The sequence below is a fragment of the Peribacillus alkalitolerans genome (assembly GCF_010882125.1).
Lineage (GTDB): Bacteria > Bacillota > Bacilli > Bacillales > DSM-1321 > Bacillus_BN > Bacillus_BN alkalitolerans.
Genome location: NZ_JAAGVZ010000001.1, coordinates 346,030 through 403,700, shown reverse-complemented (window position 1 = coordinate 403,700; position 57,671 = coordinate 346,030). Strand labels below are relative to the sequence as shown.

54 protein-coding genes, 1 pseudogene and 3 riboswitches (2 of these 58 only partly in view) are annotated in these 57,671 nt (G+C 37.1%); of the genes and pseudogenes, 40 read left to right on the top strand and 15 right to left on the bottom strand.

All coding sequences use genetic code 11. The features are described 5' to 3' along the window. On the bottom strand, positions 1–194 hold the start of the coding sequence (locus G3O09_RS01935) for a VanZ family protein (protein ID WP_163099473.1). The gene continues 229 nt to the left of window position 1, outside the view; only the first 194 of its 423 coding nucleotides appear in the window; the start codon lies at positions 192–194; its stop codon lies beyond the left edge, outside the window. A gap of 162 nt (positions 195–356) precedes the next feature. Between G3O09_RS01935 and G3O09_RS01930 the strand changes: the two genes are divergently transcribed. The 8 genes from G3O09_RS01930 to G3O09_RS01895 all read left to right on the top strand — a co-directional run bounded on the left by G3O09_RS01930 (position 357) and on the right by G3O09_RS01895 (position 6,897). Beyond that, a complete protein-coding gene (locus G3O09_RS01930; RefSeq protein ID WP_163099471.1) occupies positions 357–1,232 on the top strand; it encodes a stage II sporulation protein SpoIIQ in 876 nt (291 codons plus the stop codon). A gap of 553 nt (positions 1,233–1,785) precedes the next feature. Next, on the top strand, positions 1,786–2,049 hold the full coding sequence (gene spoIIID, locus G3O09_RS01925; protein ID WP_163099469.1) for a sporulation transcriptional regulator SpoIIID: 264 nt from the start codon (positions 1,786–1,788) through the stop codon (positions 2,047–2,049). 265 nt (positions 2,050–2,314) lie between these two features. Next, positions 2,315–3,316: a rod shape-determining protein gene (gene mreB, locus G3O09_RS01920; protein ID WP_163099467.1), complete on the top strand. Its 1,002-nt coding sequence runs from the start codon at positions 2,315–2,317 to the stop codon at positions 3,314–3,316. A 445-nt stretch (positions 3,317–3,761) separates the two neighbouring features. Beyond that, positions 3,762–4,601 carry a flagellar hook-basal body protein gene (locus tag G3O09_RS01915; RefSeq protein ID WP_163099465.1) on the top strand — a complete coding sequence of 280 codons (840 nt, stop codon included), beginning with the start codon at positions 3,762–3,764 and terminating at the stop codon, positions 4,599–4,601. Positions 4,602–4,646: 45 nt separating this feature from the next. Next, the gene (locus tag G3O09_RS01910; RefSeq protein WP_163099463.1) at positions 4,647–5,483 is read left to right on the top strand and encodes a flagellar hook-basal body protein; all 837 of its coding nucleotides are present in this window, start codon (positions 4,647–4,649) and stop codon (positions 5,481–5,483) included. A gap of 20 nt (positions 5,484–5,503) precedes the next feature. Then, on the top strand, positions 5,504–5,764 hold the full coding sequence (locus G3O09_RS01905) for a DNA-directed RNA polymerase subunit beta (protein WP_163099461.1): 261 nt from the start codon (positions 5,504–5,506) through the stop codon (positions 5,762–5,764). 96 nt (positions 5,765–5,860) lie between these two features. After that, positions 5,861–6,295 carry a 3-hydroxyacyl-ACP dehydratase FabZ gene (fabZ, locus tag G3O09_RS01900; RefSeq protein WP_163099460.1) on the top strand — a complete coding sequence of 145 codons (435 nt, stop codon included), beginning with the start codon at positions 5,861–5,863 and terminating at the stop codon, positions 6,293–6,295. Positions 6,296–6,615: 320 nt separating this feature from the next. Beyond that, positions 6,616–6,897 (top strand): hypothetical protein, encoded by a 282-nt coding sequence (locus tag G3O09_RS01895; RefSeq protein ID WP_163099458.1) that lies wholly within the window; start codon positions 6,616–6,618, stop codon positions 6,895–6,897. Positions 6,898–6,933: 36 nt separating this feature from the next. On the opposite strand, the gene G3O09_RS01890 is transcribed toward G3O09_RS01895, so the two are convergent. Further along, on the bottom strand, positions 6,934–7,368 hold the full coding sequence (locus G3O09_RS01890) for a YwpF family protein (protein ID WP_163099456.1): 435 nt from the start codon (positions 7,366–7,368) through the stop codon (positions 6,934–6,936). Positions 7,369–7,673: 305 nt separating this feature from the next. Here G3O09_RS01890 and ssb point away from each other — a divergent pair, with 305 nt between their 5' ends. The 4 genes from ssb to G3O09_RS01870 all read left to right on the top strand — a co-directional run bounded on the left by ssb (position 7,674) and on the right by G3O09_RS01870 (position 13,061). Then, positions 7,674–8,033, top strand: coding sequence for a single-stranded DNA-binding protein (ssb, locus tag G3O09_RS01885; RefSeq protein ID WP_163099454.1), 360 nt, complete (start codon positions 7,674–7,676; stop codon positions 8,031–8,033). A 14-nt stretch (positions 8,034–8,047) separates the two neighbouring features. Then, positions 8,048–8,299, top strand: coding sequence for a hypothetical protein (locus tag G3O09_RS01880; RefSeq protein WP_163099453.1), 252 nt, complete (start codon positions 8,048–8,050; stop codon positions 8,297–8,299). A 342-nt stretch (positions 8,300–8,641) separates the two neighbouring features. After that, complete coding sequence (locus tag G3O09_RS01875) at positions 8,642–12,412, top strand: S8 family serine peptidase (protein WP_240338300.1); 3,771 nt, start codon at positions 8,642–8,644, stop codon at positions 12,410–12,412. A gap of 241 nt (positions 12,413–12,653) precedes the next feature. Further along, positions 12,654–13,061, top strand: coding sequence for a hypothetical protein (locus G3O09_RS01870; protein WP_163099451.1), 408 nt, complete (start codon positions 12,654–12,656; stop codon positions 13,059–13,061). 18 nt (positions 13,062–13,079) lie between these two features. Here G3O09_RS01870 and G3O09_RS01865 read toward each other — a convergent pair whose 3' ends face one another. The 3 genes from G3O09_RS01865 to G3O09_RS01855 form a co-directional block, all read right to left on the bottom strand. Beyond that, entirely contained in the window at positions 13,080–15,890 is a 2,811-nt protein-coding gene (locus G3O09_RS01865; protein ID WP_163099449.1) for a DEAD/DEAH box helicase, read from the bottom strand. Beyond that, entirely contained in the window at positions 15,883–17,469 is a 1,587-nt protein-coding gene (locus G3O09_RS01860; protein WP_163099447.1) for a hypothetical protein, read from the bottom strand. The genes G3O09_RS01865 and G3O09_RS01860 overlap by 8 nt, the downstream gene beginning before the upstream one ends. A 114-nt stretch (positions 17,470–17,583) precedes the next feature. Next, positions 17,584–18,465 (bottom strand): helix-turn-helix domain-containing protein, encoded by an 882-nt coding sequence (locus G3O09_RS01855; protein ID WP_163099445.1) that lies wholly within the window; start codon positions 18,463–18,465, stop codon positions 17,584–17,586. Between the two features lie 642 nt (positions 18,466–19,107). Here G3O09_RS01855 and G3O09_RS01850 point away from each other — a divergent pair. From G3O09_RS01850 to sinI, 11 genes are all read left to right on the top strand, one after another. Beyond that, the gene (locus G3O09_RS01850; protein ID WP_163099444.1) at positions 19,108–19,950 is read left to right on the top strand and encodes a M15 family metallopeptidase; all 843 of its coding nucleotides are present in this window, start codon (positions 19,108–19,110) and stop codon (positions 19,948–19,950) included. A 68-nt stretch (positions 19,951–20,018) separates the two neighbouring features. Then, positions 20,019–21,479 carry a magnesium transporter CorA family protein gene (locus tag G3O09_RS01845; RefSeq protein ID WP_163099442.1) on the top strand — a complete coding sequence of 487 codons (1,461 nt, stop codon included), beginning with the start codon at positions 20,019–20,021 and terminating at the stop codon, positions 21,477–21,479. Positions 21,480–21,801: 322 nt separating this feature from the next. Then, entirely contained in the window at positions 21,802–22,296 is a 495-nt protein-coding gene (locus tag G3O09_RS01840; RefSeq protein ID WP_163099440.1) for a hypothetical protein, read from the top strand. A 112-nt stretch (positions 22,297–22,408) separates the two neighbouring features. Continuing rightward, positions 22,409–23,191, top strand: coding sequence for a hypothetical protein (locus tag G3O09_RS01835; RefSeq protein WP_163099438.1), 783 nt, complete (start codon positions 22,409–22,411; stop codon positions 23,189–23,191). A gap of 73 nt (positions 23,192–23,264) precedes the next feature. Further along, the gene (gene lepB, locus G3O09_RS01830; RefSeq protein WP_163099435.1) at positions 23,265–23,828 is read left to right on the top strand and encodes a signal peptidase I; all 564 of its coding nucleotides are present in this window, start codon (positions 23,265–23,267) and stop codon (positions 23,826–23,828) included. 50 nt (positions 23,829–23,878) lie between these two features. Next, positions 23,879–24,310: a hypothetical protein gene (locus G3O09_RS01825; protein WP_163099434.1), complete on the top strand. Its 432-nt coding sequence runs from the start codon at positions 23,879–23,881 to the stop codon at positions 24,308–24,310. A 15-nt stretch (positions 24,311–24,325) separates the two neighbouring features. Then, positions 24,326–25,108 (top strand): hypothetical protein, encoded by a 783-nt coding sequence (locus G3O09_RS01820; protein ID WP_163099432.1) that lies wholly within the window; start codon positions 24,326–24,328, stop codon positions 25,106–25,108. A gap of 163 nt (positions 25,109–25,271) precedes the next feature. Then, positions 25,272–26,480 carry a sensor histidine kinase gene (locus G3O09_RS01815; protein WP_163099430.1) on the top strand — a complete coding sequence of 403 codons (1,209 nt, stop codon included), beginning with the start codon at positions 25,272–25,274 and terminating at the stop codon, positions 26,478–26,480. Beyond that, positions 26,473–27,099, top strand: a complete 627-nt coding sequence (locus G3O09_RS01810) for a response regulator (protein ID WP_163099428.1) — start codon at positions 26,473–26,475, stop codon at positions 27,097–27,099. Before G3O09_RS01815 ends, G3O09_RS01810 begins: the two co-directional genes overlap by 8 nt. Before the next feature lie 15 nt (positions 27,100–27,114). Further along, a complete protein-coding gene (locus tag G3O09_RS01805; RefSeq protein WP_163099426.1) occupies positions 27,115–27,951 on the top strand; it encodes an HD-GYP domain-containing protein in 837 nt (278 codons plus the stop codon). A 550-nt stretch (positions 27,952–28,501) separates the two neighbouring features. Beyond that, positions 28,502–28,589: riboswitch (cyclic di-GMP riboswitch) on the top strand. 30 nt (positions 28,590–28,619) lie between these two features. Continuing rightward, a complete protein-coding gene (gene sinI, locus G3O09_RS01800) occupies positions 28,620–28,757 on the top strand; it encodes a DNA-binding anti-repressor SinI (protein ID WP_163099424.1) in 138 nt (45 codons plus the stop codon). A 161-nt stretch (positions 28,758–28,918) separates the two neighbouring features. Here sinI and G3O09_RS01795 read toward each other — a convergent pair whose 3' ends face one another. The 5 genes from G3O09_RS01795 to G3O09_RS01775 form a co-directional block, all read right to left on the bottom strand. Continuing rightward, positions 28,919–29,239 carry a helix-turn-helix domain-containing protein gene (locus G3O09_RS01795; protein WP_163099422.1) on the bottom strand — a complete coding sequence of 107 codons (321 nt, stop codon included), beginning with the start codon at positions 29,237–29,239 and terminating at the stop codon, positions 28,919–28,921. A gap of 376 nt (positions 29,240–29,615) precedes the next feature. After that, entirely contained in the window at positions 29,616–29,891 is a 276-nt protein-coding gene (locus G3O09_RS01790; protein WP_163099420.1) for a hypothetical protein, read from the bottom strand. Positions 29,892–29,900: 9 nt separating this feature from the next. Further along, the gene (locus tag G3O09_RS01785; RefSeq protein ID WP_163099418.1) at positions 29,901–30,581 is read right to left on the bottom strand and encodes an Ig-like domain-containing domain; all 681 of its coding nucleotides are present in this window, start codon (positions 30,579–30,581) and stop codon (positions 29,901–29,903) included. After that, the gene (locus G3O09_RS01780) at positions 30,578–31,567 is read right to left on the bottom strand and encodes an Ig-like domain-containing domain (RefSeq protein ID WP_163099416.1); all 990 of its coding nucleotides are present in this window, start codon (positions 31,565–31,567) and stop codon (positions 30,578–30,580) included. Before G3O09_RS01780 ends, G3O09_RS01785 begins: the two co-directional genes overlap by 4 nt. Before the next feature lie 132 nt (positions 31,568–31,699). Then, complete coding sequence (locus G3O09_RS01775; RefSeq protein ID WP_163099414.1) at positions 31,700–32,698, bottom strand: C40 family peptidase; 999 nt, start codon at positions 32,696–32,698, stop codon at positions 31,700–31,702. A 183-nt stretch (positions 32,699–32,881) separates the two neighbouring features. Here G3O09_RS01775 and G3O09_RS01770 point away from each other — a divergent pair, with 183 nt between their 5' ends. The 4 genes from G3O09_RS01770 to G3O09_RS01755 all read left to right on the top strand — a co-directional run bounded on the left by G3O09_RS01770 (position 32,882) and on the right by G3O09_RS01755 (position 39,126). Beyond that, positions 32,882–34,705: a S8 family serine peptidase gene (locus G3O09_RS01770; protein WP_163099412.1), complete on the top strand. Its 1,824-nt coding sequence runs from the start codon at positions 32,882–32,884 to the stop codon at positions 34,703–34,705. Between the two features lie 568 nt (positions 34,706–35,273). Next, on the top strand, positions 35,274–38,063 hold the full coding sequence (locus tag G3O09_RS01765; protein ID WP_163099410.1) for a hypothetical protein: 2,790 nt from the start codon (positions 35,274–35,276) through the stop codon (positions 38,061–38,063). Between the two features lie 245 nt (positions 38,064–38,308). After that, positions 38,309–38,719 carry a site-specific integrase gene (locus tag G3O09_RS01760; RefSeq protein WP_205439581.1) on the top strand — a complete coding sequence of 137 codons (411 nt, stop codon included), beginning with the start codon at positions 38,309–38,311 and terminating at the stop codon, positions 38,717–38,719. A gap of 137 nt (positions 38,720–38,856) precedes the next feature. Continuing rightward, positions 38,857–39,126, top strand: a complete 270-nt coding sequence (locus tag G3O09_RS01755) for a tetratricopeptide repeat protein (protein ID WP_163099402.1) — start codon at positions 38,857–38,859, stop codon at positions 39,124–39,126. 193 nt (positions 39,127–39,319) lie between these two features. Here G3O09_RS01755 and G3O09_RS01750 read toward each other — a convergent pair whose 3' ends face one another. Together G3O09_RS01750 and G3O09_RS01745 are read right to left on the bottom strand one after the other, a co-directional pair. Then, the gene (locus G3O09_RS01750; RefSeq protein WP_163099401.1) at positions 39,320–40,108 is read right to left on the bottom strand and encodes an NPCBM/NEW2 domain-containing protein; all 789 of its coding nucleotides are present in this window, start codon (positions 40,106–40,108) and stop codon (positions 39,320–39,322) included. A 346-nt stretch (positions 40,109–40,454) separates the two neighbouring features. Next, positions 40,455–40,616 (bottom strand): annotated as a pseudogene (locus G3O09_RS01745) (IS110 family transposase); the annotation flags it as partial. A 360-nt stretch (positions 40,617–40,976) separates the two neighbouring features. On the opposite strand from G3O09_RS01745, the gene G3O09_RS22295 reads away from it, so the two are divergent. The 5 genes from G3O09_RS22295 to G3O09_RS01730 all read left to right on the top strand — a co-directional run bounded on the left by G3O09_RS22295 (position 40,977) and on the right by G3O09_RS01730 (position 44,253). Further along, positions 40,977–41,138, top strand: a complete 162-nt coding sequence (locus G3O09_RS22295; RefSeq protein ID WP_240338299.1) for a hypothetical protein — start codon at positions 40,977–40,979, stop codon at positions 41,136–41,138. 141 nt (positions 41,139–41,279) lie between these two features. Then, entirely contained in the window at positions 41,280–41,516 is a 237-nt protein-coding gene (locus G3O09_RS22290) for a tyrosine-type recombinase/integrase (protein WP_338048397.1), read from the top strand. 42 nt (positions 41,517–41,558) lie between these two features. Then, positions 41,559–41,702, top strand: a complete 144-nt coding sequence (locus G3O09_RS22285) for a hypothetical protein (RefSeq protein WP_240338297.1) — start codon at positions 41,559–41,561, stop codon at positions 41,700–41,702. Positions 41,703–42,145: 443 nt separating this feature from the next. Next, positions 42,146–43,168 carry a PIG-L family deacetylase gene (locus G3O09_RS01735; protein ID WP_163099399.1) on the top strand — a complete coding sequence of 341 codons (1,023 nt, stop codon included), beginning with the start codon at positions 42,146–42,148 and terminating at the stop codon, positions 43,166–43,168. A gap of 26 nt (positions 43,169–43,194) precedes the next feature. Continuing rightward, positions 43,195–44,253, top strand: a complete 1,059-nt coding sequence (locus G3O09_RS01730) for a hypothetical protein (protein WP_163099397.1) — start codon at positions 43,195–43,197, stop codon at positions 44,251–44,253. A 38-nt stretch (positions 44,254–44,291) separates the two neighbouring features. Here the strand turns inward: G3O09_RS01730 and G3O09_RS01725 are convergent, their stop codons facing one another. Beyond that, on the bottom strand, positions 44,292–45,485 hold the full coding sequence (locus G3O09_RS01725; protein ID WP_163099395.1) for a NupC/NupG family nucleoside CNT transporter: 1,194 nt from the start codon (positions 45,483–45,485) through the stop codon (positions 44,292–44,294). 114 nt (positions 45,486–45,599) lie between these two features. Continuing rightward, a riboswitch (purine riboswitch) is annotated at positions 45,600–45,700 on the bottom strand. Positions 45,701–45,793: 93 nt separating this feature from the next. Here G3O09_RS01725 and G3O09_RS01720 point away from each other — a divergent pair. The 6 genes from G3O09_RS01720 to G3O09_RS01695 all read left to right on the top strand — a co-directional run bounded on the left by G3O09_RS01720 (position 45,794) and on the right by G3O09_RS01695 (position 54,480). Beyond that, positions 45,794–46,525: a glycerophosphodiester phosphodiesterase gene (locus tag G3O09_RS01720; protein WP_163099394.1), complete on the top strand. Its 732-nt coding sequence runs from the start codon at positions 45,794–45,796 to the stop codon at positions 46,523–46,525. Positions 46,526–46,702: 177 nt separating this feature from the next. Then, positions 46,703–48,877, top strand: coding sequence for a phosphodiester glycosidase family protein (locus G3O09_RS01715; RefSeq protein WP_163099393.1), 2,175 nt, complete (start codon positions 46,703–46,705; stop codon positions 48,875–48,877). A gap of 202 nt (positions 48,878–49,079) precedes the next feature. Continuing rightward, on the top strand, positions 49,080–50,474 hold the full coding sequence (locus G3O09_RS01710; protein WP_163099392.1) for a N,N-dimethylformamidase beta subunit family domain-containing protein: 1,395 nt from the start codon (positions 49,080–49,082) through the stop codon (positions 50,472–50,474). 206 nt (positions 50,475–50,680) lie between these two features. Beyond that, complete coding sequence (locus G3O09_RS01705; RefSeq protein WP_163099391.1) at positions 50,681–51,688, top strand: VanW family protein; 1,008 nt, start codon at positions 50,681–50,683, stop codon at positions 51,686–51,688. A 389-nt stretch (positions 51,689–52,077) separates the two neighbouring features. After that, positions 52,078–53,337 carry an FxLYD domain-containing protein gene (locus G3O09_RS01700; RefSeq protein WP_163099390.1) on the top strand — a complete coding sequence of 420 codons (1,260 nt, stop codon included), beginning with the start codon at positions 52,078–52,080 and terminating at the stop codon, positions 53,335–53,337. A 15-nt stretch (positions 53,338–53,352) separates the two neighbouring features. Further along, positions 53,353–54,480, top strand: a complete 1,128-nt coding sequence (locus G3O09_RS01695; protein ID WP_163099389.1) for a S1C family serine protease — start codon at positions 53,353–53,355, stop codon at positions 54,478–54,480. A gap of 46 nt (positions 54,481–54,526) precedes the next feature. Here the strand turns inward: G3O09_RS01695 and G3O09_RS22090 are convergent, their stop codons facing one another. Next, on the bottom strand, positions 54,527–55,336 hold the full coding sequence (locus G3O09_RS22090) for a hypothetical protein (RefSeq protein ID WP_205439580.1): 810 nt from the start codon (positions 55,334–55,336) through the stop codon (positions 54,527–54,529). A 19-nt stretch (positions 55,337–55,355) separates the two neighbouring features. Continuing rightward, a riboswitch (cyclic di-GMP riboswitch) is annotated at positions 55,356–55,440 on the bottom strand. A 196-nt stretch (positions 55,441–55,636) separates the two neighbouring features. Between G3O09_RS22090 and G3O09_RS22280 the strand changes: the two genes are divergently transcribed. Together G3O09_RS22280 and G3O09_RS01685 are read left to right on the top strand one after the other, a co-directional pair. Continuing rightward, positions 55,637–56,236, top strand: coding sequence for a hypothetical protein (locus tag G3O09_RS22280; RefSeq protein WP_240338296.1), 600 nt, complete (start codon positions 55,637–55,639; stop codon positions 56,234–56,236). Positions 56,237–56,322: 86 nt separating this feature from the next. Next, entirely contained in the window at positions 56,323–57,129 is an 807-nt protein-coding gene (locus G3O09_RS01685) for an Ig-like domain-containing protein (protein WP_240338295.1), read from the top strand. Positions 57,130–57,411: 282 nt separating this feature from the next. Here the strand turns inward: G3O09_RS01685 and G3O09_RS01680 are convergent, their stop codons facing one another. Then, positions 57,412–57,671, bottom strand: the 3' end of a protein-coding gene (locus G3O09_RS01680) for a class D sortase (RefSeq protein WP_163099388.1). The gene runs 376 nt beyond the window's last position; 260 of the gene's 636 nt are visible here — the last part of the coding sequence; its start codon lies off the right edge, out of view; its stop codon occupies positions 57,412–57,414.

Here is a 57,671-nt window from a genome sequence, read left to right as displayed (position 1 = left end):
ACTGCGAGTGCCAACACGAAAAATAAGTATAGAAGACCGAACTCTACTAAATGAAGACTATCTTTGATCATACGGTCCCAATATGAATCAGGCAGTTCTACAACTACATTGTCAGGATGACTGGACATTATCCAGATAGCAACCATGTATAAGAATGGCAGGATTGTTAGCATATAACGTATAAGTTTTTTCATGATATCCCTCGTTATCTATACTTCTTTTCAAAAGTGTACCATTATTTTTCATATCTATGAATAAATGATACCAACATAGCAAAACATAAGACAAAAAATTTTTTTTCACTTCATGTATATAATTTTCTGAATCTGTTCAGAATGATTGCTGAGGTGATAATCATGAGAGAGGAAGAAAAGAAACGAACTTCTCAAAAATCTGCATTTCAACGCTTCATATCTAAGCGTTGGGCACTACCGGCAATCTACTTAGCTTGTGCTGCTGTATTATTAACAGGTGTCCTTTGGTTCCAAAACAGTAACAACGAATCAACAACACCTGATGTTAGCTACGGTGACTCAAACCTAGCAGGAAAAGGTCATCGCGAGCCAGCTGTTGAAGTAAACAGCAAAGTAGAAAATTTCAAAATGCCAGTATTGAATGAAGATTCCGCGGTCATCAAGAAGGAATTCTACGATGTTAAGGGTAGTAAAGAAGCGCAAGAAGCGGCTCTAGTATTCTACAATAATAAATACGAGCCAAACAAAGGAATCGACATTGCGATGCAAAACGGGGAAACGTTTGACGTAGTTGCTTCCATGAGCGGTACAGTCACAAAGGTTCAAGATGATACTATCCTTGGAAACCTGATTGAAGTCGAGCATGAAAAAGGAATCGTTACACGTTACTCATCCGTTAAGGAAATTGCAGTAGAAGTCGGTGACACAGTTACACAAGGACAAGCCATTGCAAAAGCAGGACAAAGCTTGTTGAACAGTGAAGCTGGAATCCATACACATTTTGAAATCCGCAAAGATCAAGTGGCAGTAAATCCAATTGAATTTATGGATAAAAATGTAGTGGCCCTTAAAGAAGCACAAGTTGTAAACAGCAAAGCATCTGCTCTTGATAAAAAAGAAGATGCTGCAGACAAAAACGCTGAAGTAAGCGAAGATGACGATACTAAAACAGATGATGCTGCTGCTGTTGAAGACGAAAAACCTTCTGAGGACGATCAACCTTCAGAAGATGAAACGCAAGAAAACCAAAACAACTAACACATTCCCAATGTGACAATAACTGAACTGAAAACCCGTCTCCCCAGACGGGTTTTTATTTCGCCCGAAAACGACAAATTTCTCGGGAAATAATATTTCCATAGGTTAAGATTTTCAAAAAAAAAAGACTCAAGATGCTGTGCAGAAATTGGATGAGTACTCAACTTCGACTTTTCACAGATTTCGAATCTCAAAATGTATGTAGAGTGGTTGTAAAAACTTGCTTAACCTCCTTTCAAAATGAAGTCATAAATAAGTTTTTCCAATAAAGAATACGATTTGACCAACCAAAAAGTTTCAAGAATCTGATAATATACAAAAAAACTTGAGCAAACCCTTGTCCTTCTTATGATTTTCGTGCATATTCCCTTAACCAAGCTAATAAACTGATACAAACCTTAAAAAGAGAGTGTTTGAGGTGAGGAATCGTTTATAACATTTTGGGGATTTAGTTGAGGATATCTTTCTACGTTGCTTTGGGCACAGTTGCAAAACATATAAAAGCGAATCTCATTTCACACTTCTCACATCCAATTTGGGGAGGTCGAGTGGTGTGCACGATTACATCAAAGAAAGAACTATCAAGATCGGAAAGTATATCGTGGAGACAAAGAAAACGGTTCGCGTAATTGCGAAGGAGTTTGGTGTATCCAAAAGTACTGTCCACAAGGATTTAACCGAGAGGCTACCGGATATCAATCCGGATTTAGCAAATGAAGTGAAAGAAATTTTGGATTATCATAAATCCATACGCCACCTCCGTGGTGGGGAAGCGACAAAGATGAAGTACCAAAGACCAGAAGAAATTAATCAGTAATGAAAAATGAAGAAAAAAGAGAGGCTATTGCCAAAGAAAACAATAATTGGCAAAGCTTCTCTTTTTGTTGTACATATATGCATCGCTAAAATTTTCCTGGATTTTCTATCCTATTATCAAGAATCTATTTATGAGCTGATTTAATTCGTTTATTTGCCACAAACATTAAAAAATACCGCTAACAAGTTGGCATTTATTTGTGATAAAATATACAATTAGGACAGAAGTTTGTCATATTGTACGTTTTAGGAGGAAAGTATTAGTCATGCTTGCAAGAGATATTGGAATAGATCTTGGGACTGCCAATGTATTAATCCATGTTAAGGGAAAAGGTATTGTCCTAAATGAACCATCCGTCGTCGCAATTGATAAAAATACAAACCGTGTGTTGGCTGTAGGTGAAGAGGCGCGTCGCATGGTCGGTAGAACGCCTGGGAACATCGTAGCTATCCGTCCATTGAAAGATGGCGTCATTGCTGACTTTGATATAACAGAAGCTATGTTAAAGCATTTTATTAATAAATTAAATGTAAAGGGTTTCTTATCGAAGCCTCGTATTTTGATTTGCTGCCCAACGAACATTACGAGCGTTGAGCAAAAAGCCATCAAGGAAGCTGCTGAAAAAAGCGGTGGGAAGAAAGTATATCTTGAAGAAGAACCTAAAGTAGCAGCAATTGGTGCAGGCATGGATATTTTCCAACCAAGTGGAAACATGGTTGTTGATATCGGTGGTGGTACTACTGATGTTGCTGTTCTATCTATGGGTGATATCGTAACATCTTCCTCCATCAAAATGGCTGGAGATAAGTTTGACAATGAAATCTTAAATTACATCAAACGTAAATATAAATTATTGATCGGTGAGCGTACTGCAGAGGACATTAAGATTAAGGTTGCTACAGTATTCCCAGGATCTCGTTCTGAGTCTATAGACATCCGTGGTCGTGACATGGTATCTGGATTACCAAGAACCATCACCGTCCATTCTGAAGAAATTGCAGAGGCATTACACGAATCAGTTGCGGTTATTGTACAAGCTGCTAAAAGCGTACTTGAGCGTACTCCACCAGAATTATCAGCGGACATTATCGACCGCGGCGTAATCCTGACTGGAGGAGGAGCACTCCTTCATGGTATCGACTTACTATTAGCAGAAGAGCTGAAAGTACCAGTCCTTGTAGCTGAAAATCCAATGGATTGCGTAGCTATCGGAACAGGTATCATGCTTGAAAACATCGATAGAATCTCTAAAAGACGTTTCGGTTAATAGAAAACTCCAGTTTTGGACCAATTATGGTGCGGAGCTGGAGTTTTTTTATTGTATATGGGTGAATATGCCCGCAATTCGCTTTTTAATCAGAAAATGCGCACTTTACTTAGAATTTGCGCTCTATACTTAGAATTTGTGCACGATAATTTTAAGATTCGCTTTATAAATATTAGTTGTGCTTTTTAATGATTGAATGTGCATTTTAATTTCGGGATACGCTTTTTAAGAACTGAATGTGCTTTTTAAGATCTAGATATGCTTATTAAGCAAAAGCGCATCTAACTAATTCACGCTGTAAAAAACTACCATAAAACTAATCTCTATTACTTTTCCAAAACCATAAAAAAATCTATGAGTGTAGCCGATAAGTTGTATATAATGGAATTATTGAATAAATGAGGTACGACACTGCAAATTTGCGGATTACATAGAGGTGAAAACCATGTTAAGAGGCTTTTATTCGGCTGCTTCAGGGATGCTTGCTCAGCAACGCAGGACTGAAATGCTGACAAATAATATTTCTAATGCGAACACTCCTGGATTTAAAGCGGATCAGTCAAGTATACGGGCGTTTCCAGATATGCTTTTAAAGCGAATGGATCAGACGGAAATTCCTACTGAGAAAAAGCTGAACCTTCCATTTCAACCTACAGTTGGGTCTCTTAGCACGGGAGTTTATATGCAGGAAGCAATACCTGCATTCAAACAAGGGGACATTACCGCTTCAGATAATAAGACGGATGTCGCATTGGTCGATTTGTTCCTTCCGTTGAACGAAGAGAATGGGAAACGTGGCACGGTCATGTTTTCTGTTTTAAACGCTAATGGCGAGCAAAGATATACTCGGAATGGTAACTTTACTTTGGATCAACAGGGCTATCTGACGACTCCAAGTGGGTACTATGTGCTGGATGATCAAGGGAATAGAATCCAATTAAAGAGCGATAATTTTGTCGTTCAAGAAAATGGGTTAATTCTGGAAGACGACCAGGTTATTGGGCGTATGGGAGTTGCTTTTGCGCAAAACCCATATGCTTTAATAAAAGAAGGGGACGGGCTATATCGTACGAATGATGGCGCCCCTCTGCAAAATGCTTTTGGAAACGGGAATGTGCAATTCAAACTGCAACAAGGCTTCATTGAACAGTCTAATGTCGATACAGCAAGAACGATGACCGATATGATGACAGCTTATCGTGCATTTGAGGCGAATCAAAAAGTTCTACAAGCGTATGATCGGAGCTTAGAAAAAGCAGTCAATGAAATCGGCAGATTAAGTTAGTAACTATTTTACCTTGCCTTACGGATTTCAGATGGGGGAATAACCATGAATCGAACGATGATAACGGCAACGAATACCATGAGCCAGCTACAGCATAAAATGGATCTAATCGGCCATAACTTAGCGAACGTACAAACGAACGGATATAAAAGAAAAGAAAGTTATTTTAACGAATTGCTATTCCAAGAGTTCAATAATCAAAGGCATGACAAGTTAGAGATAGGACGGATTACATCCAATGGAATCCGCCAAGGAACAGGGGCTAAATTGAGCCAGGCTAGACTGGTTTTGAATCAAGGAAGCATAAAGACGACAGGTCGGGAGCTGGACTTGGCTTTGACAAAGGAAGATTTATTCTTTAAGGTACGAGTAGATGACAGTACCCAATATACACGGGATGGTTCTTTTTATTTAAATCCAATTACTCCTAATTCTGATGATATGATGCTTGTTACCAGCAGTGGTTACCCTGTTCTCGACGAAAATGACCAGCCGATTGTCATGAATGGACCTATCAAGAATCTTTCCGTTTCGAATAAAGGGTTAATGAGGGTTGAAACAGACAATGCCGGTACACAGTCTTTTGAACTTGGGATGATATCTGTTCAAAAACCGGAATATATGGAGCAAAAAACAGGGAATACACTTGGGTTAACTAGTGAAGCGCAAGCATTAGGAATTGAAGAAGGTAATATTTTCTTTGACCTTACAGGTGGAATGAGAGACAATATAACTTTACAGGCAGGTTCATTAGAAAACTCTAATGTTGACATGTCTAAAGAAATGACCGATTTAATCAATGTCCAACGACATTACCAATTTCAAGCCCGTTCTGTTACACTGGCTGATCAAATGATGGGATTGATCAACGGGATACGTTAAAGGAGCATGGCTATTTCATTATGGATCAAGAACAAAAGAGAGTTTCAAGAGATGCGTATAAAAAAGAAAAACGTGCAGAGCAACAAATAAAGAAGCGTTTCGTCCGAATTAGGTTAATCCCAATTTGGTTACGAATTATTTTAGTGACGCTTCTAATTGGACTATGTGCCATAACAGGAACATTTGTGGGCTATACCATATTTGGGAACGGGGATGCTAAAGACGTTTTCAAAAAGGATACTTGGACGCATATCATCGATTTAGTGAATAAAAATTCCTAGCCGTGTCATCATGACAAGGCTTTTTCACTTTGCATCCAAGGATTTTTTATTAGCTTTATCGAAATAATAAATACTACTTACTTTATGGAGGTTATCATGTACGATATCACACAAATTAAAGAAATCATTCCTCACCGCTATCCTTTTTTATTAGTCGATCGCATTTTAGAGCTTGAAGAAGGACAACGCGCAATCGGAATTAAAAACGTAACCGCAAATGAAGAGTTTTTTAATGGTCATTTTCCGGACTATCCAGTAATGCCAGGCGTACTAATTATCGAAGCCCTTGCACAAGTAGGCGCTGTGGCGATGTTAATCAAAGAAGAGAATAAAGGCCGTCTTGCGTTTTTTGCGGGAATAGACAATTGCCGTTTCAAGCGTCAGGTCAAACCAGGAGACCAGCTTCGTTTGGAAGTCGAAATCGTTCGCTTAAAAGGCCCAATTGGTAAAGGAAAAGCAATCGCTACGGTTGATGGCGAAGTGGCATGTGAAGCTGAACTTACTTTTGCATTAGGTGCGAAAAAAGAATAGTAGGAAAAATCCATCCTTTTGAACCAATTTCATCGAAAAGGTTTAATTTATGGCAGGATTGTCTAAATTAATTATACAAGTGTGGAATCTTGTATTTAGAATGATAATTCAGCTGTGGTAAGCCTTTATCATTCTCCCTTCAATTTAAGTCAAGCGTATGCTTGGCTTTTTTATTATGTTTTGTTCAACCTGAAAATCATTTCCTATAATCCGTTTTTTGTTAAAAAAATTTCTGTTCATGCAACATTTCTCCTTGATTGGGCAAAATACGAACTGACCCGTATATAAAGGTCCAAAAGAAAATAAAGGAGGAAATTACTTTGAACAAAAAATTGTTAAGCATCATTGGAAGTTCTCTATTATCCGCATTGCTTTTAGCTGGGTGTAATGTGAATGATAATAACCCGCCACCAGAGAACGATGTTATTGAAGATCAAGATGTGAATGATAATGATAATGATAATCTTGATACAGACATGGACAACAACAATGATGGTTTGTTAGAGAATGATGCAAACGATACAACTGTCCCAAACGGTAACACTGAAGAAAATGTAGAAGATGAGATTGACCGCGATGATGCGGATAATAAAGACGAGTAGGAATGAAAAAAACAGGGATGTATATCCCTGTTTTCCTTATTTCTTCAAGTTTGTTGAGATTTTTGGTCTGATACGAATTTTTTTCTTGAATTCTTCAACAAGTTGCTCACCCTGGACACCTTGCTGAATGAGATTTTCAAGTAATAGCTCTGCATATTCTATTTTCAGATTTTTTAAATGACCTTCAAATAAAATAGTGTAATTGTTTTGAACCTTCTTCATATGAAGAACCTTCGTTTCAAAAGCAGCAGGATCATTCTCCTTTTTAGTAATCACTACTTGTATCCAGATAGTGTCTTTTTTCAAAAGGGGCTCAATCCTTAGGAATTCCTCTTCAGTTACAAAAGCCTCGATAAGCCATCTATTATGTTCATCTTCTTTATTGATGATGAGCCCATCCTGTAGCTCTACATCCTCTGCTTGCTTTATGCCTGTGATGATTTGAAAGGAAACAAGCTTAAATGACTTCATATCATCCCTCCATTCTCAAGTAATAATACGAACAATTAAGTACATTAATTATAGCATACTAAATATTCAGAGCACTTGCACGTTAACCACCCTAGAAGTGAAGACTTAGCGAAATTTGTCGAACACTTACTAAAATTTCATTTTGTTGCAGGAAAATGTAAAAGATTGCTTTGAAACTAATTATTTCCCAATAGGAAAATGAATATTTCCCTTAAAAAATCTTTTGAAAATTAAATTATTGCTAATTTTACAACAATTTTTCCTCCGTTTAGTATCAAGATAACAAGACGAAAGGAGAAAATAACATGATTAATCAAGTCATTTTGGTGGGAAGGCTGACAAAAGATCCTGAATTACGCTATACACCAGAAGGAAAAGCTGTTTCCAATATTACTTTAGCTGTTAACCGAAATTTCAAAAACGCTGATGGGGACTATGATGCAGACTTTGTTCATTGTACCATCTGGAAAAGAACCGCTGAGAACCTGGTCCAATATTGTCAAAAGGGATCTTTGATTGGGATTTCAGGCAGGATTCAGACACGAAATTATTCCAATCCAGAAGGCAAGAAAGTGTACGTAACGGAAGTGGTGGCCGAAGGAGTGAAATTTATCGGTAACCGCACACCCTCACCATCAAAAGAAAGAGAATTAGTTGAAATTTAAAGGAAAAGGTGAAAATGATGATTAGAGAAGAAGACGTCAGGGTTGAAAGAATCGAAGAGTTATTGAGTGATTTAATAAGAATACTTGCTAAAAGCCATGTAAAATCAAGCAGAAATGAAGATGTATTAGTTTCCATGCGAAAAATATTAGTGAATTTGGACAACCGATTAGAAAATGTGGAATGTCATATCTTCCCCGGAGTGACAGCTAACCCATCCAGGTCAAATTCTCTTCAAACTCAATATTTACTCCTCTCAAATCGATGATCCTCTAAGTTTAACCTCTTAATCCCCTATAAAAAATAATAAAATTCTACGCAAGATCAATTACCACGTTACACCCACTACACCCTCACTTTTTGCTGCTGATGCAGCTTTTTTTATTGCTAGGTATATTTGTATCCCAACTTTTATAAGATTCATATTTCGTCATTCCAGTATAATGCAATATTTTTTCTTATTTTTCTATAATATGTTAATAATTAGTTGTTTTTACCTATTTGTAGAGATGGATAAAGAGGACTATTTGACCTTATTTAGTAGGAACTAGTATGGTAGATTTTTAGTATATTATTAATTTTCTGACAATATACTAGGAGGTTACCAATTTTGAGGAAAAAACACTTTGCAATTTTGTGTGCGTCGCTACTTGCTTTATCGTCTGCAGGGACTGGAACGGCTGCAGCATTACCATTACAAGTGGACAAGCATTCTGCTAAGCAAAACCCAAAAACTGTAGTAGAAGTCAAGAAGCAGGATCAAGAAAAAATCTACTTACCGGATGAAAAAGTCCGTGTCATTGTGGAAATGAAAGAAGAACCTGCTATTGAGTATGCAAAAAAACAAGGAAAACGTTTTAAGGACCTTGATAAAAATACAAAAAATAAGCTTCAATCAGATAAAAAAGCAGGACATAAAAAAGTAAAAGATAAAGCTAAGGCAAAGAAAGTTGAATTCAAAGAATTGGAAAGCTTTACAACCGTTGTGAACGGATTCAGTGTTGAAACTGAATACAAGAATATTGCAGCATTACAATCCATTGAAGAAGTAGCGGCCGTACATATTGCAAATGAATACGAACGCCCTCTTGAAAAGCCTGACATGATTTATAGTAAAGAACTCGTCCAAGCGCAAGAAGCATGGCGTGACTATGGATATAAGGGTGAAGGAATGGTTGTCGGAGTTATCGACACAGGTATCGATCCATCCCACCGTGATATGGTGTTGAGCGAAGGTGTGGAAGAGGAATTGTCATCTGCAGAAGTGGCAGATTCCAAAGCTGCTAATGGGTTGAGGGGTAAGTTTTACTCGGAGAAAGTCCCTTACGGCTATAACTACATGGATGATAACGAAGAAATTCTGGATTTAGGACCGGATGCTTCCATGCACGGAATGCACGTAGCTGGAACAGTCGGTGCAAACGGCGATGAAGAGAACCATGGAATTAAAGGAGTTGCTCCAGAGGCACAGTTGCTTGCATTAAAAGTATTCGGAAATGATCCAAATATGCCTTCAACTTGGGGAGATATCTATGTAAAAGCAATTGATGAAGCGATTATCTTAGGAGCAGATGTCCTGAATATGAGTTTAGGTTCCACAGCTGGATTCGTCCGTCCAGAGGATCCTGAACAAGCAGCGGTGCAACGTGCAGTAGATAACGGAATTTTAATGTCCATCTCTGCGGGTAACTCTGCCCACTTCGGTAACGGATTTGCAAATCCATTGGCATCCAACCCGGATATTGGTGTATCAGGTTCTCCAGGTGTATCCTTCAACTCCTTACAGGTTGCATCTGTAGAAAATAACTTCATGGATTTAGATGGCGCGAACTATACTGCCAGCGGCGGGCTAACAGGTATTGCACCTTTCTTGTCTGCAAGCAGTGTTCATCCTAATGATTTAGAACAAAAAACATATGATGTAGTTTACGCTGGGTTAGGTAAACCAGAAGAACTTGCAGCTGCTAATGTACAAGGGAAAATTGCCCTGATTAAACGTGGGGAAATTGGATTTGTAGATAAAACGAAAAATGCTCAGGCTGCTGGAGCCGCAGCAGTGATTATTTACAATAATACGAGTGGATATGTTAGCATGGCTTCAGAGCCAAGTATTACCATTCCACAGTTATTCATGTTGAAATCAGATGGAGACAAGCTTCAAGCAACCCTGACTGGCGGACAAACTGTGTCCATTTCCTTTAATGGCGCAAAAGCGAAATCAGCAAACCCTGAAGCAGGCAAAATGAGTGCATTCACATCTTGGGGGATGACTCCGAACCTTGACTTCAAGCCGGAAATTACTGCTCCAGGTGGGCAAATTTATTCTACTTTGAACAATAACGAATATGGCATGATGAGCGGTACTTCGATGGCTGCTCCACACGTAGCTGGTGGATCTGCACTTGTTCTTCAAAGAGTGGAGAAAGACTTTAAGGTAGATGGACTTGAAAAAGTAAACTTAACGAAAAATTTGTTAATGAATACAGCATCGCCACTAATCGACAAAGGAACTGTCAACACAGCATTCGGTTGGAAACTGCCATATTCACCAAGAAGACAAGGAGCAGGAGTCATGCAATTACACGCAGCTCTTGAAACTCCTGTTGTCGTGACAGCGTCTAATACAAACGAAGGTAAGGTTGCTTTAAAAGAAGTGGGAGATCAGTTCTCATTCACATTAAAGGCGCAAAACTTCAGCGGCACAGATGCCCAGTATGACGTAGCGGCGAATATCCAAACAGACTTTGCTATTGAAGGTCAACTTGGATATACTGCGAATGTACTTGAGACTCAAAAAATTCTTGATGCTGTCGTGAAAGTAAATGGTGAATCTTCAAAAGTTATCACGGTTCCTGCGAATGGATCTGTTACATTTGAAGTGACAGTAGATGTTTCACAAGCAAAAGTTGTAGAGCCAGCAATCACTGGTAGCTGGACTACTCCTGTAGACATCAATAAAGTATTCCCGAATGGATACTTTGTTGAAGGCTACGTAACTTTGAAGGATGTAAACGATGATGGAACAGAAGATGGAACTGATCCTAACCCTGAGCTTCATGTGCCATATGCTGGTTTCAAAGGTGAATGGGACAAGGCGCCTGTACTAGATGGAACAATCTATGATAGTGAATCATTCTATGGTATGGCAGGAGCTGTCTCAAAATCTGCTGATACTTATAACTACTTAGGATATAATCCAGTAGCTGATTCCTATAATGGCCAATATATCGCCATTTCTCCAAATGGAGATGGAGTACAGGATGAATTAATCCCGGTACTATCATTCTTAAGAAATGCTAAACAAGTAGAGTTCAATGTACTAGATAAAGATAGTAAAGCTGTTCGCAAGCTACGTACTGAATATGAACTTCGTAAAAATTATTATGATGGTGGACGCAGTGCGAAGTATTCCTTAGACCCAGCACGTCAATGGGATGGGAAAATCAATAATTTAGTAGCAAAAGATGGCCAATATTATTTCGAAACAAAAGCAGCAGTAGATTTCGAGGGTGCTGATTTCCAAAGCTTTAAGATTCCTGTTTTAGTAGATACAGTGAAACCGACTGTAACAGCTAAGAAGGATGCTACAGGTCGTAAGTTGACCATCCAGGCTGCTGATACGACAGGAGGAGCAGGTGTATCCTACCTGGATATCCTTGTAGATGGCAATTCTATTTTAACAGCTCCACTAGCTCCTACTACTACAGAATTTAACTTACCGGATACAGTAAAAGCAGAGGCTAAAGTGGAAGTGGTTGCTGTAGACTATGCAGGTAACTTTGCGGTTACAAATGCAATTCCAGAAGACAAAACCATTCCATCTGTATTCGTAAATGATCCAGAAGCGCTATCCACTTACAAGACAAAAACGGTTCCTGTAAATGGATATATCATTGAACCTTCTGGATTGAAAGAATTCACAATCGCTGGGAAACCAGTAGCATTAACATACAACGAAGCAAAAGGACAATATGAATTCTCCACTACTCTAACTTTAGAGGATGGTGTTCATAGCTTTGAAGTAAAAGCAGTCGATAATGCGGGTAATGCTATTGCATTCAAACGCACAGTCATCGTCGATTCTACGGCACCAGTCTTGAGCATCACTGGCCTACCGAAGAAGAACACAGTGGGTGCTAAGGATCCAAATCCTAAAGTCGATGTGAAAGTAACAGACAACTTTGATGAAATCCGTTTGTTCTTGAATGGAAGTGAAATATTCTACCAACCATTCAAAGAACCATATGCGATGAGAGCGTTCAGCAAAGTAATTGAAGATGTTGAGCTACCACTTGTCAAGGGTGCAAACAACTTCACATTCGAAGTGACTGACTTAGCTGGAAACAAAACGACAAAAACAGTTACAATCACGAAAAGGTAGATAACACTGAAAGGGACTGACCAATTTTGGTCAGTCTTTTTTCAGTAGCTAAGGAGTTTATTTGAAAAAATACGGTATGAAATGAAAAAATTTTTATTATTACTAGATTTTAAAACATTTCCAACTCAATTTGTCACTTTTAACACTATTAAAACAGGGGTTCCTTTTATCAAAAAAATGATTGATTATCATTTTAATATATGTAAAATTATTCCTAAATAGATGTTAGGAGTGTGGGGCCATGGATTATGTTCATACAGTCAATGCAGATAGAATTATAGTGAGAAAGAAAAATAAGGATATCGATCCACCATGTTTATTAAAAAATACATTTTTTGATGCTTTGCAATATTTAAAGCAAAGTAACGTTAACAACTTCGAAACCACTCCATTAGAAAAGAAAATCCAATTCTTTTTTATCGATCAAAATGAATACGGTAAGAAAATCTGTTTTTCAAAAGTCCACGAACAGTCCGAAATATATTTTCATAGCAGGTTAGAAACCGTCTTACCTTATTTCATGTTTCAAAAACAATCCAAGGTCACATTTTTCATACCATCTATTGACTCGCAACATGTTCCTGTCCCGAAACGAAAAAAACCTCAGGATAGTCATTCCAGCAAGAAATTGCCTTCCTCACTTTCATAACTTCCCAAGGTTCAACACTTATGTTAACGAAACCAAATCCTTGATTTCATCTGTAGATAGCTCAGTAATCCAATTATCACTTTGGATAATTTCATCATTCAAAGCTTGTTTCTTTTCGAGCATGATATCGATTTTTTCTTCGAGTGTTCCTGTACAAATCAGCTTATGAACATGAACAAATCTCTTTTGTCCAATTCGATAGGCACGGTCGGTTGCCTGATTTTCAACAGCTGGATTCCACCAGCGATCAAAATGGACAACATGGTTGGCAGCGGTTAAATTCAATCCAGTTCCACCAGCTTTCAACGACAGAATGAAGATTGGATAAAGACCATTTTGGAATGCCTCAATCATTTCATCACGCTGCTTCTTCGCGAGGCTGCCATTCAGGAATGGAACTTTGATGCCATACTCTTGTTGCAACAGCTCCTGCATCATTTCGCCCATTCCGATATATTGCGTGAAGATGAGGCAGCTTTCATTTTGTTCCATCACTGCATCGGTCAACTCAAACAGCTTGTCGAGCTTCGCTGAGCGTTCGCGGGCCAATGAAACCTTCTGTTCCTTCAGGTACAGGGCAGGATGGTTACAAAGCTGCTTCAATTTGGTCAGCATACCAAGGATCAAGCCTTTCCGTTCAAAGGCTGATAACTTTTCTACTTCTGCAAAAGTATCCTTAATCAGTTGTTCATATAAAGATGCCTGCTCTGAAGTGAGAGGGACATATTCCTTTTGCTCCAGCTTATCAGGTAAGTTTAAAGCTACATCTTCATCTTTTTTCGTACGTCTTAATAAGAAGGGTTGTATCAATTTTTGCAGCTGTTTAATTTTTTCCGTCTGACCGTCTTTTTCAATGCTATTTACGTATCTGTCTTGGAATTGGCGCAATGTCCCGAGATAGCCTTTATTGATAAAATCAAAAATCGCCCACAATTCGCTTAATCGGTTTTCCATTGGTGTTCCCGTTAACGCGATATGGTGGCGTCCTTTCAGCTTGCGAGCCGCTTTGGATTGCTTAGTACCTGGATTTTTAATGTTTTGTGCCTCATCCAGGATGACACTATTCCATTCGATCGCACCCAATTCTTCGAAATCGGAGTGGGCCATCCCGAAGGAAGTTAGAACTACATCATATTTTTTAATAAAAGGCGCAAAATCTTCCCCTTTTTTACGGCTGCCTCCGTAGTGTAAATACACATTTAATGAAGGAGAGAACTTCTCCAACTCTTTTTGCCAATTTCCAAGAACGGAAGTCGGACAAATAATGAGAGTAGGCTGTTCAGTGGTTTCCTTAGAATCTTTTACCGCCAACAAATAACTAATCACCTGTACCGTTTTCCCGAGCCCCATGTCATCAGCCAAGCAAGCTCCAAATCCGTGCTTTCGTAAATACATGAGCCAGCTTAGACCTTGTGTCTGGTAAGGGCGTAGGGAACCCTGCAAACTTTCAGGTGCCTCTGTGATGGGAATGCTTTTTGTTTCCCGCAGCGAACTCATCAGTTTTTTCAAATCTTGATTAAGCTCGAATTGGATTTTCAATAAGTCATCCTCAAACTCGTCTTCCTCTGGTGACTCATCCAACAGCTCCTGATAAAACAACTCACTTAATGGAATGCCTTTTTGGTCGGCTGTCTTCATCATCGTCTGAAGCTGTTTGATCATAGCAGGGTCCAATTTGACCCATTGTCCTTTAATAAAAACAAGTCGCCTTTTTTCGGAAACAAGCTTTTGGAATTCAGCCTCTGACAAATCCGCTCCGTTCATGGAGAAGCGCCAGTCAAAGTCCATCAACGCATTAAGGCCGACAAACGAAGGACCACGTGTTGAAGTGCTTTTTACTTTGGCTTTTAGCTTGAGTTGGGAATCGCGAATGGCTGTCCACCACGATGGCAATAGGATATCTGCTCCGACAAACAACAGCTTCTCGCTCGCTTCGGTTAGAAATTCCCATGCCTCAGTTTCGGTCAATTCATCCTTTAGTACTCCATCCTCGCCAAGCCAAGGTACAAGCTCTAACCAGCCATCCAGATCCTCATCTACCGTTTCAAGGTAATTTTTCCACCCGCGCGGCAGCTTTTTCATTCCCTGAGAAAGTGTGACAACTGTATCATCTTTTTTAGATTGCAATACGACTTCTAGAGTCCATGGACCTTCGCCATCTGGTGGCTCAACAATCTGCAAACCAGTTGAAAAGGGGCGTTCGTCCTCTTGAAAGCCGAGCCATTTGTTCCAGCGATCTTGAGTGAAATAGGTATGCAATTCCTCGGGAGCTAACTGTGCACTTTTTAAAGCATCCATCGCCTTGTTCCACTGGTCATGGTGAGTGGAATATTGTCGTAGATAGGTTTCTGCAGCCCCATTGAACCAAGTTTGAACAAATTCGGTGTTGGATAATGTTTCACCTACGTCAACGGAATCCTCCCAAAATGACGGTTCGAACTCTTCCTGGACATCATCCGGTAAATTCCAGCCGATATTGCCTTCACGTAGCTTGGTAAAATCAGGAGTGGGGATGCCATTTTGCATCGATTCAGCTAAAACAGGTGCTATCGATAAACATAGAAAAGAAGCCTCATCCCATTCCCATTCAATAAACGATTGAAAGCGTTCCTGGGAAAATAGCGATACCAAGCCCCAGGCATCAACAAGAACCCCATTTTCTTTCTCATCGTATTTCAATTGAGTCCCATAATAGCTTGCTTGATCCCATAAGAATAATTGTGGGAAAACCTTCCCGGCCTGAAGCGGAAGGTTTTCCTGATCATAGGCTTTAATTAAATACTGCCCATCAGCCGCTAATGTTGTTTTGATCAACACGTGATTAAACATGGATTAGTTTTCCCCTTTGCAGTTCTTCTTGAAAGGCTCGTAACCTTTTCGTTGATTCTTGAAGATTATTCATATAGGAAAGAAAAGCGTCTTCCTGCTTTAATTTTTTATATAAAGTGCGAAGCTTTTTTAAATATCGGACTGCATGCTTATAGCTAGCTCGATTTTTAGAAGAAATGGATTGCTCCACCACGCGATGGTACAGCGGTAATAGCACGGCAGGCTCATGTGTCTGAACCCGTTTAAGAATGTCCGTCCCAACCTGGTCCACATCAATGTCCATATAGGTGATGAGCTCCACCCATTTTCCGTATTGGTCACTATCAATTAAAAATTGGGCGTACGGATAGTAACTGAAAGGAAGGCTGATTCGATAAAATTTCTCCAATAAATCGTGCCGTTTTGTCTTTTTGCAAAAAATCGTAATAGGTGAGGTGATGCTTCGGACAAAATCCATCGACTCATAGTAATTCCTTGAAGTACTTAAAAACTCGTTCACATGTTCAATAATAAACTCGACAAACGGAAGGGCTTTGATTTCCTCATCTTGCTCGTTCAAGGTATGGATCCAAAAATACATATAGGGACTAGCGCTAGCATCTAACTGATTGAGCAAAGTAACGACTTCTTCATGTCGATTGTTTAAAAGTGATAGGTGAATGGTCGCGATCAGTAATGGTTGATTAACGGAAGCTTCGACCGTGGATTTCAAGTGTGTAAGCTCTTGCTTGCGCCATTCTTGGTTTCGTAATAAGACGCTCCAAATCGTACGGTATAAATCAACTTGTTGATATGAAATATTTTCATCCTGGGACATCAATGAGTGAGTATCTTGATGGATTCCCTTGAAAAATTCATCAAACGCAAACGGACGTGCTTGATTGGAGAGTAAAGCGACATAATCATACATCCCATCGGTTATATCCTCGAGTTCGTTTTCGATAAAAATCCGAAATGAATTCGGATTCTCAATCTTTCGGACCTCTTTAAACGCGAGCAACAGTGTATGAAAATGGATGATAAAAAGGTAAAGTGTTTTCCACTCCCGTTCTAAAGGAGCTTTTTGTTTTAGTTTATGTAAATAATTCTTCCATTTTTCGTGAAGGACATAGCTAGGATATCCTGCATGTGCGAACGATAATATGTTCTCTTTGAAACTTTCAATGACATAGTTTTTCCACGCTTCGTACGATTTAGGAAGTACGGCAGCGGAATCTAAAAGGGAATGAGCTTTTTTCAATTCAACGGTAGCTCTTTTCCCATACTTCCACTTTTCGACCCACTCTGTAATGCTGCCTACCTTTTCGAAGGCTTGGAAGAAGGCGGCCAGCTCATGACGGCAATATCCATCCTTGTTACAGCTACAAGAGCTGTTTGAAGGAAACAATGGATCTAGAATGACCTCCACGGGAGTCACGTCTTGAATCATGGCAGTGATTTTCGTTTCATGTTGGACTAATTTATAAACAAGTCCCTGCCTATATATAAGAAGTCCACGTTGAACGACCTGGACATCAGCAGCTTCCTGAGCATTCAACTCATCCTTTAAAATCTCTCCCATATGCAACAAATCACTCATCCTACAAACCCCCTCTGGAAAAACAAATGACCAAAAAATCCATATTATTTAATTATACCCCAATTAATAAATAGAAAAAATCTGAAACAGAAATGTTCCAGATTTTTAAGAGGGTTATGCAACTTCCAAATTATGAATTCGTTCTTTAATGAAATCCAAAAATTTATCCTCTTTTTGGATTTCAAAAAAGGAGATGGATTGATTGAAATAGTGGATGGCGCGCTCATTTTTTTCCATAAGCTCGAAATTGTATCCGATTTGGTAATAGAGATAGCCAAATATATACATGCTGTCATTTTTTATAGAGCATTCTAGTGCTTGTTCGCACATTTCGATTGAATCCTCGAATTTTTCTAATTTAGTGAGAACCATTGCTTTATTGTATAGAATCCTTACAAGCAGTGAATCATCACGGATAATAGGTCTGCGATTGATGTATTTTATCGCATTATCATACGTTTTCAATGCTTCAGGGTATAATTGTTCTTTAAGATAGACTACACCGATGGCATTCAGAATGTCTAATTCTCTTTCCGACCAGACCTTTTCTGATTGATGGGTGAGGGAAAGGGCTTTTTTAAGAGTCTGAATTGCTTCTTCATAAGGAATTCCAGTCGCATGATCTGAAAATCCTTTGTGCCAAAGCAATAGTTGATAATTTTCCTTATTTTGAGTGAAAAGAGGATTGTTTAATTCTGCTTGTACGATTTCTTTGACGGCCTTAAAATCATGGTTCCTCGTTTCTTTCCTTAACTGAAATTCAACCTCTTGAACATAATCCAGTCGAGGGGTCTTCGCTACGTCGAAGAAAAAATTAATATCCACGCCAAGGCGCTCGGCAATTAAATAGAGAGTAGTAGCTGCGGGAGTAACCTCTCCTTTTTCAATTTTGCATATTTGTGCCTGGCTGCAAATCCCATCCGCTATTTCTTCCTGGGAATACCCAACAGACTTACGAAGTTCTTTTATTTTGTTACCAATTAGTGTAAAATCCATGTATGTGAACTCCTCTAATTTTATTCATATAATTATTGAAGACTGTAATAACTCAATAAATGCATGAAAATGAAGTGAAAAACCGTCCATAGAGACCAAAAACAGCATAAATACGAGATTTTAATGTTTTCTGAAAATATGTTTTAATAGATTTATCCTAACACATTATATGACTTTTTATATATATTTCCAACTATTTACTATTTGGAACTGTAAAATGCTCATTAATGAAAAGGAAGGTTTAATTTCTTGTTATTTCAGGAAGTTTTCCACTCAAACTAGAATTCTATGTTTCTAGTTTCTCGATAATGTAGGGACCCCGTGTCCCTGATGGCCCACAGGACTATATTCTGTGGGATTTTTTTGTGGTTTTTGGCGGTGCCTGTCACCACCCGAAAAATCTTGTTTCACAGCAATGTTTCACGGAATAATGCAATAGAACTCCGCAAATTCCTCCATATCTCTTCTCCTAAACTAGCTACCCGTATTCTCAAATCCATGAATCTCCCATCCAATGGTACGAAAAAAGGATCCATATACGACCTCTCAACTCTAGCAAAATGAAGATTTGTTCAGTTTTTTGAGACACTTGCCGTTCCAAAAATCGACAAAAATTCATTTAATATAGAAAGGAGTGATACTATGGCAGTGAAATTGGAGACCTTATTAAGTCGGTCTACTAAAAACATGGGTAGTGGGATCAATCCAGTGGTGAAGGAATCTGCACTTGAAGTGATCAGGCAAGCGTATCATGAAGGATTATATGTACAAATCACGAGCGGATATAGAAGCTATGCCGAACAAAATCGCCTTTATGCACAAGGCAGAACAGATACATCAAAACCCATTGTAACCAATGCAGAAGGTGGGAAATCAAATCACAACTATGGTCTGGCGGTTGATTTTGTCATTATGAGTGAAGATGGATCTAGGGCTCTGTGGACGGTGAATGACCAGTGGAGACGTGTGGCAGAAATCGCAAAGAAGTTAGGATTTGCTTGGGGCGGTGACTGGAAGTCCTTTAAAGACTTTCCACATCTAGAGATGATGGGTGGCATGACCTTAAAAGATTTGCAGGAGGGTAAAAGGCCGAAGTTAGTGTCCAAGGTTCCTCAATCTGATTCTGCAGATAGAAAGCTTACTCTTGGTGAAAAAGGTCCAAATGTGAAAATCCTGAACAAAAAGTTAAATCAACTAGAGTATACAAGAAAAACAAATGATGTGTTTGATGGGTATACTTTAAGAGCCTTGAAAGCATTTCAAGAGGATTACGACCTCGAAGTAGATGGCGTATATACTAAAGAGGTTGGAAAGCGGATGGATGAGGCTATAGCTGAGCTGGAAAACCTTTACGATATAGCTATTGTGCCAAAGAAAAACAAAAACACGTATCGTCTAGCGAAAATAGTGGATACGACCAATAAAAAATTGATTCGGCAATTAATTAGAGAGGGCTATCTGCTAATCGAGGGTCCATATGATTAAAGCTCTGGTTTGGAATCCAATTGGAAGGGGAAACTATACTGTATACCTAAACAGTTGGAGGACGGGGCATGGTTGAATATACAGAAACAAATAGGGGCTTGACCCATAGAATCCAAACTGAAAAAACCTTGTTTCAATTCATGTTTCCTTTTTCTCTTAGGAATAATGGAAAAGGGAACTTTATGGAAGCTATGCTTGAACAGGGATTCCATTTTTTCAATTTGAAGGATACAAATCAAGAGGGAAAGTATTATGGCGAGCATTCCATCTCACATCGTAGCTTGGAAAAATACTTTCTACCAAATATAGAGCCCATTCTTTTCCCAAAGTCATATAAGAGTCGTGAAGGTTTTAGACGTTTTTCCAAAGAGATGGACTTAGATTGTAATTTAAGCTCCGAACATTTGAATACTAGTTTTCATATTCCATCCTTTGATATATTAATTTGTCCTTTTCATATTGGGATCATGAATATTCGAGTAGAGTTACCATCGGGGTTGTCAGTCACAGATGCACTACAGTTCGGGGACATATTCCGTGTGATGGAACCAATCATGAAAGATGAAGAAAATATGAAAATAGGCTGTGGGGAAAAAATCTTCTCAAAAATGAAAGACTTCATCTTTGAAACTCTTTGTCCTCTTATGGTGGACTATATGGAGCAACACAAAGAAAACTCACCATATTTCGGAAGTCTTCCGTTCTTCATTGATGAAAGGATGTATGTTCTGGGGTATCTCGCGGTTGTTCCTGAAACGGAGATTACAAAGGTTGATCTATTTAGAATTGGACAACTGAACGGCTATGATCGAGAAGGAAATCCTGTTGCAGGTGCATTAAATGAAAAGTACATCAATCGGTACTATGATCGGAACGTGTACGATCGTTGGGCGGACGAGACCTATTACGTCACAAGTGATTATACGTTTTGCTGCATCACAAAATCCGATTCAGAAGAAATGAAGAATCAGTTGGCTTCCCAAATGTATGGTCAGCATTTTTATGCCTTATTACTATATTTCTACTATAAAATCGTCCTTATGAAACTAACCTATGAACATTCCAAAATTGATATTGAAAAAGATCAGTCAAGTCTGGAAAAAATCATCCTTATGATTACCGAGTTTTCTGCTAAATATTTCTTTCCTGAAGTAAACAGTAGAACGTCTGGCAAGGAGATATTCCAAATTGTTAAAGATGTATATCAAATTGAGCATCTTTACGAACACGTCAAAAAAACGCTGGAAACCCTTTATCAGAATCAAGAGAAATTAGCTGCGAAACGAAACAATTACTTGCTACAAATTTTAACGACATATACGGTCATATCCGGTATTTATGGAATGAATCTCGTCATTAAAGACTGGGAAGGGAAAATTAAATGGGGGAAAATCCCGGGATACACCCTGTTTGAGTGGATCTCCCTTATTGTTGCTTTAAGTGGAATAACCGTAGGGACAATACTTGGATTATCTGCCCTTACTAAGTGGATCAAGGAACGTAAGAGCAACAAAAATGAACTCTACTAAAACCAATCGGGTTAGAACCTATCTTCGGTACCCTTTTGTATTGGATGAGATTGTAAATAAAGAGAAAAAAGTCATTTCTCATTTCCTATGCTTGATTCACATTTTTTCAAGAACCTATTGTTGGACATTAGTCTGATAATAGGTTCTTTTTTTGTGGGAATCGGCAAGATTTACTTGAGAGTATGAGACAGCATCATACTTCAGGATGAGTGAGAGTTCATTCTGATTGTTATTCAGTTTCATCCCGATACATGATAGGAACCAATTTAGAAACTTGATAGCATAAGAGTATCAAGTGAAACAGTAGAAAGAGGAGGAGGAAATGACGCGAAGGAAAAAAAAGATATTCACAGCGTTTCTAATCTTTTCAACCCTTTTCGTTGGAAACGCCTATGCAAATCAAGACTCTGGGATCCAGATGAAAAAATGGTATGAAAAATTGGAAATAGTTGTACAAGAAGAAGTGAAAGAATCAATTAAAGCTTATAGGAATAGTTTGCAACCTGCTTTGGAAAATGAAAAACAAAGACTACTCACAAATTCAACTGCACAAGTAACTGAATTTGCAGAGAATGAAAAAAATAATAGGAATAGTGCAATAAAAAGTTATTTCTCTACTTACTCTATTTCACTAAACGAGATGAGAGAAAAACTGTTCGGTTCAGATGATAGAGAAGGGAAAATTTCGGAAGACTTCTCGAACTTCGTCGAACAAAATAGCTTAAAAGTAGATTCCTATTATGACCAACAAGTAGATAGCATCATCGACGAGATTTCCTATGAGATTGATGGGCATATTGAAGAAACAAAGAAATAAATACAAGCTCCAAATTAGGATAATTAAAGAAAATAAGGATTAATCAAACCATTTAAAGAAGAGATCTAACAGTCTCTATCAAATAAAAAACCAAAATAAAAGGAGAAATAACATGAAAACAATCTTAGGAACAGTAAAAGGAAAAGTAATTACAGGATTCGTAGCAGTAGGCCTTTTAAGCGGAGTGGGTACTGCATTTGCTAATACGGATGCTGGTGCACAACTTGGAAGTTGGTACCAAGCTAAATTTAACCTAGCAAAAGGCGAATCTGCTACAGCATTCGCTATCTATGGAGCTTCAGTAGGGAACAAAGCTATATCTGATGCAAAAGAACTAAAGAATACAACAGTAAATACAATTAAAACTGCAGGTGAGAATGAGTCTACAAGAGCAAGTGCTGCAATTAACAATGCTAAACAAAGTCATATTGATGCAATCAACAATAAAGAAGCATCTATCACAACTAATATGCCAGGAGAATTTGATAGGTTTGTAAATGGGGTAAATAAACAAACTGATGGTTTAGTTAGTACTGCGACATTCTTGGCTAAAAAGGATTTCACAAAAGAAGTAAACAAACAAGGTGCAGACTCTGTCGCATCGGTAAACACTAATGTTGGAAAAACTAAAACTGATGCTGTTGCAGCGTTACAACAAGAAATTGAAGCTACAAAAGCTGAGTTATCTAGATTGATTGAGGCGGAAAAAGCAGCTGCAACACAAGAAATGAAAACAAATCTTGATGAAAAAATCAAGCAAGCAATGGCTGAAATTACTCAACTTCTTGCAGATTTAGAAACTGCTAACAAAAAAGCAATTACTGATAAAGGTGCTGAAATCGAACTAGCTGCTAAAAGTGAACTTGATGCCCTAGTCAGCGGAATCATTAAGTAATAATAATTCAATCAAAAGTCTGGGGTCTCAGGACTTCAGACTTTACTTTTAGTTATAAAAAGGAGAAATACAAATGGCAGCTGCTATCGGTAGGGTAGAAACAGAAATAACAACCAACGAAAAGGTAAAAAAAGATAAATCAAAAGAATGGATTTCGGCTATTGTTAAAGGTTTAATTATTTATCTCCTTGTGACTTCAAGTATCGGAATAACTAGGGTATCCGGTCATTCAATGGATCCAACCCTGAGAAATGGCAGTTTTCTTATTATAAACAAATTGTCGGCTTTATTTATGGAACCTTCTTATGGAGATGTAGTTATAGTTCATCAAAATGGATATGACATCGTGAAAAGAGTAATAGGAATTCCGGGTGATAAAATTCTCATACAAGAGGGACAGGTCTATGTGAATGATGTTCCTATTCCAGAAATCTATACACTTGGAAATCCAGATGATATGGAGCTTGTCACTGTGCAAGCGGGAAAGGTTTTTATCATGGGAGACAACAGGACTCCAGGAGAGAGTTTAGATAGTAGAGATTCGTCAATGGGTCCTATTTCATCTTCAGATATCAAGGGCTATGCTGTCGTGTCCCTTTTCCCATTCTATAAAATCATGAAGCCACTTCATATGTGAGGCTCGGTTTCAACTAATCTTATTTCATGAATATTTGAAAGGAAGAGATTATGAAAAACAAAGGGAAAATCGCATTTATCAGCATGGCATTGCTCTTATTTACATTCATTACTACAACCACCATAAGTTATGCAAATGAGGACTTATTAGGGAAATTAAAACAGTGGATATTGTTAAAAACACAAGTGTCAGAACAGGCAGCTTTATTGCAATTGGAGAAAGACCTCAATACTGAACAGCAAAAACTAAAATCTGATTTGATAAATTTTATTGATATTGAAACATATAAAGCAGAAGAAGACTATCAACAGTATATAGAGGCGGAATCTAATAAGTATAAGAATCTTATCTCAAAGGAAGCGAATCGTATTATTCAACAAGGTCAATGGGATGAAGACGATCGTGTAAGCTTAGAAAATCAATTGAACCAAGTAATAGAGTCAATGGTAAGTGAATTGGAAGAGGCAAAATCTCAAAAATAAAGTGAGGTGATTACAGTGAAAAAACACAGTATTAGAATACTACGAATGAAAAAATTATTTAGAAGAAAGTGGTCAATCTGGATAGCTACTTCATTTCTAATTCTGTTTGCTAGTATAAATATCTCTTATGCCGGATTGGACCCTGCATCTCTTCTAGGTGAACGATACGAGCCTGAAAAAATGAATGCTTTTAATAACATGGATAATGAAATGGAGCAACAATTGATCGAAAAAAAGGAGGTTCTTAGGGAGCATGTCATAGAATCACTTAAAAATTATGATCGTGAAATTGAAAAAATGCTAGAAGATACTACAACAGCACACTCCATAAAACTTCATGAATATTATTCCTCCCTTATTTCACAATTAGATTTCTCAAAGGATAAAGAAAAAGAAGCATTCGCAGTTGAAGCAAAAACCATTTATGACAGAGCTTCTCAGCAAATAATTCTGATTTCAGAAAGATTGAGGATAGAAGCTCAAGCAAGGGAAGCTGTGAAAAAAGAACAGGAAATGCTAGCGAATGAAAAAGTTGTTGTAGATAGCCAGAAAAATAATGAAAAGTCCTCTCCAACTGAAGAACCTGCTAACAATCCAGATTTAGAGAAGGACCATGAAAAAGAATCGACAGAAAGTAACAAAGAATTGGACGAACAAGAACCTTCTCAATCAACAGAAAGCAACACCTCAGAAAGTGGTAGCCAGGACCTTGAATCAGTCACTATACCAGCTCCCGTTCAAGATGAAACAATCGAAGACCCTGAGAAAACCACGAACCCCCCCACCGAAAACCCATAGAATTCAGCAGGTGCTCAATGCAAACTGCTGTTTTTTTTGTCTAAAAACCCCATAAAAAGAAGAAAGAATTTTCAAAATACGACAATTTAACACCGTTGTGACAAAAAAATACTCATGTTAAAATTTGTAAGTGTTAGGTATATTTTACCATTCGGAGCGTAATATGGTTCTCTATCAAATAAATGACAGTTATTTTCATTTTTCACAAATATTATTTCCATCGTTTCAATGGATTGGATGGATACTTTTGGTTCTGGTATGCGTTTTTTGTTATATGAGAGAGAAGATTAAAATAGGACATGCACTCTCATGGAAAAGTAGACTTATTACAAATACCATTAAAACATCTCATTCAATTGACTCATTACAGGAATTGCATCAAATTGCAGAAAAACTTATAAAAAGGACTATTCAAGAAAAGAAATGTTATATTTGTTGGTTTCAAAACCATCTATGGATTGAAGATTGGTTTACCAATTATTATTCTAGACAATTAATTGAACATAATGGTATATGGTGGAACACACAACGAAGTATTCGTTTAACGAATTATATCGGTGAGGAACAATCTTTTAATTTTTATCCACTATATGTAAAGGGGAGTGAGGGGAATATAGGGGCAATCCTAATTCCAGTAACAAAAAACAACACTTACTCTGTTCAAAATCATGTTTTATTAAATGTAATTTTAGCATGGATTGTTAATCAGTCTAAAAGAATCGAACAGGATAAGAAGTTATCTAGAGAGGTTAAGTCTAGTGTACAACATTCTGTTTCACAGGACATTCACGATGGAATTGCACAACAGCTATTTTTCTTATCTACTCTTCTGTTTCAAGTTAAGTCTGCCGTAAAAAGGCAAGGAGAAGATAATGTACAATTATTAGTAGAAAAAATGGAGGCTCAGTTGTCACAATCGCAACTAGAGATAAGAAGTCTGATTTCCACCCTAAGGGAAGAGAATCAAACTATCAATCTTTTTGAAGCTATTCAACACTTTATTAATAAGAGTAAAAGAAATACGACAACGGAGATTCGTTTAATTACCAAAGGGTCCATTGCCCAAGAAGCTGCGGAAATAGAAGAAATAATTTATCGTTTTATTCAAGAGGCTGTCAATAATTCAATAAAGCATGCAGTAGCTACAAGAATTGACATTCATATAGAAGTGAACATTGTGCAATGGATTGTAAAGGTTCAAGATAACGGTGTGGGAATCGAAAAAAAGACAATTCCAGGTAGATACGGTTTAGTGGGAATTCGAGAAAAAATATCCAAAGCAGGCGGGCAAATGCATATTCATTCAGAGAATCGTAATGGAACCGAAGTCATTGCCATAATACCGAGGGGGTCTATAAGAAATAATGATTAGAATCTTATTAGCAGACGATCACCAAATTGTACGTGATGGAATGAAGTTGATAATCGAAAGTCGGAATGATTTTGAAGTGACAGGAGAAGTTTCTAATGGATTAGAGTTACTGAATGTAGTATTTGATGTCCAGCCTGATCTGATCGTATCAGATTTAAAAATGCCAGGTCCTTCTATTATTGAAAGTTGTAAGGTTATAAAAGAAAAGCTACCTAAAACGAAAATAATTATTTTAACAGCTTATGATCAAAGTGAAGATATATATTTGGCTATATCTCAAGGCATTGATGGATATATCATGAAGGATACACCACCATCTGAAATTCTCAAAACCCTTGAAATGGTAAGTTTAGGATATTCGTGTTTCCAACCTAAAGTAAATATGCTGAAGGAAGAAACGAATACTCAAGTGTTTTTGAATTTAACCGAGCGGGAACAGGAAATTTTCCAATGTATTTTCGAAAATTTAAGTAATAGTGAGATAGCTGAGCGGATGTTTATCTCTGAAGCAACGGTCAAGACTCATGTAAGTAGTATACTTCGCAAAACTGGCCAGCCTAACCGGTCGCAAGCTGTACTTTATGCCATTCAACATGGTCACAATTTAGTGAAATTATAAAAAGGGGATGAACTAATGGATAAACCCAATACTATTAAGCAACCAGAATGGGAAAACCCCCTCAGGAAATTATATCGTTATCCAATTCTAGTGATAGCGGCGCTAACGTTATTACTTACATTTATTATTGAATGGACATCTTACCAAGCTCTCATATTAGCGATTAGTATTTCTTTTACAGTACTAATTGTACAAATCTATCAGTCTCATGTCCGTTTAGAAAAAAAGAATAAACAGCATAAGGAACATATTTTTCATTTATTGAATACACTTGTCCCACTTGTTGAAGGGAAATCGAGGACCACTAGAAATGAGATTCATTATACAAGTTCTCTCATGAAGAAATTAAGTTTCACAATGCCTGAAATTAAAGTGAAAGCATGGGAGATTGAATTACTTGCTTTGTTACATTATGTGAGCAGGGTTCAATGGCCTGAATACATTTTTGAAAAAGATGAAAGATTAACCCATTATGAATTCGGAATAGTTAAAGAACATTGCCAGCTAGGTTCAAAATTATTAGGAGAGTTTACGGAATTTAATAATGTAAAACATTGGTTCTTGGCTCATCATGAAAGAATTGATGGATCTGGCTACCCGAAGGGATTAAAAACCAATGAAATACCGCCTATTTCACAAGTGCTTGGAATCGTAGAAACCTATTTAGCTATGACAAGTAAAAAGCCATATCGAGAAGCACTTTCTTATGAAGCGGTCATTTCAGAATTGAGAAACTTGCAAGACGTTAAATTTGATAAACATCTAATCCAGCAATTTATTTTCATCATTTCTGAAGACGAAAGAGTAGGTATCGAAAAAACAAGGTTAGGACTGATCTCTAAAACTGGTTGAATTATAGATGGAACTGACCTTTTATGAAAACATATATTTTAAATTAGCCTATAATTCTTTTAATCAAAATGGTTAATCCAACTAGTTTCTATTATTAAATAAAACTTGTGTAAACTTGAACATCACCCTGAATAATGAGCAATTCGGAAACTGCTCCTTTATTCAGGTTTTTCTATGTCTCTAATCTAGAAAGGCGTTTATCATCAATTCAATGTTAAGAAGATGGAAAATGGTTTGCAGAAAAAATTTACAATTAAAGGTTCTTCATCCAATTAGATTAGAATATCTTTTTATATCCGATAGAAAAGTCCTGTTCGTACTAAGTGTCTGAAAATTACGATTATTATTTCGGGTTATTTCGATGTTTTTTTATGTTATTTAAAAAAATTAGAAATGAATATGTTTATAATGTAGGAATATTTGTAGAATAATAGAAAAAAGTGAAAATAAAAAGCTTGAACATTCCATAATTTCTTTACATAAAATGACATATTTATTCTTATTTAATGCCTTATACTAAGTATACAAGAAAGATTTCCAAGTTGTTAATAGCAGAAAAGGGCAAACTTATTGAAAAATAGGGACGCAAAGTCACGGGTCTAAGGTATGGTTACTACTATGATGGCTGGACTACCTGAAATACAATAGGTATTTTAGGAGGGGTAATGATGGTGATTTCTAATGTCAGCTCTGAGCTGGATCAAGAATGGATTGAGCTGATAATACAAGCAAAGGAAAATGGAATAAATAAAGAGGAAATCATTGCGTTTTTAAAACAACATCAAATACAGGAAGAAGCGATTTAAAGGCTCATGGGAATGAATGTAAAAAAATCTGCGCCTTAAAGAAGTTGGATTTGACAAAACTCCTTTTAAGGTGCAGATTTTTTAGGTAATACCTATATCTTAAATTTAGTTTTTCCCTTTGAACAGCAAAGTCAAAAAGCATTTAGCTTTTTGTTTATTCCTTAATCCTTTTTTAATTTCCATTTATTAAACTCAATGAAATCTCGGAATTGTTCTTTAGATACACCTGAATTCATGGCTTCTTGAACAATCTTCATCCAATCAGCATCTAGGCTATCTTTGCTAGGTTCGTCATGAAGCAGCGAATCGACCGGAACCTCTAACACAGTAGAAATTTTCTCAAGGAATTGAATGGAAGGATTCGTTTGCAAATTTCTTTCTAGAGAGCTTAAATAGGATTTGGCTACTCCAGCTTTTTCAGCAAGCTCTGACATAGACATCTTTTTTTCTTCTCTTAACCTCTTTACACGATCTCCAATCACATTTATCACATCCTAAAGTGATATGTAAAAAATATACATACACGCGAATAAAAAATTTATATACATAATAGTAACAGAAAAAAACCATATATTTCAATGAAAAGCAAAGTAGTTGTAGGGTAATTTGGAAGTGAAGATAAGACATTCTCATATTGTGATGGATTTGCTGACTTTAGACAGTACTCTTCTAACCGACAAGTATGTAAAGATTGCAAACCATGCCTGGCTATTAAATATTGATTAGATTAAAAAAGAAAAATCCCATTAACAAAGAATCGAATTGTTAACGGGATTTTTCCAAAGTCTTATACACTTTGAATTTCGGAATATTTTCTTAATTCCTTTTCTAAGGCAGTGTTATCTTGATATACCAAATTTATTTTATCTCAATGACTTCAAAAACTTCTGGTGAAGGGGAATTCGAGTCGGATTCTTTATCTTCTATTGAAGTTATTTGGTCCTTTAATGGCTTCGTGTATTTGGCAAGTATTTTTTCCATATCAAATGAGGGCTTTGCATCTAAAGTTTGGATAGAATCCTTTTCATCTTGAATAGAAATGACTCCCGCATTAATTAAGAGTACTGGCCATAAAATTAAATTGCCAAGGATAAGCGTTGAAATGATCATTGAAGAAATATACTTCTTTTTCATTTTATCACCTTACTTTAAAGAATGAACTTCAGAGAAAAGCTTTTTATTCCCAGAGTAGGCATCAAAGCTTAGGTTAGTTACTTTTTCTCCTGAAGACAATCCTAAATGGAACTTGTTATTGCCTATGTAATGCATGGACCTGCCGTTGACTAGCAACTTGCTGATATTCCCTTTTGTTGTGACTGTCACATCCAGTACATATTCGTGCACATTCGCTGACACCTTTAACTGTTTGGAGTCAGGTTTCTTACTTGCAGTCTGCTTAGGGGGACGATTTGTGATATTTTTTGAGCTCGTAGTGCCAATAGAATTTACTTGCTCCTTTTTTTCCTCCAGCGCAAAAGGCATAAAAATATGCTCCTTTAAATATTGCTGGTTGGAAGAGCGGACGGATTTGTTAATGACTAATGTATAGACGTGACCAGCTTGATAGGCGGTCTCGGGAGATATAATAAGTTTATTTCCAGACGAAACACGAGAGACGGTTGGGATTTTTCGATTGGCTCCATCGACAATATAAACCGATGTATGTTTAATGGTCTTTTCATCAACTTGGCCATTAAACGTAATAGTCCAAGACTTGACCGGATTCAAAATCACCTTTTTCTCCAGTGTTTGTTCGGCAAACATGACATCCTGTTGGAGGAGCAACATCACAATAGGAAAAAGGATTAACATCCACTTTTTCATCGCTTCTCCACCTGAACCATAACCCTCTTCATCTCATTTTCTTCCATTAGGGTATTTAACGTACTGGCGTTTTTCAGTAAATCATATAAAGTATAGGTTTTGCCGGCTGTTTGATATTGGTAGGTTTCTTCAATGCTTAATACGCCGTCCTGGGAAACTACTTTTAGGATTTTGTTGTCAATCACTTGGTTGTCAATATCATAGACATAGACATTCACGTCAAAGCTATCAGGCAATTTATTTAGCCCAAGGCTGAATAAAAATTTTCCCTGCTCCAGGTTCGGCACCACAGCATTGGCTACTTTCAAATGCTTTGATTGCTTAATAGATCCGTTTTGAACAATATCGATGCGGACTCTTGAAACTTCATCCTGCTTGGTCTTAATATCAAAATTCGTGACCGATCCAGCTTGGGAAGAGGATTTTCCTACAGTTCCTTTTTTCTTATGTAAAATCGAAACGTTTTCTATGTATCGCTTGGGTGCGGATACAGTAATTTCCCTTGGTAAATAGCTTACGAGAAGGGAAGTGAGCTTGGACTCTGAATCTACAAAAAGCTCCTTGAAAGAATAATAGTCAGTCGAAAAGGAGCGGATTTTTTTGGACGTTGGGTATATAAGGCCATTATCAAAAGTAATCGCATAAGGTGCTAACTCAACGTAATACGTTCTATCTCCAAGTAAACTCTCTTCAGGTGTGATTTTCACAGTATTATTATCAATCACTGTTCTGATTTTAGTTTTAACATCATAGGTGCTCCGTTTGTAATAGACCTTTACCAAATCAGGATTGACCTTCGTCACCTTTGCACCGAATACTAGCGAAAGTTCTGTCCCATTTGGTACATATTTTGCCCCATCGAGTGGATAACTGCTTATGAGCTCGTAGCGCACAGAGCCTTTGACGTCTACCACATTAGGAACTAGCAGAGCTAAAAGAAAAATAAACACGGTAAGAATACCAAACGCTGCCTTAAAAACTCTCATCCCTTACATCCTTCCTCTGCTTATCTACTAAAATAATACTACCTATTGGGTAATCATTCCATATATTCTTCAGAATTCGAGGACATTTGACATAAAAAGGCTGGTCCTAATTACTAGGAACCAGCGTTTTAATCATTTATGTATTCTTTTGATCCCAGCAAATCTAGTTTTATAATAAGACTCTTCTAAAGAATTGATGGCTACACCCTTGCTGCTACTCGCATGGATGAATTGATCGTTTCCAAGATAGATTCCCATATGGGAGATGACTTGATTCTTGGAACTAGTGTAAAAGAAGACGCTGTCTCCAGGCATCGGTTTATCCACTTCTTTAGCTTTATCAAAATAGATGTACGAAGAAAGCCTTGAAATCGAGAAACCAGAATTAGAGTACACATAGTATATAAACCCACTGCAGTCAAACCCAGCAGGAGAGGTTCCTGCCCAAACATAAGGGATACCGACTAATTTTTTTGCTAATTCAATGAGAGCATCTTCCTTATCCGGTTCTACAGGAGTCGCCGGTGTGGCTTGTCCATCCTTTGAAATTATCAAGATTTGTCCAAGCTTTAAGGCATCGGATTTTAAATTGTTCAATATGTATAGCTGTTCCACAGTTGTTTGATAAAGAGTGGCGATTTTCCAAAGGCTTTCATCCTTCTTCACAATATGGATAATATCCTTCGAGGAAGGAGTCGCCTTTGGGGGAACTGGTTTGTTAGGGACCGCACTAGCAGTGTTTTTCGTAGGATCTGAAACTATCAGCTTCTGCCCAAGATTAATCGCGGGTCTTTTTAGCTTGTTCCAGGATTGTAGCTGGGCTACCGAAACCTTATATTTAGTGGCGATTTTCGATAACGTATCCCCTTTGACTACTGTATAGTAAACGGGCTTTACATTAGTTACTGTTCCTTTTGCCGGTGCTGCTATGATTAACTTTTGATTGATCGTTAGACGATCGGAGGTCAGTTTATTCCAAGCTTTAATATTGGCTACGGTTGTGGAATTGGCAACGGCAACCTTCGATAAAGTATCACCAGACTTAACGGTGTATGTATTTGCAAAAGCAGGAGTGACCAAAGTAGCGGAAAGGACAATCGCAGCTGTGAATAAAGTCGCGCGCTTTTTCAAATTATTCCACCTCTCGACATAATAATGCTACTATTCTATCAAAAAATAGGATATTCTACCATTAATTTTTTCAGATTATTTTATACAATATATTAATTCCCTTATATTACTAAAATGAAATTCTAATAGAATGCTATATAATTTCCGATAGAGTATGTACACATCTAGGAAGGTGGGGGAAATATGAAAAAAACTATGGCAAGCCTTCTTTTGATGGCTAATCTGTTGCCCGTCAGCCCAGCATTAGCTACTGAAAACAGTCAGTTACTAACCGATTCAAAAACAGCTAGTCTGCAAGCTATAGAGAATCAGAGTTACAGGGAATTAATTGTAAAGTTTAAGGCAGGCACAACGGAAGAGGAAAAGAAACGAGTTTTTCGGGAAGCCAATGTTAGAGAATTGGATTACATTGATAATGGTGACATCTCACTAGTTAAGGTCCTGGATGAAGATGGATTAAAGGAATTGGCAAAGCTTCTATATAGAAACCCATCGGTCATCTTCGCGGAACCCAATTATAAGGTAAAGAGCTCATTCGTCCCAACGGATCCTTATTTCAAAAAGCAATGGCATACGAGCAAGATTCAAATGCCGAAGGCCTGGGATTTTGAAAAAGGAGCGGCTTCTGTAACTGTAGCGGTAATAGATGGAGGGGTTGAAACTGATCATCCAGATTTAGTTGGCAAAATCGTTTCGCCCATCAACTTAGTGGCAGACACTACTATTGTGGATAAGGATCCGCATGGAACGCATGTTGCTGGAATCATTGCAGCTTCCGCAAACAAGATTGGAACTTTAGGAATCGCTCCTGGTGTCAAAATTATGCCTATCGATGTCTTCCAAGGAGAATTTGCGGAAGTCTTTGATATTGTGGAAGGAATCTATTATGCCGCAGACCACGGAGCAAAAGTCATCAATCTAAGCCTTGGATTGGACGAGCCTTCAGAAGCATTGGATGTTGCAACTAACTACGCACATTCTAAAGGGGCGGTTGTTGTGGCAGCAGCGGGTAATAGTGATACATCGACTTTAACCTATCCAGCTGCAAGTCCACATGTAATAGGGGTAAGCGCGACCGATCACGCGGATGAAATTACTTCTTTCTCAAACTATGGAGAATATATTGACTTGGCTGCACCAGGTTTGTTGATTTATTCAACCTACCCAGGAGGCACTTACAGATATTTGAGCGGAACTTCTATGGCAGCACCCGTTGTATCGGGTGTCGCAGCATTGGTTTTATCAAAAAATTCTTTCCTCACTCCTATCCAGGTTGAAGAGATCCTGAAGAAATCCGCGTTGGATTTAGGGGATAAGGGATGGGATGAATTTTATGGATTTGGAAGGGTAGATGCACTCCGTTCACTGGAGAATACTCCTCTAGCCGTAACGGACATCCAATCTACATCGAACATCTTTCCAGTAACGGGGACTAGTCGAACAGCTTTTTCCTTTATTACACCAAACGACACAACGGTAACAGTCTATATTCAAGACAGCAAAGGTTACACGGTTAAAAGATTAGTAACAGGTCGAAAATGGGCCGGAGGACGCTTTTCGATTGTATGGGACGGAAAACTAGACAATGGCTATTTTGCTACAACTGGAACATATAAGGTAATTGCAAGGGTTGCAGGAGCCAGTGGATCTGTCACTAAAATCAGGCATCAGCAGGTGATCGACAGAATACAACCAGCGATAACGCTACCGAATGCGTCGGTTTCCTTTTCATCTACAACGGGAGCTAAAGTTTCCATACCATATGAATTGAACAAAGCAGCTAAGGTAACCATTAACATTCAAGACACCAAAGGAAACGTAGTTAAAACTTTTTACAACAATTTGAGTATGTCAGCAGGAAAGCGGACCTTGAACTGGGATGGGAAAGATCTAATGGGAAAAATGGTTCCAAACGGGGCTTATAAATTGACATTTACTGTAACTGACAACAATAAAAGTAAAAAAATCACCCAGGCAACAATTATTGTTGATGGAAAAAATATATAAGGACATGAAGAAGGACTGACCATTTGTATGGTACAGTCCTTTTTTTATGGGGAATTATGAGGGGAGAAACCAATGCGGATTTAAAGAAAAGTGAGTTTTATGAAAAATTTACACGACATCAATATGGTAATGTTGGTTAGTTTGTCCATATTTATAGTCATAAGGTTTTATGAGTTTTTACTGAAAAAATGACATGAAACTGTAATGTTAAGAATAGGATGTTAAGGTGTGATTCCCCATTTTTAGTACCTATTACTTAAAGTATTTCGTAAACTAACCAAAATTGGAAACTATTACTATGGAAAAATGGGAAAATAATATGTAAAAAAGCTAGAATTTGCAAGTATTTTGTAATATTATAGGAATTGCAGAAGGAACTGGTAGAAATGTAAATACCAAATCCTTCAGCGGCTTAGTAACTAGTTAAATGAAAAATAACCTATTACAGGTTGATATTTCCTTATTTAACTAGTATAATAGTCGTTAAGTTTGTTAGCTGTCGAAATTTTACATATTTTTGTATCTTTAGACAGACTACTTTAAATATCGAAGGGAGATTTCCACACTCATGAAAAAGAAAGCAATCAAAATCGCTACAGCATCTGCGATCGCTGCATCAGGTTTCGTAGCAGTTGCACCAGTAACATCTGAAGCTGCTCCAAATATTGCAGGTGAAGTACAAAAAGCAAAACACGTTATGTATGAAGCAATGTACTCTTACAGCAAACCATACGTTGCTACTGGTGAACTAGTAGACCGTGAAGTAGTATACGCTGCTTACAAAAAAGGTGAAGCTCAATACAAATACGCAGTTAACTATGTTAACAAATATGCACCTGCGAAAGACAAAGCTGCATTACTTGCAGACCTTTCAAATGTTCGCACAAAGTATCTTCTTGGTCGCGCTTTGAACTACATAAAGTCTTGGAACGCTCTAGAACTTCAAGTTGAGCCAGCTGCTAAAGCTCTTGACGCTGCGGTGGTATTAAAAGATGAAGCGAAAATCTTAGAAGCTAAAGCTAACTTAGCTAAAGTTTATGATGCTCAAAAAGCTGAATTAAACAAAGTGGTAGAGGCTAACATCAAAGCTACAATTAACGAAAAAGCTGCAACTGTTGTAAAAACTGCAACGGATGCTGCTGATAAAGTATTAGCAGAGGTTTCAGTTCCTAAAGTTGAAAGCGTAAGTGCGATTAACTCTACTCAAGTTAAATTAGTATTCAATAAAGAGGTAACTTCTGCTAACCCAGCAAACTTCACAGTAACTAGAAAAGACGATGCTAACATCCGTCAATTCGTATCAAAAGTTGAAGTAAGCTCTACAAACAAAAAAGAAGTTACAGTAACATTTGCTGACAAATTAACTGCTGACAAAGCATATGAAGTTGTGGCTGATGGCGTAATGTCAGGTACTGCAAAAGTAGAAAACAGCAAAGCAGAATTCTACTATGCTAAATCTGTTGCAACAGGAATTCAATTTACTTCTACAACAGTTGCACCTGTTAAAAACATTAAAGATATCGTAAAAGTAACTGATCAATTAGGTCGCGATATCACAAGCGAAGTTGAATTATCAATTGAATCTTCAGACCTAGGTATTGTAGCTGCTGATGGTAGCACAATTGATAAAGGTGGGGACCATACTGCTGATAAAGCAATTGTAAAAGTAACTGTAAAAGGCACTTCAGTTTCAACATCTTCTACAATTGTAACTGTTTCTGATGCGACAGCTTCTACGTTCGTAGGGTATCACATTGGTGCAGATGAAACTTTAAAAACTACAGCAGATTACAAAGCTAAAAAAGCTGAAGATATCGTAACGTCTGTTTCTATGGGCGATTCTTCTAAGTATCTAAACATGTACTATGTTGACCAATATGGTAAAGATACTGATGCTAGAGTTGGTAATGAAGTTACTTATACAAACTTAAACCCAACAGTAGCGGTTGTTGGTGCTAATGGACAAATCACACCAATTTCAACTGGTACTGCTTTAGTAAAAGTTAAAGTTGGAGATTTAGAAACAACTGTTAATATCACAGTTAAAGCATCTGCTACTCCAACGACGCTTGAAGTTAGCAAAACAACTGTAAGTGCTGCTATTGGAGCAATTCCAGAAACATTTGATGTTTCGTTTAAAGATCAATTTGGTAAAGCTGTAAACTATGATTCTTCCAAATTAAGCATCAAATCTGCTGATGAAACTATTGCTAAAGCAACTACTGGTGCTACAGGATCAGTTTCAAAAGTAACTTATTCAGTATCTGCAGTAAAAGAAGGTACAACTACATTTACTGTAACTTACACTGATGGTTCTACAAAATATGAAAAAGTGATTCCTGTAACAATTTCTAAAGCTGGATCTTTAAACAGCTACAAAGTTGAAGTTGACTACACTACACTTGATCTAAACGCTGCTTCAACAGAAACTACTTCTGATAGCACAGTTGCTACAATTTCTGTTTATTCTCTAGATAGTAACGGAAACAAATTGGCTAAATTAGACCCTAACGGTGGGGTTGGAGTTAGCTTTGTCGATGAAACTGCAACTAATGGTGTTAAATCTAAAATGACTTTAAGCGATACTGCTGATACTTTAACTCTTAATAGCACTGTTACAAGTGCAACAACTGCAAAAGTTGCTGTTAAAGTAGGATCTTTCGTAGTAGATACATTAACTTTCGATGTTAAAGATACTGCTGCTAAAGCATCAAAAGTAGAATTCGCAAACAATGCTTTACCTTCATTAGCTGTTGGTGATACTCTTTCTGCAAAAGTTTTAGATTTAGTTAAACTTTACGACCAATATGGTAAAGAAATTACAAATAAATCAGGTCTTGCGATTGCTGCTAGCGATTTAATCGTAACTAACTCTGTTAATAGCTTTGCAATTGATGGATCAGGTAAAGTAGCTTTAACTGGTGATCTTAAGAAAGATGCAACAGCAGATATCGTTGTAACGAAGATTACTAATGGTGGAGATACTACTAACCTATTATCTACTCCAGTTGTTATTAAAGCTGTGGTAAAAGGTGATGCTACTGCACCAGTAATTGCAGCAACATACCCTAAAGCTGGTGCTGCTCAAGTAGCTGGATCTAAGAAAGTAGAAGTACTTGTTAAATCTAACGAAAATGGTAAAGCATACTTCTTATCTGTAGCTAACGATGCTACTGCTCCGACTGCTGCTGCTGTTGTTGCAGGTGCTTCTGTAGCACTTACAGCGAATACTGAAGCTTCACAAGTTTTAACACTTGCAGCTGATGCAACTGCTTATGATGTATATGTGGTTGTAGAAGATGCAGCTGGAAACTTAACTGCTCCAGTTAAAGTTGATGTAACTACACCTGCTTCTTAAGAAATAGAATTAAAAGGTTAAGGTCTGTTACTTAATGATGATTCAAAAGCCTTCGTAGGGAGAAATCTCTGCGGGGCTTTTCTTTTTAATTGTGTATACGAGTCAAATAAAAAAAGAAGTCTATATTATTATTTTGAAAGTCCTAATTCCTTCCAAGGAGATAGGGCTATTTCTTTTTGAGGAGGAACCATTTTGAAAAAGTCACTATTATGTTTTAGAAATTTAATAGAAAGGAGATTGATAGAATGATTTCGTCCAAAAAATATTGGCAAAGTACCCATGAAACGATTCCCGCACAAACGAAAATGATACTTAACGAATACCTGTTAAGTTTAAAAATGGAAAATAAAGCGGTTGCAACGATCATTAAATATCGATGGATATTAGAAAAATTTCTAAGTGAATGTACGACCCCTCTAGAAAAGCTGACCTCTAATGATGTAAGGAGATGGTTAGATGAATTTTCTGCAAGAAGAAAACCGAAAACAGTTGATCTCGTCTTAGCTACACTCTCCTCATTTTTTTATTTTTGTTTAGATGAGGAATATATGGAAACTACGGTTATGAAAAAACGATGGAAACCTAAAATACCGCAAGCTTTACCTAAGTATCTGGATGAATTTGAATATGTTCGTGTAAAACGTACTGCAGAATAGATATACAATCTATACCTTTAGAGATGAGGAATAAAAAATGGAAAAGTATGACGAATCTTATTTACTTTATCAAAAAGGATTAGAACACTTTAAAATGTGCGAATTCCAATCTTCATCAGAATGTTTTTTGAGGTCTAGTGATCCTGGATGAACATTCGAGAACATATGCAAGAATTTATGAATGTCTTATCAGTTTAGGTAAAACTGCTGATGCGAAACCTTATAAAGAGATAGCGTATAGGAAAAACCCTAACCACGATAAAGTGACAATGCAGTATGTAGAAACATTAATACTTGAAGGAAGAATTAATGAAGCCATAGAGATTCTAGAAAAGTTACTTCATCGGAATACAACCTATAATCCTGCAAAAAGGTTGCTTGAACAAATAAAGACTGGGCATGTTTAAGATGTAATGGGGGAATAGTTGAAAATCAGAGTTGTCATTGAGGCAGCTTTCTTTATGTGCTAAAGGGGCAGGTTAGTTTAAGAATAAATTTTTAAAATGAGCCTGTATCAATGATTACTTGGTAATCTATGACACAGGCTTTCCTTATCAAAAACTTATATACATCATTTGATATATTTTTACATTTTATAGATTATTTAATAATACAGTCGGCTAAACCAATTTTTACAGCGTATGAGCTGTTAATTTTGAATTGTAGCTGTTTCACATTAAGAATATCTAAATCAATATCCATCGGTAAGTCACCTTTATTTAATTCTATTTCTTTAAGTAATTCTCCATCGCCAAAGACTTGAATAATCGTATCCCTTGAATAATAGCCTCCGTCATCTCCTTCTTCATAAAATCCAATTTTGCCTTTTAAATTTGTGTACTTTTTATTTAGATTGAAATTTACATCCGTTTTAGTATAACCACTTGGTAAAAACTTGTATCCTTTATAATATGATTCTTGTCCCATAACAATTTTTTCGTTAACCTTTACATCGGTACTCGAATAATATGGCTTTATTATATCAGATATATAACTACCATTAGGTTTTACTCCTACATAATTAATATCAGTTTTTCTATCATATGTAACAGGAATTTCAAAAACATCTTTTACATAAGAAACAGGAATGTATTGATTGTTTTTATAAGTGATGATTCCTGTTTTAACAATCCCTTTGTATGAAACCTTAGTTTTTGAGGCTGTAGCTGCATTAGCTTTTAAAGTGGCATTTTCTTTCTTTAATTTAGCAATCTCCTGGTCCTTTGATTTCACCTTATTTGTTAAGGATTTCACTTGTTCTTTCAATTGTATTACTTGTTTTTTTAAGGATGCTACCGTATCGCCAGCCAGAGCAGAGTTTGGTGAAAATGCACTCCCCAATAAAATTGTAAAGACAAATAACAATCCAATCAAACTTTTCTTTTTCACTTAATTTCCCCCTTATATTTTTTAGTGCAATAATAAATCTACCAGATATGATAAAAATTTCCTATTATAAAATACATAAATTTTACTATTTTAACATTTTTATGCTTTTTTACAGTTCTAAACTTGTCCTATTTAACTAAAGAACTATTGGTCAAACGATTAATTTATTAAAACGTTTTTTAATTCATTTCTATTGTTATCGAAAATGTTGATTTTCATGGTCCACTAAACCAGCTAATAGTTTGTCAACATTTTTCAATGAAAAACTAAAAACATGCATGCTATACTAAAAATGCGCATGCCAAATAACCTTCCGTTTTAGTTTGGAAGGTATTGTATGATTTAGTTATATTTCTTTCGAAGCTAAATCTTGGAAAGTTGAATTGCTTTTAAATAGTGCATAAATCCAATGTAAAAGTTTGTTGGCACAGGCGATAACAGCTACTTTAAAGGGCTTTCCTTCTTCCCGTTTTTTATCATAGAACTCACCTAATCTCTTATTTCGTGGGGGCTTTAGTTGAAGAAGTTAAACAAAGAATCTATAAATCTCTGCAGAGCTTTCCTTTGATATATCCCCAAACTAATAGAAGAATAAACTTAAATAATAATGTTGATAGCAAGTACATCGGCCCTAACCCTATCGAGGAGTTAGGGTTATTTTTATTTAAGGATGAGTCATTTCAGTGAAAAAGGAGTTTGGCGTTGTGATGTTTTTGCAATTAAGGAGATTACATTAAAGGAGGCACAATATGTAAATCAGTTAAAAACATCTTGATTTAAAACGAATGTATGAAAAAGTAAGAAATGTTAACAACGATACTATGACACTATTAAGTTTTTGAAATTTGATAAAAAGGAGATTAATAGCGTGAATTCGACCAAAAAATATTGGCAAAGTACGCATGAGGGGATCCCTGTGCAAACGAAAACCATGCTTAACGAATACCTGTTAAGTTTAAAACTTGCCAATAAAGCTGAAGCAACGATCACCAAATATCGTACGATACTAGAACGATTTCTTAGTGAATGAAAGGTTCCGCTAGATTCCCTCACATCAGGAGATGTCATAAAATGGTTCAACGAGTATGCTGTTGATAAAAATGAAAAAACGTTGGACCTTGTACTAGCTACCCTTTCTTCGTTCTTTAATTTTTGTCTTACTGAAGAGTATGTGGACACCGTGCTTATTAAGAAACGATGGCGACCGAAGATTCCGCAGTCCTTGCCGAAGTTTCTGAATGAACAGGAGTATGCTCGTGTTAAACTGGCCGCGGAACACCTGTCACTTAGGGATCGAGCGCTTGTTTTATTTCTTTTTTCCTCAGGGTGCCGGAATTCAGAAGTAGCCGACATCACGATACAAGATGTCGGCCTGGAAAGACGAACAGTAGAAGTCAAGGGCAAATGAAAAAAGATTCGACACGTTCATTTTTCAGTAGAGTGTGCACTCGTGTTAAAAAACTATTTACGAACCCGATCAGGGGTTCGAACAGAACCGTTATTCATGAATAAGTTTGGAGGACGTCTTCAGTCCACGGGAATCTATAATATCACCATTAAATTAGGGAAATTGGCGGGCCTTGAACAATCGTAACACCCACATTGTTGCCGAAATACGTTTGCCACCAACATGCTAGCAAAAGGGGCAAACCTAGAGTTTAACGAAGATGAAATGGGGTAAGTCAATTTGAATACACCCGAGTCTATGCACGAATTCCCACAGAAGATATGATCCTGGCTTGTCAAAATAAAATGGGGTGATACCAATAAATAAAGTAGAAGTTCAGCAGTCTTTCTTTAATGATCACCAAGCTCGTTTTAGTTCAGGGATTTACATTACTTTATTGAGTAGCTCTTGTAGCATAACAGTCCTAAGTATTACATTTTTTTGTTTGATTTGATTTATTACTTAACTCTAAAAATTACATAAACTGATTGAATAAACCTAAAAAGGTTACGAAATTTCTGCAATATGGTAAAATAAACCTATATTAGAAGAAATAGTGAAAAATAAAAAGTTTTAGGAGCTACAAAACAATGTTTAAAAAATTAAGTTCTTTAACACTTGCTAGTTTTCTGTTATTTCCTATATTGAATACAGATGCGGCGACAGATGATAATATTTATTCTAAAAATACTATTCAATCTTTATCAACAAATAATAAAACTAAAGCAAATCAACCCACCTCAAACGCCAAAAACAAAAACTATAACAATAGAAACACAATGATTAACAAAACACCACCCAAACAAGTAAAGGAACCCGTCATTTACATAACCCCACACGCTGATGATGAAACGCTGACATATGCGGTGGATATATTAAATGAAAGAAGAAAAGGTCGACCAATTATCCTTTCTCTTGTTTCAAGTGGTGAGGATTCCTTTTCTAGAGAGATGTTAAATGGTAGGGTGGATCATGAGTCACATCCGAAATTTAGTGATCAGATTGGGGAGGAAATTTATTGTGCATGGCATGGGATGGTCCATAATCATGCTACAGAGCAATATTTGGATGGTTATTTAACTAGACAAAAGTTTAGTAAACTTAGAATTGATGAGTTTCATAGGGCAGCTGAAGGAATGGGGATTCCTAAGAATTTTGTAAACTATGATAATTTGTCGACTCAGACGATAAGTAAAGAGAATGTAAAGCAGATTATTATGAAATATAAGAAGCAATATCCTACTGCTGAGTTTCGGACTATGTCTAAGTATGATTATCATTATGAACATAGAATGCTCGGAGAAGCGCTTGAGGAGTTAGAAAATGAAGGGTTAATTGAAAAGGAAAAAACACGTTATTTCTTATCTAATTATACATATCGCTTTGATCACACATTGGAAAGTCGTATTGGCATTGAGGCTTATGCGCGCTTGAAGGACGGAATGAAGGTTGAGAGACTAACCAGTTCAAGCGATGCAGTTTATTTAACGAATAGTATCAGTGCATATGAAGCATATGTTCCTTCGCTTGGATATTATGCAACGGGTTATCATTCGGTGGTATCTCAATTTAAATCATTAAAGGGCGACATGTCTACGGTTTACTATGACTAATAGATTTATAGAAAAGGTGATAAGAAGTGAAAAAGGTTGTTATAGCTGTATTGATTGCCTTAATTTTCATTATTGGGTCAACAAAGACAAGTATTGCTGCAACGAATAACGACTCAATTGATAAAGCAATCATCCAACTAGAAAAAATGGCTGAAAGTATAATATCTCAGGAAACAAAATTAACAAAATTATCTACTTCTACACTCAGCAATTTCGAAAAAGGTATTGTGAATGTAGAAAAACAGATAAAAACAGTCAAGTCCAAAGAGATCAGAGATAAGTTTATCCAACGTACCAATAAATTAAAGGTGGTCCAATTAACGGCAACCGCATATAATAATGCATTTCTGAAAGGGGAAAGCCTCAATAAGTTAGCAGTATCGGTAAAGACGGGATATGATAAAAATCAAACCACTCAAAGTCTAATTAATACATATAATCAGTTTGTTTCAACTCAAAAGCAATATAACCAGGAGCTAGTGAAAATTAAGGACAAGGCTCTTCAAACCAAGTTAGATGGGAAATTTGGTAAAGTAGCGAAACAAAAAGTTGTGAATGCGGAACCTTACGTTAAAGCGCTAGTCTTATTATTAAAGGTCGAAAAGGATCTTAACTCAGACTCCTTGTCTTTTTATGATTCCTATCAGGCATACTTTAATGCTAAACAAAAGCTAAACAAGGATAAGGCCCATTACGGAATACTGGAACAGTACTACAACAAAATATTCGAAAAGAATTTTGCTGGAAAATATAAAGGGATAGTCGAATCGGTTACCAAAACCTTTGAACACTTAGAATACAACTATAATAATCGCTTGGAAGAGAGCTTGAATGCTTTTTATTTCGAGAATGACCAAGAATATAGAAGGAACTTGCTCGTTTATAAGAAAATTTGGGATGAGGGCTGGAAAATTGATTTTCATGCCATCAAGGTTTACCCTCTAACGCCGGACTATAGCTTTGTCCAAACTGAAGAGCGTTCCACGAATAAGAAAAATCAAAAGGTCACAGAAAAGTGTGTCTATAAGGTAGAGAAAATCAATGGGAATTGGAAAATCATAAGCATTGAAACCACTGTTTCTTAAAAAGAGGGATGGGGAATTTCTCCCCCATCCCACTATTATTAAATAAACATCCCCACAAATACTGCAGTAATAAAACTAGCTAAAGTCCCTCCAATTACTGCCTTCAACCCTAGCTTCGAAACAAGCGGTCGTTTCGAAGGATCCATAGATCCCAATCCAACAATCAACTGTCCAATTGAAGATAGGTTTGCAAAGTTGCAAAGTGCTACGGATAAAATTGCCACAGTTTTTGGTGATAATTCATCGATCATTTTTGTCAATTCCATATAAGCTACAAATTCATTGACCGAGACTTTTGTTCCAATAATAGAAGCGGCTCTGAATGCTTCGTCCAATGGTACTCCAATTAACAAAGCAAACGGATAGAATAAATATCCAAGAATAGAAACAAGGCTAGTCCCAACCAACCCTAGGATTCCGTTAAATAAGGCAAGTAGTCCAATAAAGGCAATTAGAAGTCCACCAATATTAAGAGCAAGTTTGACTCCATTAATGGCTCCTTCTGCTATTGCTTCGAAACCATTTGTATATTCGGTTCTTTCTATAGAAATGTCCTCATTCGTCAGACTTTTCTCTGTTTCAGGTTCTAAAAGCTTTGCGGTGATTAGAGAAGCAAGAGGGACACTAAATACAGAAATTAGCAAATATTTCATTTCCACACCCATTAACGAGTACCCAACCAGGATTGCTCCACTAGCTGAAGCTGTTCCACCAACCATGACTGCAAATAGCTCTGAACGAGTTAGGTTTTTAATATATGGTTTAACCAGTAATGGTGCTTCCACTAATCCCAAGAAGGAATTTCCTACTGCGCTGAACGTTTCTACTTTAGTTGTACCAAGCAATTTTCCTAAAGTTAACCCAGCAATACGAACTACAAATGGAATGATACGTAAATGATATAAAAGAGAGACAAGTGCAGAGATGAAAATCACGGTTGAAAGAACTTGGATCGCAAATACAAATGTAATGTTCGATCCTTCTGCAAAAAATCCACCGAATACAAATTGTGTTCCTTCATTACTATAGTCGATGACTTTTTGGACGCCAGCTGCAGTTTTTCGAAGAATATTTTGTCCGATTTCAGATTTCATGACAAAAAGTACGAATAAACCTTCTAGGACTAATCCTATTGCTATGGTTTTCCAAGGAATTGCTTTACGGTTGCTGCTAAATAAAAATCCTACAAATAAAACGCCGATTAATGATAACAATCCAAATAAGATATCCAAGCTAATTCCTCCTAATAAAGTGTATAGTCTGATGTCAGACCTCTATAAAAACAAAAAAGCCACACACTCAAGCTTTTCACTGATAGCAGAAAAGCTTGAATGCATGGCAGGCATGATCCAGTTGCTTTTCCCTATAGTCCGGCCATTTACGGCTGCCGGGTAGAAACGAATGGACCATATCTCCATCATATATAAGGAAGTTTGATAAAGTTTTTTGTTAGTTTAACAGCATATAATGTTTCATACAATGGTAAATGTTATAGTCGAAATAGATGATGTAGTTCGAATTTTAAGAAAGAGGTGTGAAGATGGGAAAGACACTTATTTTTGCACACAGAGGCAGTAAAGGGACACATCCTGAAAATACATTAGCCGCGATGCAAGAAGCAGTTCGGCTTGGAGCGGACGGGATTGAACTTGATGTTCATCTGACTAAGGACGGGGAACTAGTGGTCATCCATGACGAAACCGTCGATCGTACGACGAATGGAACAGGAAAAGTCATGGATTTCACATTGGAAGAACTGAAAAAGCTGGATGCAGGATCTTGGTTTTCCAATGAATTTCAAGGAGAAACCATTCCAACTTTAAAGGAAGTGCTACAACTATTACAAGGTACCGAAATCCTATTAAATGTAGAATTAAAAACCGATGTGATCCAATATCAAGAAATCGAAGAAAAAGTATTGAAGGACTTAGAGCAATTTTCATATAAAGACAAGGCTATCATTTCTTCCTTTAATCATTATAGTGTTCAAAGAATCAAACAACTGGATCCTGAAATCAATATAGCAATTCTTTTCGTGGAAATACTTGTCGAACCTTGGAAATATGCAGCTTCGATAGGGGCATCTGCCTTGCATGTACACACACCAGTTGCCTATACAGAAATGAGTCGCGAAGCAGAAAGAAACAACTTTCCATTAAGGGTTTGGACCGTTAACGAAGAAGAAGACATGAAAAAGCTGATTGGTATGAACATTGATACCATCATGACCGATTTCCCAGAAAAGGCTCTGAAAATTAGGGATAAAGAATAAATGGAAAGATGAACCCTGTGATGAAAACAGGGTTTTTTTGTGTATATTGTATCTAGTAATATATAACTATCTTTATTAAACATTTTCTAATTTACCCAAAACACGCCAATTTGGTAATAATTTGTCATATAATGATAGATAGATAAACAACTAGATTAGGTGTGAAGGGAGAAAATGATGTTTAAGAGAATTATGATTGCTGGTGTCGTCTGTTTTTCGTTTATGGTTTCGTCGATACAACCCGTAGAATCGGCCCCTGCAAAGAAGTTATCCATTGGAACTGTGGCAAAGGAAACCACAAAGGTCCTTACTGAAGGTGTGAGCCATTCGACTTATCAAATTAACAGCAATAGTGGTAAGCAATTCATCAATAAGATGGATGTCAGTCCTGCTGTAAGCAATATTGGTTTTGAAGTGGGTATGGCTAAGGATAAAATCCTAGGTTTAGAAACCGTTTCTTCTATTTCTAAACGTAACGATTTTACAGAGGGTGTTATTCTAGCTGGAACAAATGGAGATTATTTTGATTCAAGCGGATCACCTACTGATTTAACCGTACATAATGGAGAAATCTGGACCACCAATACGACTATTGCGTCAAGCCGAGTAATTTTCGGGGTGACCAAGGAAGGGAAAGCCCTTATCGGCAGCCCGGATATTTATGTCGGTATGAAGGTTAATGGTGGTAGTATTTATAATATTACAGGAATCAATAAAAAGAGAAACAGTGATCAATTGATCATGTATACTCCAAATTATTATTCAAGCACTAAAACGAATTCCTCAGGTACGGAAGTAGTCCTTACTGATATGAATGGCGTTTTGAACGGAAATGGAAAAGTCACTTTTAAGGTTAAGGAAGTGTTGGCTGGTAAAGGCAATACCAAGCTAAACGAGGGTGAATATGTCTTATCTGGTCACGGATATAGTAGTGAGTATTTGAAAAAGAATGTGAAGCCAGGAGATTCAGTGGAAGTCACGCTTCATTATTTCGAGGAAGAATGGGCTGGAATCGAGGAATCCATTGGCGGACGCTATCAATTAGTGAAAAAGGGTGTCACTCAATCCTTAAATGTTAAAGGTGCAGCACCAAGGACGGCTATCGGTATTAAGGAAGACGGTAGCGTGTTTATGGTTGTGCTGGATGGAAGAGATAAGTACCACAGCGTTGGAATGACTTTAAACGAGATGGCCAAAGTCATGAAAGATTTTGGTGCTGTCGATGCGATGACATTTGATGGTGGCGGGTCATCGACCATGGTGGTGAAAAATCCGGACACCATGCAATTAGGCGTAGTGAATAAGCCGTCAGATGGTAAGGAAAGAAGTATTGCTAATGCCTTATTCATTGTCAACAAAGCTCCTATGGGGCCATTAAGCAAGTTAATTCCTTCTACAAAAGAAGTGACTCTTTTTAGCGGCCAAACCTATAAAAACTTAGGCATCGATATCAAAGGCTACGATGCTGCTGGTTATCCAGTCCCTTTAGATGCCCCTATCACTTGGACTTCGGATAAAGGGGTATTTAACGAGGATGGCAGCTTTACCGTAAATGGAACTGGTAAAGGGAAGATTACTGCAACTTCTGGATCCATTTCAACGGATATTACAATCAATTTCAGCAATAAACTGGATAAGATTACATTAGAAAATGATGTCATCGCCCTACCAGCGAATATGAGTACGCCTATTAAAGTTAAAGGTTATTTAAATGGAAAAAGTATTGTTGAAGATCCAAAGGCATTCACCTACCAAGTTTCTCCTACAACGTTAGGCTCTGTGAAGGATGGAGTTTTTACATCCGGAAGCAAGGTCGGAACAGGAACTTTAACAGTGTCCTATGGTACTACGAAGGCAACGGCCAAGCTCATTATAGGCACTAAGAATTCAGTTGTCATTGAGACCTTCGAAGGTAATATTTCAAGCTGGAAGGCTACTGGGGCTAAATATAAAACGATAGCGATCGCACCTGAAAGGAAAATTATCCAGTATGGCAAGCAATCCTTAAAACTAAGCTATGACTTCACTGGAAATACTGGAACTTCAGGCATTTACGCTTCTCCATCTACACCAATGACTCTTCAGGGCAATCCAAAGAAAATTGGAATGTGGGTTTATGGTGAAGGTAATGGCTATTGGGTAAGAAGCCAGTTAAAGGATGCTAACCAAAAAGAAATCAATCTAGACTTTACAAGGAACATGAACTGGAAGGGCTGGAAGTACATTGAGGCTACCATTCCATCCGGGTTCAAACCTCCTTATAAGCTAACTGCGCCAGTTCGTTACATGAGTGTGGATACGGCAAAAAGTAAAGGAAATATCTACGTAGACAACATTGCTGTAATCTATTAATACACAGTCCTGCAGGGGAAATCTCTGTAGGGCTTTTATTTTGACTGAATAGTGGTGCCTGTCACCACCCGAATTTTGTCGAATGCCTTGTGGGAAATTTTACAAGTCATTTTTGTTTTCTATTAATCTAAAACCAATGAACATTTTACCGATATATAATAGACAATAGGTCTCTATTGCAACTTAGAATCCGGAGGAAGATATGAAAAAAGTTGCGTTTTTATTGATGATATCAATGTTTATTATACTCCTTAGCCAAAATTATACATATGCATCAGAAAATATAGAGAATTCGGAGCAAATATCCCGTCTAAGTACGAATTCAAAAGACTCACAGTGGAAAATCAGCAAGCCAGCAGGCAAGGCCTTACAGGGCTATGCCAACCAAACCTCTATTGAGGCTGGGGAAAAGCTAGTATTCTATATTCACAACAAAAAGCCATTCCACATTGAGTTTTATCGCATGGGCTACAACGAGGGTAGCGGCTCTGAATTTATGCAAAAAACGAGCAGATACTCTGGAATCCTAAGAAATAAACAACCCGCTTTAGGAGCGACTGAAGCGAAATGGTTACCAACCGTAAACTTTACAGTTCCACGATCCTGGAGTAGTGGAGTGTATTTGGCAAAGCTGGTGGATACTGATAATCGACAAAGCTATATCCCATTTGTGGTGAAACAATCAAAGCCTAAAGCCCAGCTCGGTATATTAATTGCTGCGAATACCTATCAAGCCTACAATAACTGGGGTGGCAAGAGTCTGTACGGATATAACAGCACGTATAGTCAGGCTGGATATCAAGCTTCCTTTAAGCGTCCATATAATACAGGAAATGGTTCAGGTGATTTCTTTGCCTATGAATATAATTTTATCCGATGGATTGAGCGTCAAAACTATTCGATTACCTATTTTACTGACAAGGATGTTCATGATGGAATTCTAAGAAAGTCACAAATCAATGCGATCATCATACCAGGTCATGCTGAATATTGGACAATGGGAATGAGGAAGGCAATTGAAGAAAAAATGAAAAATAAGGTCGGACTTGCCGTACTGAACGCTAATGTAGGCTATTGGCAGGTTCGTTATGATACGAAGGATCCAACAAAAATGTATGGTTATAAATATTATGATGATCCATTAGCTCTAACTAATCCTTCCCTTACGACAACAAAATTTCGTAATAGCCCTGTAAATTATCCAGAACAAATGCTGTTTGGCATTCAATATGCGGGAATTCCTGAGAAAAAATATAATGATTTAACCATCACGAACAATCATTGGCTATTGAAGGGGACTACTTTAAAAAAAGGCGACAGAATCCGGAATATCATTGGTGGTGAAGTCGATGCCTATGATGGCACGATACCTGGAGTTGAAATTCTTGGAGAGTCATTTGTAGGCCTATATGGAAAAAGTACAAAATCCCATGTAACCTGGTATAAGCATCCTAATGGAGGCAAGGTCTTTGCTGTAGGTACGTTCTACTGGAACTGGTACCTGGATGCCTACGGGAAAAAAGAACACAACGCTTACCCGAATCTAAATGTGCAAACGATCACGAAAAATGCCATTAATGAATTGATTAAAAAGTAAATCTCGTAAACTCGATAAGATAAACGAACTCAGTCAAATTTGAGTTCGTTTTTTTTATTTACCCCCATCTAAGAATAATGACTCAAATTACCACCAATCATTCATATGACAAAGAGTATTTGAATATAAATGACGGTGATAGAAAACAGTATTGTTTTTCTTGGATAGTAAGTTTTAATATATGCTTTGGAAAAATAGGGGGACAAATGAAACGTAAATGGGTAATTACAGGTGTATTAGCTGGTAGTTTGATAGGGTTGACGGGCTGTAATAAAGATATAGAGGCTGAGAAGGCATTAGAGAGAAAAATAGAGAGATTAGAGAAAAAAGTAGAAGAGTTAGAGAAGAAACTGGAGGAACAAAAGACAGTAGATAAGGTAGAAGAGGAAGAAGAAGTGGAAGAGGTAATGATAACGGTAATGGATCCGAATACAGGAAAAGTGCTTAAAGAAATTATTCCGATAGAGATGGGCTACGGGCAGAATAAAGAGAGCTACGAAAAGCAAATAGCGGATTGGGTTAGAAGTTTAGCAAGATCAAGCTATGACCAGCGCATGGTCCTGGATAAAATCGGGGCCAATGGAGAGATCATCAAAGGCAAGCCTCGTGTCATTCTATCAGAAAACCAATTAGTGGAAAGTATAATGGGATTATCTGATAAGGGTGGAGAAGTGAACTTACCCCTTAGTATTACGGAATCAGGATATAAAGCGGAAGAAGCGAAGAGTTTAGGAGAAGTGGTAGTAGGGACTTATACGACAAAATTTGATAGTAGTGTGACTGGGAGGGTAAGAAATATTGAACTATCGTCTCAGACTATCGATAATGTGATTTTAGGAGTTGGGGACATTTTTTCTTTTAATACCCAAGTGGGCGAACGGACAGCAGCTAGAGGCTATCAGAAGGCAAAGGAAATCGTAGATAAGGAATTAGTGGAAGGAATTGGTGGGGGAATCTGCCAGACATCATCCACGTTGTATAATGCTATCGATCAACTGCAAATAGATTATGTGGAGCACCACAATCACTCCTTGGATGTAGGGTATGTACCTAAGGGAAGAGATGCGACGGTGTCTTGGGGTGGACCTGATTTTAGGTTTAAGAATATACAGAGTGTTCCACTTCTGATAAAGGCGTCTGTTAACAAGCAGGCAGGTACGTTGACGGTAGAAATAAGAACATCAAAAGTGAATGCGAAATTGATTAAGAAATAGTAATATAGTCATCCAAAAATTTATAAAAAGCATGTCGACATTTATTGCGACAGGTCGAGACTGTAGACAAACCTTTAAAATGTGAGGTTGGCTACGGTCTTTTTTTATAGGTAAAACGTTCATCTAAGTTGGTTCTTGATTTGTATCCTTTTTGGGCAATAACAGATATGCCCTCAAAATAATGCAAGGATATAACTTTTTAGCCTGAAATAATAAAGAAATAATATTTTATAAATAGTTCAAATATCCTATAATGAAGTAAGGTTTTACATTTGACATATGAATATCCAAAATAAGCCGCTTATTCATAATAAATTGAAAAGCGGCTTATTAAATGAAATGAGTCTGACTTTGTAGCTTAGGTGCTTATTCCAAGGAGGAGGAATAATATGTATTGCAATCAATGCGGGGAGAAGATGTCAAAGGAGTCCCGTTTTTGTTCAAATTGTGGTGCAGAGGTGCAGTCAATAAGTAATATTGACAGTGAAACAGATATAAATGAGGAATCAATACCTATGGTTGAGGAACAAAAATATGTAGAAGCCTTGCCAGAAGATGATAAACCCAATAATGTGCCTGAAACCCATGTCCAAGTGGAGAATAAATTTCTTCGTTTTTTGCCTGTACTTGCACCAATTGTAAGTATTCTAGTGGTTGGGATAGGATTATCCTTTTATTTTTTTCAACAAAAAGAGGTAAATGCAGATGTCTTGAAACTAAAGGGAGTTGCTGAGGAAAGTGCCATAAATGAAAATTATGCACAAGCGAAGAGGCTAATTCAACAGGCTTTATCGAAACGCCCCTCCTATTTGGCGTTGACTGAAGATCTTGAAGTCATTGAAAAGGCCATGGAATATGAAAAAATACTAACCTCGGTTAGCAAACAAATCCAAAAGAATAACTTTGCTGACGCATCAAAGGAGATTACTAGTTTAAAACAAAAATTGAAAGACGTAGAAGGGCCAGTATTTGAAAATATCCATAAACAAGTCGAAGTAAAGGAAATCAAGATTACAGTTGGAACAATTAAGAAGGAATTAAACGGATTGAAAACCGTAGATCAGCTCGGTGGGAAATTATCCATCCTTTCATCATTACCTGAAAAAGAGGCGAGTGCGGTCAAAACGGAAATCATCAATAGGATTGTCCAAATAAGCAGCAATGAAGTGGAAAATGAACTATCTGAAAATAATTTTACTGAGGCATTTGCAATTATTGAAAAAGGTCTTCAGTTCGCTGTGAATCATGAAAAATTGTTGTCATTAAAGAAACGTGTGGAACAAAGCCAGATAGCATTTGGAAATAGTGAACAACAGAGAATTGAACAAGCGATGGAGGCTGCTGCACAAGAAGACTTGAAAAATAAAACTGCTGCCGTTCAAGTATCGGATCTTTCAGTTGAAATTAGTGAATACGGAGACCTTTACATTTCCGGCCAGGTACAAAATGTAGCGACGACTAGTATAAGCTCCATTACGGTTTATTTTACGATTTACGATGCCAACAATAATTATATTGATGAGGGCTATGCAACAGTAAATCCATATTATTTGGAACCAGGTGAATGGGGATACTTTGAGGATTCATATTATGGAGTCTACCAGGATGTGAACGTGGAGATTGACCACTGTACTTGGTACCTTGATTAAGAGGAGGTGGATAAGATGAAAAAATGGATCATCAGTTTGATTTTGACGGTCCTGATTTGGGGCGGAGGGATATATGCTTTTTTCTATATTAAGGAACATGTAGGAAAGGAGCTGAGAGCTTCATCGGAATTAGTGGGAAGTAACGAAGGGACTGAGAAAGAAAAAGGTCCTTTAGAGTTAAAAGAAATTATCCATAACACACAAAAGCTTGTGGTCAAAATAGAGTTAAAGGACGGTTCATTGGGATCTGGGTTTATTTACAATGACAAAGGTGATGTTATCACCAATGCCCATGTCGTGGGTAATTCTAGGAGCGTCGTTGTAAAGACTTCAGATTCCAAGGAATTTACAGGTACAGTCATTGGTCTCAGCAATGAAACCGATATTGCGGTAGTGCGCGTAGCAGGACTGGAAGGAACAGTACCACTTCAAATTGAAGGGATCAAAAAGGCAGAGGTTGGGGATGAAGTATTGGCGTTAGGAAGCCCTCTTGGTCTGCAAAATACAGTTACCACAGGAATCATCAGCGGCACCGAACGTGATTTCGATATTGAACCGTTCCATTATGAAGATGTTTACCAAATTTCAGCACCAATAGCCCCTGGCAACAGTGGAGGACCTTTGATTAATAGTAAAAATGGGAAAATCCTCGGAATCAATTCAGCAGGAGTGGATCAAGGGGCCATTGGTTTCAGCATACCAATCGTAAGCGTGCTAACTACTCTAGAAGGATGGTCGAAAACTCCGATGACTTCGCTACCAGAGGTGGCCCTTGATACAGAGGGATATGCTACTGGAGATGAGTATAGCATGGAAGAGTACTCTAGTTATCTCGTAAAATATTTCTATGAAAATTTGAATTATGGGGATTATGTGACAGCGTATTCGTTACTGGGGAGTTCATGGAAATCCAATCTTCCTTACGAAGAGTTCAGGGAAGGTTACCTAAATACACGGACGGTCACCATAGATGAACTAGTAACTTCCCAATCTGGAGAAAAATCTTCAGTAGTGGCAATTATATCGGCAGAAGAACGAAAAAATGGATCTACCGTATACAGCAAATATAAAGTATCCTACGAGATAGGCTACGAAAATGACCAGTTGAAGTTGCTATCGGGAAGTGGGGAAAAGATAGAATGAAAGAGTGTCAGTCACCATCCAATTTCTGGATGGTGACTGACACCTTTTATGGTTGAGCAGGAGTCTCACCAGTTTGACCTGTCTCAGTACCTGGAGTGGTGCTATCGCCAGGTGCAGGTGAAGTAGGTTGTTCAGACGTTCCACCTTCTGATGGAGCAGGTACAGTTGGTTGAGCAGGCTCCTCAGTTTTTGGATCTTCAACCTTAGGAGGTGTAGTAACTTCTTTAACTAAAGCTTTTACGCGGCTTAATTCACTAGTAATTAATGCTCTAGCTTCATCTATTTTAGCTTTCAAGGCCTGTAAATCAGATTGAGATGCTTTGGATTTCTTCAAGCTCTTTTCAAGTGCATTTAATTTATTGAGATCGGCATTTAATTTTCCGATAAAGCTATTGTATTTTGAGTTGGCTTCCTTTTTAGGAATCGTTTTTTCAGTCGTTTCATCCTTTTGAACACCGAAGTAAGCATTAATAAGAGAAGTTGTCTTATTGACAGAAGTAACAATGGCAGATAGCTTTTTATCTACTTCTTGTCCAGCTTTAGAAGTAATCTTCACCGCTTTTTTCTTTTGCTGTTCCTTCTTCTTTAGCTCTTCTTTCTTCTTCTGTTCTTCTTTCTTCTTTAACTCTTCTTTTTTCTTCAACTCTTCTTGCTTCTTTTGTTCTTCTTTCTTTTTCAGCTCTTCTTGTTTCTTTTGTTCTTCTTGTTTTTTGCTTTCTTCAGGCTTTTTTTGATCTTCTGCTTGAGCGGGTTCTTCTTTTTTCCCACCTTTAGCACTAGCAAAAGTTGCTGAACCAAATACTAGTGTAAAAGCAGATAAACCTAACATTGTTCCTCTTAATACTTTACCTTTCATTACCTTTTCCTCCTTTGGTAACGGTAGCTGGCTGGCGTTGGTCTCTACCTTTAGCCCCTATAGCTTTGTGACATTAAGTTTCCTTAATTGTACCTTTAGTACCATTATATAACTAATAATCTTGTCGAGTAGATTCTTTTTACCTATTTTTTATAAAGGTAGGTTCTCAGGGAAATCAGTAAGAGTAAAAATTAAAAGATTTTCTTAAATTGTATAAATAATATATTGGTAAATCTTCAAATTTAAATCTATAATAACATGGAAAATAAAACCTTTATTGGTATAAGGAGGATATTTAATTTGACTAAAAAGTTTTTATTAATTTGTATGCTTTTGGGGTTTATAGGTACACAAATTTTAATCCCTGCATCTGTTTCGGCAAAGTTATTCGACTCTGACTCAGTTGTTCAATTAACTGAGGAAAACGGAATTACACACACTCCAAATGATAGAGGATTTACAACTCTTGTTGATAGAAGCTTGCTGCCTGAAAATGTACAATCTTTTAAAAAAATATCAGTAGCATCATCAAATGTTCAGATGGTAGTTAATCAAGATAACATCGATGATTATGTAGGTAGTTTTTCTACTTATGACGATAAGGGTTATAATTCGGGTCTTCCACGTAAAGGCAAATATTACAATTTAAATATTTTATATAATGAAGAAAATATTCCGCTAGCATATTATTTATCATCTGTAATTTATGAAGGAAGCGATGATGATTCGGATGAGGATGAAAATTCGGAAATAAACACATTAGTTCTTTCGGAAGAAAGTATTTCCATTCTCACAACAAATCTGTTAAATTCCGAGTCTATTATATTGATGAAGATGGTGATGAAAAAGATGTCACCAACGATTCCAAAACAACATACCGCAGCAGCTCTACATCTATAGCAACCGTAAGTAAAGGAACGATTAAAGCTGGGTCAAAGGAAGGGAAAGCTGAGATTACAGTAACCTATAAAGGGAAAAAGGTGACATTGCCTGTTATAGTATCAAAAGCCGGTGTTCAAAAGGTAACTGCTTCTGTTAAAGAGGTTGAATTGGAAGTTGGCGAAACAGCATCGGTTGATCTAGTTGCTACATTATCTAATAATACAAAGAAAGATGTGACTTCACAGGCATTTTGGACAACAGATAATAGTCAAGTAGCAGAAGTCGATGGTGGAGAAATCGAAGGTATTTCCGTAGGAGAAGCAACCATTACAGCATTTTATCAGGGGTATGAAGTTATAATTAATGTTAATATTACTGAACTAGATGAAGAGGTTAAGGAAGTCGAATCTCTACAAATCACAGATAAAAATGTTAAATTGTTAGTAAATGAAGAGAAGATCTTAAATGTTTTTGCTCTATATACAGATGGAACACGAGAGGAAGTAAGTGATCAAGTCACATGGCTTTCTTCCAAGAGTAGTGTAATAGAAGTTGAAGATGGGATACTAGTTGCAAACAAACTTGGTTCAGCAACAATAACTGCTTCCTATGAAGGTATTGAGACAACCATTAAAGCGGAAGTAATTAAAGATAAAAAAATTAAAACATTAAAAGCTTCAACTACAAAAGTGACGTTAAAAAGAGAAGCAGAAACCGAAATAACACTTATTGCTTATTATACAGATGGATCAAAGCGTGATGTAACAACCTTGGCTGATTGGAAAGTGACAAAAAGCGGAATAATTACAGTAGAAGATGGAGTCATTCAAGCAGGTAAAAAGAAGGGAACAACTACTATCACCACTAAATATAATGACCGTTCTGTTAATATTACGGTTACCGTAAATTAATAATACACATCTAAGAACTAACATATTGTATACAATAAAATGAAACCAATGTGCTTTCTTGCGACAAGCTGAAATGGATGTATAACATTGATGAAAATACGGAATACGATAACGTGACTAGACTACAATAATCTGATTCCGATAGGTTTCTCAAAGCCAGCTCATCAATGCTTAAATAGCGGAAACTAAATTAATTTTTGTATCTGGAAAAATGGGTTCAGTTAAACATAAAAGATTTACTAATTTATAAAACAAAAATCCGGCAAGTAACTGGAAACAATTCTAGTTAACTGTCGGATTTTTTATTTTTTCAGCTGTTAGTATATATCGTTGCGGAGCATTTCCAAGATAGGAAAACGGATAGCAGGTTGAAACGGTCAAAATTTCATTTGGAGCGGTAGATTGTATAACCGTCGTATCATTAGCATCCACAATCTTTGTATTAATAATTTGGTATGTAAACTCTCCGTATGGCATTTCTATCCGAAAAATATCTCCTAGCTCTAATTCACCTAACCTACGAAAAACAGTGTCTCGGTGTC

Bases quoted from the DNA above. Each gene is read 5' to 3' on its own strand.
- mreB (WP_163099467.1), top strand. From the start codon at position 2,315: ATGCTTGCAAGAGATATTGGAATAGATCTTGGGACTGCCAATGTATTA.
- sinI (WP_163099424.1), top strand. From the start codon at position 28,620: ATGGTGATTTCTAATGTCAGCTCTGAGCTGGATCAAGAATGGATTGAG.
- G3O09_RS01865 (WP_163099449.1), bottom strand. From the start codon at position 15,890: ATGTTTAATCACGTGTTGATCAAAACAACATTAGCGGCTGATGGGCAG.
- G3O09_RS01850 (WP_163099444.1), top strand. From the start codon at position 19,108: ATGGCAGTGAAATTGGAGACCTTATTAAGTCGGTCTACTAAAAACATG.
- G3O09_RS01720 (WP_163099394.1), top strand. From the start codon at position 45,794: ATGGGAAAGACACTTATTTTTGCACACAGAGGCAGTAAAGGGACACAT.
- G3O09_RS01815 (WP_163099430.1), top strand. From the start codon at position 25,272: ATGGTTCTCTATCAAATAAATGACAGTTATTTTCATTTTTCACAAATA.
- G3O09_RS01710 (WP_163099392.1), top strand. From the start codon at position 49,080: ATGAAAAAAGTTGCGTTTTTATTGATGATATCAATGTTTATTATACTC.
- G3O09_RS01915 (WP_163099465.1), top strand. From the start codon at position 3,762: ATGTTAAGAGGCTTTTATTCGGCTGCTTCAGGGATGCTTGCTCAGCAA.
- G3O09_RS01860 (WP_163099447.1), bottom strand. From the start codon at position 17,469: ATGAGTGATTTGTTGCATATGGGAGAGATTTTAAAGGATGAGTTGAAT.
- G3O09_RS01715 (WP_163099393.1), top strand. From the start codon at position 46,703: ATGTTTAAGAGAATTATGATTGCTGGTGTCGTCTGTTTTTCGTTTATG.
- G3O09_RS22090 (WP_205439580.1), bottom strand. From the start codon at position 55,336: ATGAAAGGTAAAGTATTAAGAGGAACAATGTTAGGTTTATCTGCTTTT.
- G3O09_RS01825 (WP_163099434.1), top strand. From the start codon at position 23,879: ATGAAAAACAAAGGGAAAATCGCATTTATCAGCATGGCATTGCTCTTA.
- G3O09_RS01835 (WP_163099438.1), top strand. From the start codon at position 22,409: ATGAAAACAATCTTAGGAACAGTAAAAGGAAAAGTAATTACAGGATTC.
- ssb (WP_163099454.1), top strand. From the start codon at position 7,674: ATGATTAATCAAGTCATTTTGGTGGGAAGGCTGACAAAAGATCCTGAA.
- G3O09_RS01930 (WP_163099471.1), top strand. From the start codon at position 357: ATGAGAGAGGAAGAAAAGAAACGAACTTCTCAAAAATCTGCATTTCAA.
- G3O09_RS01905 (WP_163099461.1), top strand. From the start codon at position 5,504: ATGGATCAAGAACAAAAGAGAGTTTCAAGAGATGCGTATAAAAAAGAA.
- fabZ (WP_163099460.1), top strand. From the start codon at position 5,861: ATGTACGATATCACACAAATTAAAGAAATCATTCCTCACCGCTATCCT.
- G3O09_RS01695 (WP_163099389.1), top strand. From the start codon at position 53,353: ATGAAAAAATGGATCATCAGTTTGATTTTGACGGTCCTGATTTGGGGC.
- G3O09_RS01785 (WP_163099418.1), bottom strand. From the start codon at position 30,581: ATGAAAAAGTGGATGTTAATCCTTTTTCCTATTGTGATGTTGCTCCTC.
- G3O09_RS01805 (WP_163099426.1), top strand. From the start codon at position 27,115: ATGGATAAACCCAATACTATTAAGCAACCAGAATGGGAAAACCCCCTC.
- G3O09_RS01890 (WP_163099456.1), bottom strand. From the start codon at position 7,368: ATGAAGTCATTTAAGCTTGTTTCCTTTCAAATCATCACAGGCATAAAG.
- G3O09_RS01840 (WP_163099440.1), top strand. From the start codon at position 21,802: ATGACGCGAAGGAAAAAAAAGATATTCACAGCGTTTCTAATCTTTTCA.
- G3O09_RS01910 (WP_163099463.1), top strand. From the start codon at position 4,647: ATGAATCGAACGATGATAACGGCAACGAATACCATGAGCCAGCTACAG.
- G3O09_RS01770 (WP_163099412.1), top strand. From the start codon at position 32,882: ATGAAAAAAACTATGGCAAGCCTTCTTTTGATGGCTAATCTGTTGCCC.
- G3O09_RS01735 (WP_163099399.1), top strand. From the start codon at position 42,146: ATGTTTAAAAAATTAAGTTCTTTAACACTTGCTAGTTTTCTGTTATTT.
- G3O09_RS01780 (WP_163099416.1), bottom strand. From the start codon at position 31,567: ATGAGAGTTTTTAAGGCAGCGTTTGGTATTCTTACCGTGTTTATTTTT.
- G3O09_RS01705 (WP_163099391.1), top strand. From the start codon at position 50,681: ATGAAACGTAAATGGGTAATTACAGGTGTATTAGCTGGTAGTTTGATA.
- lepB (WP_163099435.1), top strand. From the start codon at position 23,265: ATGGCAGCTGCTATCGGTAGGGTAGAAACAGAAATAACAACCAACGAA.
- G3O09_RS01790 (WP_163099420.1), bottom strand. From the start codon at position 29,891: ATGAAAAAGAAGTATATTTCTTCAATGATCATTTCAACGCTTATCCTT.
- G3O09_RS01845 (WP_163099442.1), top strand. From the start codon at position 20,019: ATGGTTGAATATACAGAAACAAATAGGGGCTTGACCCATAGAATCCAA.
- G3O09_RS01880 (WP_163099453.1), top strand. From the start codon at position 8,048: ATGATGATTAGAGAAGAAGACGTCAGGGTTGAAAGAATCGAAGAGTTA.
- G3O09_RS01700 (WP_163099390.1), top strand. From the start codon at position 52,078: ATGTATTGCAATCAATGCGGGGAGAAGATGTCAAAGGAGTCCCGTTTT.
- G3O09_RS01765 (WP_163099410.1), top strand. From the start codon at position 35,274: ATGAAAAAGAAAGCAATCAAAATCGCTACAGCATCTGCGATCGCTGCA.
- G3O09_RS01810 (WP_163099428.1), top strand. From the start codon at position 26,473: ATGATTAGAATCTTATTAGCAGACGATCACCAAATTGTACGTGATGGA.
- G3O09_RS01870 (WP_163099451.1), top strand. From the start codon at position 12,654: ATGGATTATGTTCATACAGTCAATGCAGATAGAATTATAGTGAGAAAG.
- G3O09_RS01760 (WP_205439581.1), top strand. From the start codon at position 38,309: ATGATTTCGTCCAAAAAATATTGGCAAAGTACCCATGAAACGATTCCC.
- G3O09_RS01855 (WP_163099445.1), bottom strand. From the start codon at position 18,465: ATGGATTTTACACTAATTGGTAACAAAATAAAAGAACTTCGTAAGTCT.